Origin of the sequence: Gordonia sp. (in: high G+C Gram-positive bacteria), assembly GCF_052106715.1 — a bacterium.
Classification (GTDB): Bacteria; Actinomycetota; Actinomycetes; order Mycobacteriales; family Mycobacteriaceae; genus Gordonia.
Genome location: NZ_JBQEDL010000007.1, coordinates 1 through 56228 on the forward strand (window position 1 = coordinate 1; position 56228 = coordinate 56228).

Genomic DNA, 56228 nt, shown 5'->3' on the forward strand with positions numbered 1-56228 from the left:
ATGCGTGCTGATCGGCTTCGGCTGGTTCCTGACGCGCCCCGGAACGTCGCCCGCGGAGTCGGCGAGCGTGCAGAAGGTCGGAACCGTGCAGGTGGAGGTGCCCGCCGGGTGGCAGCGCTCCGACTTGCCGGACGACCGGCCGGCCGACGGTGCGGGCGAGCGAGCTGTGTTCGCCGACGCCGACGACGGCAGCCGGATCCTCGTCGTCGTCACGAGTCTGCGCGCGGGATCGACGCGGACGAGCGTCGCGGACAGCCTGGCCAACCGGCTCGCGCAGCGCGGCGACGACGCAGTCCTCGAGTTCGCACCCGATACGACGTTCGGGGGTCGACGCGTCATCTCCTATCGGGAGCGCCCGGAGTCCGGTCAGCAGATCGCCTGGTACATCGACGTCGAGCGGGCCGTGCAGACGAGCGTCGGCTGCCAGCGGGGGAGTAGCGGCGAGTCCGTCGACGTTGTCTGCGCGAGTGTCGTCGCGTCTGTGCGGCCTGCGTGAAATTGAAAGGCGCGTCGTACCCTGGCTCTCATGACCACTACGACGTTCGGCCCCGACAACGGCGAGATCACCCTGCGCACGGGCGTGACCGGCAAGGCTTCGCGCACCGGCCACCGTCTGACCATCGGCTTCACCGACTGGTCTGCGAGCGTCGACGTCGAGGCGCCGTCGCTGGTCGACGTTCGAGTCGGCGTCGACTCGCTCCAGATCGTCTCCGGCGAAGGTGGACTCACGCCGATGTCCGCGCCCGAACGCGGCGTAGCCCGCAGCAATGCGTTGACATCGCTGAAGGCCGACGACTTCGGCGAGATCACCTTCGTCTCGACCAGCGTCACCGCTGACGGCGACGGATACCGGATCGACGGAACCCTCACTCTTGCGGGCAAGTCGCGTGAGCACAGCGTGGTCGTCGCGCCGGTCGGCACGGGCGCAGACCGCCACGTCGTAGGGGAGACCACGGTGAGGCACTCCGACTTCGGCATCAAGCAGTACTCGGCGATGATGGGCGCGTTGAAGGTCGCCGACGAGGTGACCGTGCGTCTGGATCTGGTCGTTCCTGAGTAGGTCGCCGCAATGCAGGGTCGACACCGGTTTTGACCTGCAGTGCCGCCGCCCCGTACTCTGGATCGCTGGCAGCGTGCGTAAAGCGCCCCCGGGTCCCTACTGGTCGCCGGGAGTCGGCGTGCACGCCCCGCCTGACCAGCAACGAACGATCAAGTGAGGACCTACTGTGGCTACTTACAGCCCCAAGGCCGGTGACGTCACACGCACGTGGCACGTCATCGACGCCACCGATGTGGTGCTCGGCCGCCTCGCCGTGCAGAGCGCGAACCTGCTCCGCGGCAAGCACAAGCCGACCTACGCCCCGCACGTCGACGGCGGCGACTACGTCGTCATCATCAACGCCGAGAAGGTTGCTGTCAGCGGCAACAAGCTGAACGACAAGCGCATCTACCACCACTCCGGTCACCCGGGCGGACTGAAGTCGCGCACCGTCGGTGAGGTCCTCGAGACCCGCCCGGATCGTCTCGTGGAGAAGGCTGTCAAGGGCATGCTCCCGAAGAACAAGCTCGGTGACCAGATCGCCACCAAGCTGAAGGTCTACGCAGGCCCGAACCACCCGCACGCGGCTCAGCAGCCCGTCCCCTTCGAGATCAAGCAGGTTTCCCAGTGAGCGAGAACGAGAACGTCGAGGTCGTCGCCGACGAGGAAATCGTCCTCGCCGACGGCGCGTACACCTCCGAGTCGACCGAAGAGACCGCAGCCGAGTCTGCTCCGACCCGTGGACCCGTCGTCCTGGATCACCCGGTCCAGACCGTCGGTCGCCGCAAGGAGGCGGTCGTCCGCGTCCGCCTGGTCGCAGGCACCGGTGACTTCACCCTCAACGGCCGCACCTTGGAGGACTACTTCCCCAACAAGGTTCACCAGCAGCTCATTAAGGCTCCGCTGGTGACCGTCGAGCGCACCGAGGCGTTCGACGTCCACGCTCGCCTCGTCGGTGGCGGCCCGTCGGGTCAGGCAGGCGCACTGCGTCTGGCTATCGCCCGCGGCCTCATCGAGGTCAGCCCTGAGGACCGCGCGGCCCTCAAGAAGGCCGGCTTCCTGACGCGTGATGCGCGTGCCGTCGAGCGTAAGAAGTACGGCTTGAAGAAGGCCCGCAAGGCTTCGCAGTACAGCAAGCGCTGAGCGACTTCGCTACTGTGGCACGCCTTTTCGGCACCGACGGTGTCCGAGGTCGGGCCAACGACCAGCTCACTGCAGAGCTGGCGTTGCGCCTGGCTTCGGCCGCCGTTTCTGTTCTCGGTGCACATGCGAACTCCCGATCCGGTGATGCGGCGCAGACCAGAGCGCGCGTCGTGGTCGGTCGAGACCCCCGAGCCTCCGGCGAACTGCTCGAGTCCGCGCTGTGCGCGGGTCTCGCGGCCGCCGGTGCGGACGCGATCCGGGTCGGCGTCGTGCCGACGCCTGCGGTCGCGTTCCTGACGGCGGACTACGCCGCCGACTTCGGCGTGATGATCTCCGCCTCCCATAATCCGATGCCGGACAACGGCATCAAATTCTTCGCGGCTGGCGGCCACAAGTTGGCCGACCACGTCGAGGATGCGATCGAAGCAGCGATGGACGCTCCGGTTCCGCGCCCGACCGGCGCAGACGTCGGACGTCTTCACGACGCCCCCGACGCCGAGAGCCGCTATCTGAACCACCTCGCGCAGTCGGCCGACGGCTCGCTCGAAGGGTTGACGATCGTCGTCGACGCCGCGAACGGCGCCGCGTCGACCGTCGGGCCCCACGCCTACGAGGCGGCGGGCGCGACAGTCATCGCGATCAACTCCGAGCCCGACGGTGTGAACATCAACGACCACTGCGGTTCGACGCACCTCGATGTGCTGCAGGTCGCCGTCCTCGAGCACGGGGCCGACTTCGGTCTCGCGCACGACGGAGACGCCGACCGCTGCCTGGCGGTCGACTCGACGGGTGCGGTCGTCGACGGCGACAAGATCATGGCGATCCTCGCACTCGATATGCACGAGCGTGGCGAGCTCACTGGCGGCGTGCTGGTCGCGACCGTGATGAGCAACCTCGGGCTGCACATCGCGATGCGTCAGTCGGGCATCGAGATGAAGGTGACCGGGGTCGGGGACCGCTATGTGCTCGAAGAGCTCCGCAAGGGCGGATACGCGTTGGGCGGCGAGCAGTCGGGACACATCGTGATTCCGGCGGCGGGCACCACCGGCGACGGCATACTCACTGGCCTGCGTCTCGGGGCCCGCGTCGCGTCGACGGGCAGGCGGCTGGCCGAACTGGCCGACGTCGTCACCGTGCTCCCTCAAGAACTCATCAACGTCCCGGTCAGCGACAAGCACGCCGTGTCGTCTGCGATCGCCGTACGGGACGCGGTCTCGATCGCTGAGCGCGAGCTCAACGGGTCGGGCCGAATCCTGTTGCGGCCCTCCGGGACCGAACAGCTCGTCCGCGTGATGGTCGAAGCGGGCACTCCCGAACACGCGCGCGGCATCGCCGAGCGGGTGGCGGCGGTCGTCGCCGCTATCTGACGGCCTGTCGTCCGACTCGTCCGACACGCCCGGCCGTGAGTGGTGGAACCGAACCGGAGCCTGCTGCGTCCAAAGAGTATGAGGCAGATGACGGGCGTCCACGTCGACGCCGACGGACTGGCCGACCACACCGTGCGGCGGGCCGCGCTCGCCTCAGATGCCGCAGACGCCGTCGCGGAACTGCGTGCGGGCGGATTCGGCGCGTGGTGGCGCGACGGCCGGGACACCGGGCTCGACGCCCGCCTGGCGGCCCTCGCTGATCGCCTCGAGAATGCAGCAGTCGGAGTCGATGACGTCGCGGGCCGGGTCCGGCGTCACGCCGCCGACCTGTCGTCAGCGGACGAAGCCGCTGTGCACGGTCTCCGGGCCGCGCCATGATCGACGACCTGATCTCGATTCTCGATGTCGGCGCGAGGATGGGACTGATCACCTATGACGAGGCCGTCGTCCGAGCACCGCACCACGACATCCAGGCGTTCGACATCGACGCCCTCACCGCGGACGCCGCGCGCCTCCGGCTGACCGCGGACCGACTCCACCCGACGGGCACGACCGGAGTCGCGTTCGGTGACGTGTGGTCGGGGCGGAGCGGTGACGCCGCAGGCGTCGCCCTCGCGTCTGCGACAGCGGGTGTCGACGCGGCGGTCGCCGAGATCCACGGTACGGCGACAGCCCTCGACACCGCCGCCTCGACCGTCGTCGACGTCGTCGGGCGATACCGACAGGCCATGGAGACCGTCTGCGGCCGGACGATCGCCGGGACCGACGTCGACACACTCCAGACCGCTGTCGCGGCGGGATCGGTGGCACGCGATGACGTGCGTGCCGAACTGATCGCACGTATCGAATACGCGGACGCCGTCGGCCGCACCGTCACCCAGGCGTTGACCGCTGTGGTGACCGCGGCGACGGGTGAGGCGGCGACTTCGGGTGGCGAACTCGTCCTGGCAGGCGGGCGATGAGCGCCGCGGACCGGATCGCCCGCACCGCCGACGCCGCCGCCGACGCACTCGACGAGGCGGAACGTCGCTATCTGCTGCGTCAGAACACGCGCACCACGAACCACTCGGGCCCCGCCACCGACGACGATGTCGTGATTGCACCGCTTCTCGGACCCGCGATCGGGCGGCGTGCTCGGCGATGATCGCCCGTGCTGCGAACGTTTGTGCTCGCAGTGTCCCTAGGGCACCGTCGAGCACAAACGGTGAGCGGAGACGGACAGAATCGGTCGCACATGCCCGACGGGCCGTGTCAGCGGGGTGCGCGAGTGCCGTCGGGTTAGGGTAGGAACCGTGTTCGGGAAGAAACTGGTGGCACCGCCGCCCGGCAAGCTGATGGCAGAACTCACGCGACGTGGACCCCACAAGGTGGACCGCGGCGACCTCCGCATCGTCGGGATGAGCGGCCAGATCTTCGGTCCGCGTACCGGAAAGAAGCTGCCGGCCGTCGCGTTCGCGCACGACTGGCTCGCGTCGAGCACTCGATACCGCGACCTCGTCCACCACCTCGCATCGTGGGGGATCGTCGTCGCGGTCCCCGACAGTCAGGACGGCGTCTTCCCGTCCGACATCGAACTCGCCACCGACCTCCGCGCCGCCGTCACCGTGCTGCGCAGCGTGCGTCTGGGCAACGGCACCATCTCCGTCGACCCGCACCGGGTGGGCATCGCGGGCCACGGGTTCGGAGCGGCCGCCGCCGTCCGCGCGGCGACGGACACCGTCCTGCTGGGTCGTCCGCCGGTGGAGCCTCGTTCGCTCACCGCGCTGTTCCCGGCGCCGACCACCGCCGATCTGCTGCCGGCCGCGAAGACGGTCACCACACAATCCCTCGTCCTGGCCGCAGACGGGCAGCTCGACTCGATGACTCAGAACGCGCTCGCCCTGGCCGAATCCCTCGGCGGCGATGTGGTGTTCCGCACCGTCGAGGACGCCGACAACCGCGGTCTGCTCGAGAAGCGCGGCATCAAGTCCCTCATCGGCGTCAACGGTGCTGACAAGGACACCCATCGCGTGGTCCGAGCCCAGCTCACGGGGTATCTCCTCCACACGCTGGGCGGCGACGATCGATACGCGGCGTTCGCCGATTCAGGCAAGACGACGGGCGACGCCGTCGCCACATCGGTCGACGACGCCGACCCCGCCGCGCTGGACCACCTGTCACAACTCCTGGGAGCGAAGCCTCCGAAGGAGTAGCCGGTACTCTTTTATCTCATGTGCGGAATCGTTGGATACGTCGGCGCCCGTCCCGCGTTGGACATCGTCGTCGACGCTTTGCGTCGGATGGAATACCGAGGCTACGACTCGGCCGGAGTCGCCATTCTGGACGGTGACGGAGGCCTGGCAGTCGAGAAGAAGGCCGGCAGGCTGGAGAACCTCGACAAGCAGATCGCCGAGGTCGGAACCGACTCGCTGCGCGGGAGCACTGGCATCGGACATACACGCTGGGCGACGCACGGCAAACCGACCGACCGCAACGCCCACCCGCACGTGAGCGCCGACGGCAAGCTGGCCGTCGTCCACAACGGCATCATCGAGAACTATGCTCCGCTGCGCGCCGAACTCGAGAACGCGGGCGTCGAGTTCACGTCGGAGACCGACACGGAGACCGCCGCGCATCTGCTGGAACGCGAGTACACCGCGGGTGACAACGCGGGCGACTTCGTGGCGAGTGCGTACGCGACGCTGCGCCGTCTCGAGGGTGCGTTCACACTGGTGTTCACGCACTCCGACCAACCGGGCACGATCGTCGCCGCACGTCGTTCCACCCCGCTCGTCGTCGGTGTCGGCGACGGCGAGATGTTCGTCGCCTCGGACGTGACCGCGTTCATCGAGCACACGCGCGACGCCGTGGAACTCGGGCAGGACGAGGTCGTCGTCATCACCGCCGACAACTACTCGATCACCGACTTCGACGGCGTCTCGACCGGCGGCACCCCGTTCCACATCGATTGGGACCTCGCCGCGGCTGAGAAAGGCGGCTACGACTACTTCATGCTCAAGGAGATCGCCGAGCAGCCCGAAGCCCTCCAGAGCACCATGTCCGGGCATTTGCAGGACGGCCGCATCGTCCTCGACGAGCAGCGGTTGACCGACCAGGACCTGCGCGACGTCGACAAGGTCTTCGTCGTCGCCTGTGGCACCGCATACCATGCCGGGCTGATCGCCAAATACGCGATCGAGCACTGGACGCGGCTGCCCGTCGAAGTGGAGTTGGCCAGCGAATTCCGTTACCGCGACCCGGTTCTGGGGCGGTCGACGCTCGTCGTCGCGATCAGCCAGTCCGGCGAGACGGCGGACACCCTCGAAGCGGTCCGCCACGCCAAAGACCAGAAGGCGCGAGTCCTCGCGATCTGCAACACCAACGGCGCGCAGATCCCGCGCGAGTCCGACGCGGTGCTCTACACGCACGCGGGCCCGGAGATCGGTGTCGCGTCCACCAAGTGCTTCCTCGCGCAGATCGCCGCGGCTTACCTTGTCGGTCTGGCGCTCGCACAGGCACTCGGCACCAAGTATCAGGACGAAGTGATCCGTGAGTTCACCGAGCTCGAACAGATCCCGGCCGCCGTCGACACCGTCTTGGAGCAGATGGAGCCGGTCCGCGAACTCGCCCGTTCGTTCGCGTCGAGCGACACCGTCCTGTTCCTCGGGCGGCACGTCGGCTACCCGGTGGCGCTCGAGGGCGCGTTGAAGCTCAAAGAGCTCGCGTACATCCACGCCGAGGGCTTCGCCGCGGGCGAGCTCAAGCACGGTCCGATCGCCCTGATCGAGGACGGTCTGCCGGTGATCATCGTGATGCCGTCGCCGACCGGCCGCGCGCTGCTGCACTCCAAGATGGTCAGCAACATCCGCGAGATCCAGGCGCGTGGCGCCACCACGATCGTGATCGCCGAGCCCGACGACGAGGCCGCGGCAGCCGTCGCCGACCACCTGATCCCGATCCCGGCCACGCCGACGTTGCTGCAGCCGCTGGTGTCGACGGTGCCGTTGCAGGTGTTCGCCGCGACTGTCGCGCAGTCGCGCGGATACGACGTCGACAAGCCCCGGAACCTGGCCAAGTCGGTCACCGTCGAGTAGCGGTGGCAGGCCCGTCGTGATCGGATATCACACCGCGGACGCGATCCGGGACGCTGAACGCGCCACCGGGGCGCTGCTGACCGACGGTGTGCTGATGGCGCGGGCCGCCTACGGCCTGGCGGCGACCGTCCTCGACGAACTGCGCCGACGCTGCGGACGCGTGTACGGGAGGACCGTGGTGCTCGTCGTCGGTGCAGGTGACAACGGCGGCGATGCCCTGTACGCGGCCCGGCACCTGCGTCGCCGCGGTGTCCGGGTGCGCGCCGTGCTGACCGCGCCTGATCGTGCGCACGCCGACGGGCTGGCCGACTTCCGCGCGGCGGGCGGAACACTGACCGACACCGCGGCAAGCGCCGACCTGGTCGTCGACGCGATCGTCGGACTCGGCGGGCACGGGCCGCTGCGCGAACCCGCCGCCACCGTCATGGCCGACGTCCATGCGGCGGGCGTCCCCGTCGTGGCCGTCGACGTGCCGTCCGGGGTGGATCCCGACACCGGGAAGGTCAACACGCCGTCGGTGCGTGCCGACGCGACCCTCACGTTCTCGCTGCGCCGTCTCGCTCACCTGTACGCGGCACCGTCGTGCGGAACGATCACGGTGTGCGACATCGGAATTCCCGCGCCCGAGCACCCAGCACTCGTATCGCCGTCCGACGCGGAGGTTGCCGCAGCGTGGCCCCTCCCCGGACCGTCCGACGACAAGTACTCGCAGGGCGTCGTCGGTGTGATCGCCGGTTCGGCGCAGTATCCGGGCGCCGCGGTACTCGCTACGACCGCGGCCATCGCGACGACCTCGGGTATGACGCGGTATGTGGGGCCGGCCGCCGCACCGGTCCTCGCGCACCGCCCCGAGGCGGTCGCCGTCACCGACTTCGAGGACGCCGGCCGTGTCCAAGCCTGGGTGTTCGGACCCGGCGCAGGCACCGACGACGCGGCCACTGACCTGCTCGGGCGTGTCCTGGCGGCCGACGTGCCCGTGCTCGTCGACGCCGACGGTTTGACCGTCCTCGCGGGCGACGCCGCACTCCGCGACGTGGTCCGGTCCCGACCGGCGCCGGTTCTGCTGACCCCGCACGCCGGTGAGTTCACACGGCTCGCACGCGCCGCGGGCAGCGAAGCCGCCGACCTGATCGTCACCGACCGACTCGCGGCGGTCCGGATTCTGGCCGCTGACCTGGGCGCGACAATCCTGCTCAAGGGTCGTGTCACGCTCGTCGCCGACCCCGACGGCGAGACGTGGGCCACCGATGCGGGCTCGTCCTGGGCGGCCACCGCCGGGTCGGGCGACGTCCTGTCGGGCATCGCGGGAGCGCTTCTCGCCGCAGGTCGAGCACCACGCGAAGCCGGAATGTTCGCGGCGCGCCTGCACGCGCGGGCCGCCGCTCTGGCGAGCGGGGGCGCACCGATCGGAGCCTCAGATCTCGTCTCAGCGGTGTCGCCCGCGCTGCGCGAACTGATGCGTTTGCGACAATAGAAGTGATGTCCACTGCAAATCTGATCGCTACCGTCGACCTCGACGCCATCGCGCACAACGTGGGAGTTCTCCGCGAGCGCTCGGGCGCCGGGGTCATCGCCGTGGTCAAAGCAGACGGTTACGGGCACGGCGCGCTGCCGGTGGCCCGCGCCGCGCTGGCCGCCGGAGCGCAGTCACTCGGCACCGCGAGCATTCGGGAGGCTCGGGAGCTGCGGGCAGGCGGACTCACCGGGCACATCACCGCCTGGCTGCACCGGCCCGACGCCGACTTCGCGGGCGCCGTCGCCGACGGCATCGACATTGCGGTCTCATCCCGCAGCCAGCTCGCCGCAGTGCTCGGCGCCGCGCGCGCCGCAGGTACCCGCGCGATCATCTCGGTGAAGGTCGATACCGGCCTCGGCCGCAGCGGCGTCGCCCGCGAAGAGTGGGAGGACGCGGCCGCCGACATCGCGCGCGCCGTCGTGGACGGGGCCGTCGAACTCCACGGCGTGATGTGTCACCTCGCGTTCGGCGACGAACCCGAGCATCCCCACAACGATCTGCAGGCGCAGCGACTGGACGCGGCCGTCGCCGACCTGAGCAGGCTCGGCGCGCCGCCCGCGGTGGTCCACATGTCGAACTCGCCTGCAGCTCTTACCCGTCCAGATCTTTCCCGCGATCTGGTCCGTCCGGGAATCGCACTGTACGGCTACTCGCCGATCCCGTCGATGGGCGATTTCGGTCTGATCCCGGCGATGACCCTGGAAACTCAGGTCACGATGGTGAAGAAGGCCGACACCGGGCAGGGCGTGTCCTACAACCACACCTGGCATGCGCCGGAGGACACCGTGATCGGTGTGATCCCGGCGGGATACGCCGACGGTGTCCCACGGATGCTGTCGGGGAAGCTGCAGATTCACATCGGCGAGCGCCTGTTCCCGAACGTCGGCCGGATCTGCATGGACCAGTTGGTAGTCGACCTCGGGCCAGACGGCGGCGGTGTCCGCGCAGGCGATCGCGCCGTGCTGTTCGGACCCGCGTCCGCAGCCGACGGCGCGCCGGTGCTGACCGCCACCGACTGGGCCGACGCGCTCGGCACCATCGACTACGAGATCGTCTCGCGGATCGGTTCACGACCGGAACGCCGCTACACAGGGGGACCGGCTGCCGCGCAGCCGGAGTGTGCAGCGGCGGGCCACAGACAGGGGGACTGCAATGGATGAACAACGCAGCGAACGGGCCCGCCCCGCATGGCGATCCGGGCTCGCGCAGGTCGGAACGCTCGGCAAAGACGTGGCGGGCGGTGCGGTACGACGGCGTCGCGCCCGGCGGACCACCGGGACAGATCCGCACCGTGACATCGACTTCACCTCGATCTACCGCGACGAGGCATCGACCGTGACCGCCGACGACGGTGTCGCACTTGCGGTTCGGTCGGTGACGACCGGGCCGGAGGTCGACCCGGACGGACAGTCGTGGGGTCGCACGTCGACGCCCGAACTGACGGTGATCTTCGTGCACGGCTTCACTCTGCGGATGGCGTCCTGGCATTTTCAGCGGTACGGGCTCGCACAGCGGTGGGCCGACCGCCGGATCAAGATGGTCTTTTACGATCAGCGCGGGCACGGGTCGAGTGACCTCGTGGCGCGCCGCAGTTCGACGATGGCGCAACTCGGCGACGACCTCGCCGCCGTCATCCGGACGATGGCGCCGACCGGGCCGGTGATCCTTGTCGGGCATTCGATGGGCGGCATGTCGATCATGTCGCTCGCCCGTCGTCACTCGAGCCTGTTCGGCCATCGTGGCCGCATCGCCGGCGTCGGCCTGGTGTCGACCGCGGTCCGCGGGATCACCGAGACCGGGCTCGGTGAGGGCCTGAACAATCCGATCGTCGACGCCCTGCGCCTCTCGGTCCGATACGTTCCGCGCGCGGTCGAAGCCGGACGCGGATTCACCCGCCGCGCAGTGGAACCCGTGCTCGTCGCGGCGAGTTTTGGACCCGACTACTACAGTCCGGCCGCGGGTCGCGCCGTGGAGAAGATGATCCAGAACACCCATATCGGGACCATGGTGAACTTCCTCAAGGCATTGGAGAGCCACGACGAGTCCACAGCATTGCCCGTGCTCGCGCAGGTGCCGACGGTCGTCATGTCAGGGGACTGCGACCGCCTGACGCCGCTGCCCAACGCATTGCGCATGTACGGCGAACTCGGGGCCGATTCGCGGCTGATCGTCGGTGAAGGTTGCGGGCACATGCTCCCGATCGAAGCGCCCGATCTCGTCGACGACGGCATCGACGCGCTCGTGTCGCGGTCGCGCCTGGCATTGGGTCGTCCGCTCACTCCCGCACACAGCCGCGTCCATAAGCGCGTAACCGAACCGGTCGGGCGGGCGGGCGATGACTGACCGCCGCGGTGGGAGCCGTGAACTGCCCGACACCGCCGACACCGAAGCTCTGGGCCGGGAACTCGCCGCCGACCTGCAGGCGGGCGACCTGGTGATCCTCGACGGCCCGCTCGGCGCCGGGAAGACCGCGCTCACCCGCGGCATCGGCGCAGGCCTTGGCGTGACCGGTCGCGTGTCGTCGCCGACCTTCATCATCGCGCGCCAGCACGCGTCCGGTGGCGACGAGCGCCCCGGCATGATCCATGTCGACGCATATCGCCTCGCCGACGCGAGCGGGACGGCGACCCTCGACGACCTCGATGCGCTCGACCTCGACACCGATCTCGCCGACAGCGTGGTGGTCGTCGAATGGGGCGAGGGCGTCGCCGAACGGTTGACCGACGAACATCTACTGGTGCGACTGCGCCGCGACGACGATTCCGAGACACGGCATGCCGTGTGGGAGTGGGTGAGCACATGAGCGGCGAGCGAACCGTGCTGGCGATCGACACGGCCACCGAGACGGTTGTCACCGGAGTGGTGCGGTTGAATCCGGACGGTGCGGCGACGCTGCTCGCCGAGCGCACCGTCCACGACCACCGTCGGCACGCCGAGATCCTGACGACCCTGATCCGTGATGTGCTCGACGAGGCGTCGGTGGCCGGTACCGACCTCGACGCGGTGGTCGTCGGGGCGGGCCCCGGACCGTTCACCGGCCTGCGAGTGGGGCTCGCGACGGCAGCGGCGTACGGCGACGCGCTCGGCCTGCCGGTCTACGGCGTGTGCTCGCTCGACGCGATCGCCGCCGTCGCCGACGGTGCGTCCGCGATCGTTGTGACTGACGCTCGTCGCCGCGAGGTTTACTGGGCCCGATACTCCGTCGGGCAGCGGGTCGCAGGCCCGGAGGTCGCCGCACCTGAGGTGGTGGCCGGGGCAATCGAGCGCGACCCCGTCGCGCTCGTCGTCGGGCCGCCCACGTTCACCGAGTCGATCGCCGCAGGCCGGGTGCCGGAGATCGGCGCCACGTACCCGACGGTCGGGGCCCTAGCCGAGGCGGCGTTCCCCGACATCGCAGACGGCATCGCTCCGGGCCCGCTGGAACCGATGTACCTGCGTCGTCCCGACGCCGTCGAGTTGAAAGACCAGCGTCGTAAGTCGTTGCTGCCGGTGACCGACGGTGCCTGACTCCCGGATCAGTGCGCTGACCCCGTCCGACCTCCCGCGCTGCGCGGAGCTCGAGGCGCAGATGTTCGCAGGCGACTCACCGTGGCCGCTCGCCGGTTTCGTCGCCGAACTGCGTGCCGACCACAACCAGTACTTCGCCGCACGCACCGGCGCCGGCACACTGGTCGGCTACGCGGGCGTCAGCGTGCTCGGGCCCGCCGGCGACCGCGAATGCGAGGTCCACACGATCGCCGTCGACCCGGAGTATCAGGGGCACGGGTACGGTCGCGCGCTGCTCGCGGCGTTGCTCGGCGTCGCCGACCAGGAGGACGCGGCCGTGTTCCTCGAGGTCCGCACCGACAATGGGCCGGCGATCGCGCTCTACGAACGTAACGGCTTCGCGGTCGCCGGGACTCGGCGCAACTACTATCAGCCTTCCGGCGCGGACGCCTACACGATGGTGCGCCCGCCGGCGGGGGAACAGCCCTCGAAGGAGGAACAGCCGTGATCGTGATGGGCATCGAGAGCTCGTGCGACGAGACCGGCGTCGGCATCGTCGACTGGGACGGCCAGACGGCGACCTTGCTGGCCGACGAGGTGGCCTCCAGCGTCGACGAGCACGCCCGGTACGGCGGCGTTGTCCCCGAAGTTGCCTCGCGCGCCCACCTGCAGGCGATGGTGCCGACGCTGACGCGAGCCCGCGAAGCCGCGCGAATCGATCGGCCCGATGCGATCGCCGTGACCATCGGCCCGGGCCTGGCCGGCGCTCTCCTTGTCGGAGTCGCCGCAGCGAAGGCATACGCGCTCGCGTGGAACGTCCCGCTGTACGCGGTGAACCATCTCGGCGGCCACGTCGCCGTCGACACCCTCGAACACGGTCCGATGCCGTCGTCGGTCGCGCTGCTGGTCTCCGGCGGGCACACCCATCTACTCGGCATCGACCACTTGTCGCAGCCGATCGTCGAGATGGGGACCACCGTCGACGACGCGGCGGGCGAAGCGTTCGACAAGGTGGCCCGACTACTGGACCTCGGATACCCGGGCGGCCCGGCTCTCGACGCCGCGGCCCAACAGGGCGACCCGTCGGCCATCCCGTTTCCGCGCGGCATGACCGGTCCTCGCGACGCCCCGTACGACTTCTCGTTCTCCGGGCTCAAGACCGCGGTGGCTCGATTCGTGGAGGGCGAGGTCCGTGCGGGCCGCGAGGTGTCGGTGCCCGACGTCGCCGCGTCGTTCCAAGAAGCAGTCGCAGATGTCTTGACCGCCAAGGCGATCCGTGCATGTCAGGCGAGGGACGTGAGCACTCTGGTACTCGGCGGCGGCGCGACCGCCAACTCGCGCATCCGGTCGCTAGCGCAGGAACGGACCGAGAACGCGGGCATCGACCTGCGCGTTCCCAGACCGCGGCTGTGCACCGACAACGGTGTTATGGTCGCCACGCTGGGCGCCCACGTGATCGGCGGCGGGGCCCCGGCGTCGCCGTTGACGGTGGCCACCGACCCCGGGATGTCGGTACAGATCAGCAAACTGTGACCGAAACTACCGCCAGGTGTTGAGAGCTGGCACTCGCATGGGTAGAGTGCTAGTTGGCTCTGGCGCTCCCGCCGCGGCACCCGCGACGACGTGGTGGTGCGCCTTCAAGGGCCGCGAACGTTATTCAATACACGAATGCAAAGGAATGACATCGTGGCGAGCGTGAACATCAAGCCGCTTGAAGACAAGATCCTAGTCCAGACCGTCGAAGCAGAGACCACCACTGCTTCTGGCCTGGTCATCCCCGATTCCGCCAAGGAGAAGCCCTCTGAGGGCAAGGTCGTGGCAGTCGGTCCGGGTCGCGTCAACGAGCAGGGTAACCGCGTCCCCGTCGACGTCGCCGAGGGCGACGTCGTCATCTACAGCAAGTACGGCGGCACCGAGATCAAGTACGCCGGCGAGGATTACCTGATCCTCTCGGCCCGCGACATTCTCGCAGTGGTCGGCTGATACCAGCTTCACACCGACGGCGCCCCGCCTTGAAGGCGGGGCGCCGTCGTTTTCTCTGTCGAGACGCCTACGAGGCCCGACTGATCCGGTGTTCTGGCGTCCGCCGACGAATCAGGTTGCGCTCGGCCTCGGTGAGGCCGCCCCAGATGCCGTACGGCTCGTCGACGGCTAGTGCGTGGGAGCGGCACTGTGTCAGGACGGGGCATTCGGCGCAGACCTGCTTGGCGCGACGCTCACGCTGTGCGCGGGCCTGACCGCGCTCGCCCTCGGGGTGGAAGAAGACTGATGAATCGAGTCCGCGGCAGCTGCCGTGCATCTGCCAGTCCCAGAAGTCGGCGTTGGGTCCGGGCAGTCGGTCGAGCGTGGTGATCAATCTGATGCTCCTACTTCTCGTACAAGACTCTGTCGTCTGTGCCCTCACGGTAGGACGACGGTGAAAAGTGAGTCAAACGCCGATTGGCAGGGTTTTCCTCGTCGTATTACGGGTTTCAGGTGAACGATCGGGGTGTATCGATATTCGCGGTTTCTTTGTGCGAGAACTGTCGTGTATTAGGGGTCGGCGTGGCACGCTGACTATTCGTTGAACTGCACTGATAGGGCATCTCAGGGTGTATGCCGTAGCGTGCTGGTCGCGTTCGGCGCCCATGTGTGCGACTACTCGTACACCTGTCGAAGATGAATGATAAGCAAAGCGCGGGTAACCGTCGGTGGCGATAATCCACCGAATGATCACCTGTAGTTACGTGAAGTTAATTGTTCGCGTTGACGATATTCAAGTGAAAGGCGGGCAATGGGCTCGACGAGTTCTCCATGGTGGTCGGGTGCGACGTGGTGGCCCGCGTCCCCGTCCGCTCCGCACGGCGCCTCGGCGTGGGCGGCAGCGGTGGATCTCGGAGCATGCGGGCGCGGGGCGGCTGCGCGGGCCGAGCTGGACGATCTCGTCCGTGACGCGACGGACCCGCGGCTGGCGTCGTTGGCGTTGTCGACCCGTGCGTCGCTCGTCCGTCAGGCCGGCGCTCATGCGATCGCTCGTCGGGACGATGGACGCGCCTGCCTGCTCGCTGCCGAACGGTTGCGAGACGACGATGACCACTGGGCGTTCGCGGCGTGGCTCGACGGTCTGATCGGCCTTGCGGCCGACGCCCTCGGCGTCGGCGACTTCGGTGCCTCCCGCACACTTCTGGCGCGCGTCGGGCGCCTTCTCGGCGAGCGTGAGGATCGCCCAGGGGAGTGGCGCCAAAGGGAGTGGGTCACCGACGGGCGGGTGCGCCTCCGGCACGCCTGGGTCCAGACCGAGCTCGCCCTCTTCTCCGGCGACACGCCCGGAGCCATCGAGCCGCGACAGCGTGCGCTCGACCTGGTCGTGGAAGCGCCGTCGCCGAGGCACGTGGTCAAGACCGAACTCATCGGCGCGGCCGTCACCGCCGCGCACGGCGACACCCGGACAGCCGCGGCGATCGCTGTCGACTGTGAGAACCGCTGCGCCGCCTGGGGGTTGCTGCCGCTGCAATGGGCAGCGGCGACGATGCTCGCCGGTGTCGGCTCCGACCCGCAGGAAGCTGCGCGTCGTGCTCGCGAGGCCGCGCACCGATTGGCCGCGTGGGGCATGCCGGTCACTCCGGCGGCATGAGTGTCGACCCCGGGTCGATACAGTGGTCGGGTGCAGCCCGAGGAACGACCACCAGCCGACTCGTTGTTCGGTGGGTAGTGAGTGTCCCGAGAAGTCCATTTTTATCAACCCGTAACACTTCGAGACTCGATTGACGATGAAACTGACAGGTGATGCGTTGGGCCAGGCGGTCCGTGCGGCCGCTTCCGGCGACCGCGAAGCGCTCAGCTCAGTGCTCGAAAGTGTGCGGGAACCAGTCCTGCGTTACTGCCGAGCACGGATGGGTGCCGGTGAACGGCACCTGTTCTCCGCTGACGATGTGGCTCAGGAGGTGTTGATGGCTGTGTTGACGGCTTTGCCCCGATATCAAGATCAGGGGCGACCATTCATGGCTTTCGTATACGGCATCGCCTCCCACAAGGTGGCCGACGCAATGCGTTCTGCCTCCCGAATCAAGGCCGACCCGGTCGACGAGATCCCCGAGACCGTCGACTTCGCGAACGGCCCGGAACAGTCTGCGCTCGACTCCGACGCCGGCCGTCAGATGCGCCTGCTCCTGGAACAGCTGCCAGACAAACAGCGCGAGATCCTGGTGCTGCGCCTCGTTGTCGGACTGTCCGCAGAGGAGACCGCGGACATGGTCGATTCGAGCCCTGGCGCAGTCCGGGTCGCGCAGCACCGTGCGCTTTCTAAACTCAAAAAACTCGTAACACAGGGAGGTGGGCGTCGATGAATCGCTGGCATGATCAGCACGGCTCCCACGACGGTGAGCCCGTCGATCTCGGCGCTGTCGGTCACGACGACGCTTTCATCAGTGATCTGGGGGCCGGTCGTCCGACACCTGTGTCCGACGACTCCGAGTACCAGCTCGCTGCGATGATCACGTCGTGGCGTATCGATGTGCTCAGCGCACCGATTCCCGCGGAGCCGACGCTCGAACAGGTCGACGCTGCTGTCGCTGTGCAGCGTGGTCGCGGCTCGATGTCGCGCCGTCTGCGGATCGTGTCGGGCGCCGCCGCAATCCTGGCCGTCTTCGGTGCCGGTCTGATGGTGATGTCTGAAGGCGCGGAGCCGGGCGATCCGCTGTGGAGCGTCAAGCAGGTCGTCTTCTCCGAACAGGCCAAGCAGACGCAGGCCCGCGTTAACGTCGAAGACAATCTTGACGCCGCTCAAGCCGCATACGACGCGGGCGACGAGCAGATGGGGCGCACGTACATCGCGCGTGCCGAGTCGGAGCTCGGGCCCATCGGTGACGCCGCCATGATCGCGAGTCTGCGTGATCGGATCGCCGATCTGCGCAATGACAACGATCCGGGTTCGGGTGACAAGTCTCGCCCGACCATCCTCCAGATGCCGACGTCGGACTCGACCGACCAGTCGCCGACCGACGGGTCGACGACGACGACGTCGCCGTCTGACGAGCCGACCGACCAGTCGAGTGATCCGTCGACCCCGTCGAGCCCGTCCACGTCGCCGTCCACGCCGACGACCACGAGCCCGTCAGATACGCCGTCCACTCCGTCGCCCAGGCCGTCGAGCCCCGCCTCGATGACGCTCCAGATGGAGCCGACGCGCTAAGTGCGGCTCGTCGAACTCGCGGCTGGTTGACCTCAGTGAATCCGGCGGCTCACAACCGTGGTTCGTTATACCGGAACACGGCGTCGGTGTATCCGCGGCAATAGTCCCAGGTGACGTAGTCCTCGGGGTGCGGGTCGACGGCGGGCTCGTGCGGTCGGACGGTGCCGTCGCGCAAGAGTTGATTCAGGTTGGCGCGCAGCATGTCCCAGTCGTGATAGTGGTCTTCGCGGCAGTCCTCGCAGATGACGACGAGACCAAGGACGCCGCGCGGAGCGAGGAGCCGCTCGTAGACGTCGAGGTCGGCGAGATCCTCCTGGACGGCTTCGCGTTCGCCGTCGTCCAACGGGATACCCGGTTCGAGATCCTCGAGTCCCGCGGCAGGATCGCTCGGGTCATCGGCGAACGGGTCCGGCGGAAGTCCGGGGAAATGGTCATGCACAACTCCACCGTAGCCGATGAAAGGCCCCTAATGGCGCACCGTCTCCTACTCGGTACGATGGGCAGATGACGCGCGTGAGCACCGGTGGAGACAACCCGACCAAAGTTGCGATGTTGGGCCTGACTTTCGACGACGTCCTGCTGCTGCCTGCAGCGTCGGACATCGTTCCGAACGCGGTGAGTACGGAGTCGAAGCTGACGCGGGAGATCTCACTTCGGGTGCCCCTGGTCTCGTCCGCGATGGACACGGTGACCGAGGCTCGGATGGCGATCGCGATGGCGCGGGCCGGCGGTATGGGCGTCTTGCACCGCAACCTGTCGATCGGCGATCAGGCCGCCGCTGTCGAGACCGTGAAGCGTTCGGAGGCGGGCATGGTGACCAACCCGGTCACTGCTCTGCCGACGGACACGCTCGCCGAGGTCGACGCGAAGTGTGCGCGCTACCGTATCTCCGGTCTGCCGGTGGTCGACGAGGCCGGCGATCTGGTCGGCATCATCACCAACCGCGACATGCGGTTCGAGGTGGACCAGAATGTCGCCGTCGCCGATGTGATGACGAAGGCTCCGCTGATCACCGCTCAGGAGGGTGTCTCGGCTGAGGCCGCGCTCGGCCTGCTGCGTCGCCACAAGATCGAGAAGCTGCCGATCGTCGACGGCGCGGGCCGTCTCACCGGCCTGATCACGGTCAAGGACTTTGTCAAGACCGAACAGCACCCGTACGCCACCAAAGACAACGACGGCCGACTCCTTGTCGGTGCCGCAGTCGGTGCTGGCGAGGAAGCTTGGGCGCGGTCGATGGCGCTCGCCGACGCCGGGGCCGACGTCCTCGTCGTCGACAGCGCCCACGGTCATTCCCGCGGTGTCCTGGAGATGATCGCGAAGCTGAAGGCCGAATTCGGCGGGCGCGTGCAGCTCGTCGGCGGCAACATCGCCACCCGCGAGGGGGCACAGGCGCTGATCGACGCCGGTGTGGACGCGGTCAAGGTCGGTGTAGGCCCGGGCTCGATCTGCACCACTCGCGTCGTCGCTGGTGTCGGAGCCCCGCAGATCACCGCGATCATGGAGGCCACCGCGGTCGCCAAGGCTGCGGGCGTCCCGGTGATCGCCGACGGCGGCCTGCAGTACTCGGGCGACGTCGCGAAAGCGCTGGCCGCGGGCGCGTCGACCGCGATGCTCGGCTCGCTGCTGGCGGGCACCGCAGAGTCGCCGGGCGAGCTGATCCTGGTGAACGGCAAGCAGTTCAAGAGCTACCGCGGTATGGGTTCGCTCGGTGCCATGCAGGGCCGCGGCCAGGGGAAGTCGTACTCGAAGGACCGCTACTTCCAGGACGACGTCCTCGCCGAAGACAAGCTGGTCCCCGAAGGCATCGAAGGACGTGTGCCGTTCCGCGGTCCACTCGGCCAGGTGATCCACCAGCTCGACGGCGGTCTCCGCGCTGCGATGGGCTACACGGGGTCGACGACGATTGAGGAGCTGCAGGAGGCGCAGTTCGTGCAGATCACCGCCGCCGGTCTCAAGGAGTCGCACCCGCACGACATCACCTTGACCGCCGAGGCGCCGAACTACTACACGAGATAGCCTCCTCACCCGCTAGCCGATCACTGGATTCACCCCCTAAGAAAGGGCGCAACGTTGCGTGACCTCGTCGAGTTCGGCATGGGCCGGACGGCTCGCCGTACGTATGAGCTGGAAGACATCTCAATCGTCCCGTCCCGTCGGACACGGTCGTCGAAGAACGTCTCGACCGCATGGCAGATCGACGCCTACCGGTTCGATTCGCCGATCCTGAACCATCCGACGGATGCGCTCGGGTCGCCCGAGGCCGTCATCGAGATGGGGCGGCTCGGCGCGCTCGGCGTCCTCAACGGTGAGGGACTGTGGGCTCGCCACGCGAACCCCGAAGAGAAGATCGCCGAACTCGTCGACATCGCCGAGAACGATCCGGATCCGGCCGCGGCCGTCCGTCACCTGCAGAAGCTGCACGCCGCGCCCGTCAACCCGGACTTGTTGGCCCAGGTCGTCGCGCAGATCCGTGAGGCAGGCGTGACGACGGCAGTGCGCGTCAGCCCGCAGAACGCTCCCGAGCTGGCCCCCGGCATCATCGCCGCCGGCGCGGAACTGCTCGTCGTGCACGGCACTATCATCTCCGCTGAACACGTGGTCCTGGTCGACCGCGGGGCCGACGACGGTCTCGTCGCCGAGCCGTTGAACCTGAAGACGTTCATCTCCGACCTCGACATCCCGGTGATCGCCGGCGCCGTCCACGACCACCGCACGGCACTGCACCTGATGCGGACCGGTGCCGCCGGCGTGATCGTCGGCTACGGCTCGGCTGAGGGCGCCACCACGACTGGCGAGGTGCTCGGCATCGGTGTCCCGATGGCCACCGCGATCGCCGACGCCGCTGCCGCCCGCCGCGACTACCTGGACGAGACCGGCGGCCGCTACGTGCACGTCATCGCCGACGGCGACATCCACATGTCCGGCGACCTCGCCAAGGCCATCGCCTGCGGCGCGGACGCCGCGGTGCTCGGCACCCCGCTCGCCACTGCAGCGTCGGCCCCGGGCCGCGGCTGGTACTGGCCGTCGGCCGCAGCGCACCCGAGTACGCCGCGCGGAGCGCTGCTCCAGGTTGCCGAGGAGTCCGAGCGCTCGTCGCTCGACGTCGTGCTGAACGGCCCGTCCGACGACCCCGACGGCCTCCTGAACTTCGTCGGCGGCCTCCGCCGCTCGATGGCCAAGGCCGGCTACTCGGACCTCAAGGAATTTCAGAAGGTCGGTCTGTCCGTCCGGGCCTGAGGTGGATCGGCCAGCCCTTTCGCTGTTCGAGCCCGCCGGTCCGCTGTTCGAGCCCGTCCTTTCGCTGTTCGAGTCTGCCGGTCCGCTGTTCGAGTCCGCCCTTTCGCTGACCGAGCCCGTCCTTTCGCTGACCTTGTCGCCCTTTTCGCTTATCGCGCGGTGGCGATACCCCCGGTGGTGGCTGGGGTCTCGACTCCGCTCGACCAGCGGTTTGGGTCTCGACTCCGCTCGACTAGCGGTTTGGGTCTCGACTCCGCTCGACTAGCGGTTTGGGTCTTGTCTCCGCTCGAGCCAGCGGTAGGCTGGCGACCACACTTAGCCAACACTAACTATCGCTACTGTGACAATGGTCATTAGTATGCTCTTTTATGGAGCAGACTGATTTCGACGTCCTCATCATCGGATCCGGTTTCGGCGGCAGCGTCAGTGCGTTGCGGCTGGTCGAGAAGGGGTACCGCGTCGGCGTGATCGAGGCGGGACGACGGTTTGAGGACGATCAGTTCGCTAAGACCAGCTGGCGTCTCAATAAGTGGTTGTGGGCACCCAAGCTGGGGTTGTACGGAGTGCAGCGACTGCACGTCCTCAAGGACGTGTTGATCATGGCGGGCGCAGGCGTCGGCGGTGGTTCGCTCAACTACGCGAACACGCTGTACAAGCCGAGTAAGCCGTTCTTCACGGACCCGCAGTGGAATCACATTACCGACTGGGACGACGAGCTGACGCCGCATTACGAGCAGGCTCGTCGCATGCTCGGCGTCGTCACCAACCCGACGTTCACGAACTCGGACTCGATCATTAAAGAGGTCGCCGAGGACATGGGCGTCGGCGACACGTTCGGGCCCACCCCCGTCGGTGTTTTCTTCGGTGCGAAGACCGGCGGGCAGGGGAGTCCGGGCCAGACGGTCCCCGACCCGTACTTCGGCGGAGCCGGCCCCGATCGCACGGCGTGCACCGAATGCGGCGCATGCATGACCGGCTGCCGGGTCGGTGCCAAGAACACGTTGATGAAGAACTACCTCGGCCTCGCCGAACGCAACGGGGCGCAGATCATCGACCGCACCACCGTCGACGGTCTCGTCCACGAAGCCGACGGTTCGTGGACGGTCAGCACGCACGGCTCGTCGTCGTGGGGACCGTTCGGGTCGCGACGTCGGACGTTCACGGCGCGGCAGGTGATCGTCGCGGCAGGCACGTTCAATACGCAGAAGTTGATGCATGCGGCCAAGGGGTCGACGCTCCCTGACCTCTCGGATTCGCTTGGCGTGCTCACTCGCACCAACTCGGAGTCGATCATGGGTGCGATGGCGGCCAAGTACGACGCGAGCCGCGACTTCTCCGAGGGTGTTGCGATCACGTCGTCGTTCTACCCGGAGGAGAACACCCACGTCGAGCCGGTCCGGTACGGCAAGGGCTCCAACGCGATCGCTTACCTGCAGACGGTGATGACCGAGGGTGGCAGCGTTCCCAACCGGGTCGGCCAGTTCCTCAAGGAAGTCATCAAGAATCCGTTGACGCTGATCCGTCTGCTGTGGGTTCGTAAGTGGAGTCAGCGCACCGTCATCGCGCTGGTGATGCAGAACAGCAACAACTCGCTGACCACGTTCGTCCGCAAGCGTGGGCCGTTCAAGTATGTGACCAGTAAGCAGGGGCACGGCGAGCCGAACCCGACGTGGATCCCGAAGGGTAACGAGGCGACGGCGCGTATTGCGTCGAAGCTGCCGAAGGGGTTGCCCGGCGGCACGTGGGGTGACGTCGTCAACATGCCGATGACCGCGCACTACCTGGGCGGCTGCGTGATCTCCGACAGCCCGGAGTCCGGCGTCATCGACCCGTACCACCGCGTGTGGAACTACCCGACGCTGCACATCACCGACGGTGCCGCGATCACCGCGAACCTGGGGGTGAACCCGTCGTTGTCGATCTGTGCGCAGGCCGAGCGCGCTATCTCCATGTGGCCGAACAAGGGGCACGTCGACGCCCGCCCCGATCAGGGAGCCGACTACATTCGCGTCGCCCCGGTTCCGCCGGAGTCGCCCGTCGTCCCCGACGACGCTCCCGGTGCCCTGCGCCTGTCGATCACCCCGGTGTCGACGCCGGTCGACCAGCGATAGTATCGGCCGGCCGCTTGATTTCTGCTGGTCGAGCGGAGTCGAGACCTGCTCACCCGACGGCCGCGAAATCCTTCCGTCGGATCAACGCCATCGCGGCCAATCCGCCCACCACGGCGACCGCGCCGCTGACCCAGAACAGGTCGTTCAGCGAATCGGCGAACGCCGCGCCGACGGCCTCGGACACGTCGCCGCGGTATTGCGCGGGCAGATGGTCGACGACGGCGGACTGTTGACCTGCGCTGACGGCTCCGGCGATCGCGTTCGGGTCGGTGACGGCGGCGGCACCGTCGTCGAGTCGAGAGCGGAGGCCGTCGACGATGGCCGAGCTGAACAGCGTTCCGTAGACGGCGATCCCGAGGGCGATGCCGACTTGGCGGAACGTGTTGTTGATGCCGGACGCCATTCCGGACCGGTCGACGGTCACGACACCGACGGCAGTGGAGGCGAGCGGTGGGTTGACGAGACCCGCGCCGATACCTGCCACGATGAAGCCTGCGATCAGGTGGATCCACGAACTGTCGGCGTCGAGTCCGCCCATGAGGAACAGTCCCACGCCGACCAGGATGAGGCCCGGGCCGATCATCCAGCGAGTGGGGACCTTCTCGGTGAGGCGGCCTGCGATAGTAGCGACGACCATTGTCGAACCGGAGAACACCAGCAGGCGCAGTCCCGCCTGCAATGCGCTGAGGCCGAGTTGGTTCTGCAAGTACAGGACCAGGTACATCATCATCGCGAACGCCGACCCGTTCATGCAGAACGCGGCGATCGATCCGCCGACGAACGTGGGGACCCGGAACAGGTCGAGGTCGAACATCGGCTCGCGGATCCGCCATTCGATGATCCCGAATGCAATGAGCAGGGCCGCGGCGATCGCGAAGCACCAGAGGACCTTGGGGTCGGTCCACGACTTCTCGCCGGCCTCAGTGAAGCCGAATACCAGGGCGAAGAGCCCGACGGTGAAGGTGATCATCCCCGCCCAGTCGATGCGGCGCGCGTAGGGCGCCTTCGATTCGCTCATGAAGAAGTAGGTCATCACCAGCGCAAGGACGCCGAACGGCAGGTTCACGTAGAAGATGCCGCGCCAGCTGATCCCGGTGGTGAGTGCGCCGCCCAGAATCGGGCCGAGGGCCGTCGCGATACCGGTCACGGCGCCCCAGACGCCGAATGCGATGCCACGGTCGCGCCCGCTGAACGACGCAGCGAGGATGGCGAGGCCGGTAGCGAACAACATGGCGCCGCCGATGCCTTGGGCGGCCCGTGCCCCGATCAGCATCTCCGCGCTGTTCGCGGCGCCGCACAGCGCGGAGCCAGCGGTGAAGACGGCGAGGCCGACGGAGAACACGAGGCGTCGCCCGAATCGGTCGGCGAGCGAACCCGACGTCAGCAACAATGCTGCGAGGGTCAACGCGTATGCGTCGGTGATCCATTGGAGTTGGGTGAAGGTCGCCCCGAGGTCGCGTTCGATGTCGGGGAGTGCGACGGTCACGATCGTGACGTCGAGCAGCAGCATGAAGGTGCTGATGCAGACCACGACCAGGGTCAACCATTTGCGGTTCACGAGTGTCCCTTTCGAATTCGGTACTCGTGCAGTCAACCAGGCTCGGACGACTATCGTAAGCCCGGTGAGCGGAGAGTGGCGGTCGGTGCGTCGTTGCCTCCGCGCCGCGGTGGCGCTGAATCAGGAATAGTGATCTGACACAGACGCGCCCGCCGCCTCCCGATGTGAGAGGCGGCGGGCGCGGTCAGCGTGTGCTCGGTCTTACAGCCCACCGAGGAGCAGGTGCAGCACATCTCCGACGATTCCAACAAGTCCAGCGACCAATCCCATATGCATTCCTCTCGTCAAAAGCATGCGAACACCGAATTGCGTTCTGCTGCTGTCCTTTTCGGGACAAGACAAACACTATGGCTGTTGTGTTTCAGTACCGCGTCCGTCGGGCTATCAACCGATTTCGGGGTACGACGGTCGTGTTAACTCTCGTTGTATGAACGACGGTGACTGGTAGGCGACTGCTCGTAGTGCGTGTCAGATGTACAAAGCGGGATCCGCGTACGGGTCCATCGTCGACGCTCCGGGTTTGGATGTCGCGGCGAGTCCGACGGCCACGTGTCCCGGTTCGACGTCGCGGACGACGACAGCATTGGCGCCGACTTTCGCGTCGTCGCCGAGAACGATCGGTCCGAGGACCTTCGCGCCTGCGCCGATGAGGACGCGGTCGCCGACGGTGGGGTGGCGTTTGCCCTTGCTCATGCTGACTCCGCCGAGGGTGGAGCCGTGGAACATGACGACGTCTTCGCCGATCACCGTGGTCTCGCCGATGACGACGCCCATCCCGTGGTCGATGAACATGCGTCGGCCGATCTCCGCACCGGGGTGGATCTCGACGCCAGTGAGGAACCTCGAGAACTGTGACAGCAGTCGGGCGGGCAGGCGGAGAACGCCGCCGGCCGCCCACAAGCGATGCGACACCCGGTGCACCCAGAGGGCGTGAACACCGGGGTAGGCGAGCGCGATCTCGAGAAGGGACCGCGCCGCAGGATCCCGCTCCTGAGCGACCAGCAGATCTTCACGCAGGTCGCTCAGGAGTCGGGACAGCGAGGACATCAGTCGACCAGGCCTTCGAAGAGTGCGGTGGACAGGTAGCGCTCGCCGAAGTCCGGGAGTACGACGACGACGGTCTTGCCCGCGAACTCGGGGCGCTTGGCCACCTGGACGGCGGCCGAGAGCGCTGCACCGGACGAGATGCCGACGAGCAGGCCTTCTTCGGTGGCTGCGCGGCGCGCCCACTTGAGCGACTCGTCGATGTTGATGTCGATGACCTCGTCGTATACGTCGCGGTCGAGCACGTCGGGGACGAAGTTGGCGCCGAGGCCCTGGATCTTGTGCGGGCCCGGCTTGCCGCCGTTGAGGATGGCCGACTCTTCGGGCTCGACGGCGAAGATCTTCACCTCGGGCTTGCGCTCCTTGAGGACCTGTCCGATGCCGGTGATGGTGCCACCGGTGCCGATGCCGGAAACGACGGCGTCGACGTTGCCGTCGGTGTCGTTCCAGATCTCTTCGGCGGTGGTCTTGCGGTGGATCTCCGCGTTAGCCGGGTTCGCGAACTGGCGGGCCAGGACGGCGCCGGGGCGCTCGGAGGCCACCTGCTCGGCGGCCTTCACTGCGCCGGCCATGCCGTCGGCGGGGGCGGTGAGGATGAGCTCGGCGCCGAATGCGCGGAGCAGTGCGCGACGTTCTTTCGACATCGACTCGGGCATCGTCAGGACGACGTTGTAGCCGCGGGCCGCACCGACCATCGCGAGGGCGATTCCGGTGTTGCCGCTGGTTGCCTCGACGATGGTGCCCCCTGCGGGCAGGTCACCGGAGGTTTCGGCGGCGTCGATGATGGCGACTCCGATGCGGTCCTTCACCGAGTTGGTGGGGTTGTAATACTCGAGCTTGGCGAGGACGGTGGCTTCCGCGCCGTCGGTGATTCGGTTGAGGCGGACCAGCGGGGTCCGGCCGATGAGTGCGGTTGCATCGTCGAAGACGTTGGCAGACATGGGAACTCCTATGTTGCGTGGGATGTGATGAAGAGGCCGCGAGACGATTCTCGCGAGAGTGTGAGGTGAGGGCTCATGAGCGCCGGGCGTGCCGTGTCGACGAGTCGACGCGGCACCGTTGCGGCCGGGCGCTCTATCGACAGTGATCGGTGAGCAGGTGAACCGTGTGTGCGAACAGAGCGAGGGACAGGTGACGGCTGTTGTCCACCACGTCCTCCTCTACATCTTCGGTCCGTCGGCTGATGAAACAGCCGCTGTCTATCTTAATCCCATCCGCCCCCTGCCGGTCGAGCGAAGTCGAGACCCTTCTCTCCGCTGGTCGACCCTTCTCTCCGCTGGTCGAGCGAAGTCGAGACCCTTCTCTCCGCTGGTCGACCCTTCCCGCCGCCGGTCGAGCGAAGTCGAGACCCTTCCCTCCGCTGGTCGACCCTTCTCTCCGCTGGTCGAGCGAAGTCGAGACCCCCGCCGCCCCGCTCAACGAGAAGCGAACGCGCACTATTCCCGCCCGCTACCACCAGCGACTAACCGAGCCCCTCAGTCCAGCCCGCGCGCCGCCAACGTCTCAGCGAAGCCGTCTGCGGTGTCGAGCGTCGCGAGGATCGCGGGCGCGAACAGCACGCGCGGTCCAGGCCGTAGTCCTCGTGCGCGGCGAGCTTCATCGACTTGGGTGAAGACTTCGGCGATGAGCGGGATGCTTCGGATGGTCAGCGCGAAGGTCATGGCGATGAGGTCGGTGCGGACACCGACGCGGGCCAACGGCGAGAGTGCTGTGTTGAGCGCCGACAGCATGTCGGAGGTGCGGGTGGTCAATGTGACGACGGCGGCCAGGCACACGGATGCCAACAGGATGGAGCAGACGACGACGGCGTTGCGCCAGTCGGACAGGATCCATTGCAGGACGAACAATGCGGTCAGGATCCATACGACGCCCCGGATCTGCGCCCACACCAGCTTGGCCGGAACCCATGCGACTACGAATGCGACGACCGATGCCCCGACCGCGATTCCCGCTGCCATCGGCGTCCGCACCACGAATGTCATCGTGATGATCGACGCCGCCAGCACCACGAACTTGAGTCCGGCAGGTAGTCGGTGAAGGAGTGAGTGTCCGGGGACGTAGACGCCGATCACGCCATCGCCCGCCGATAGAACCCCAACGCTGCGCCCGGTTCGTCGTCAGCGACGACCCGCCCGTCGTCCATCACGAGGACACGGTCGAAGTCGTTCAGGAAATCCAGGTCGTGCGACAGCACGACCAACTGCTCGTCCAACTCCGCGAACACCCGCCGCAGCATCAACGAGTTGCGAAGATCCAGCATGGTCGTGGGTTCGTCGGCTACCAGGATCGACGGTCCGAGCACCATCACCGACGCCAACGCGAGCAACTGTTTCTGCCCGCCGGACAACTGATGTGCCGGCTGGTCGGCGTGACCGTCGAGCCCGAACTCCGACAGCACCGACAGCGCCCGACTCTTTCGCTCGACCTTGTCTTTGATCGTCCGGGACAGCGACAGCTCGATGTCTTCGGCGACGGTCGGCATGATGATCTGCCGGTCGGGGTCGCTGAAGATGAAGCCGACGTCACGTCGCACGGCGCGCTTGCTCTTGCGGACGTCGAGCCCGTTGACGGTGACGGTCCCGTGATCGGGGAGGATCAGCCCGTTGATCATGCGGGCCAACGTCGACTTTCCCGATCCGTTGGCTCCGACGACCCCGATGCGTCGTTGGGTCAGGTCCAGCGAGATGCCGTGCAGCACAGCGCGGTCGCCGAAGCTATGGGCGACGTCGTCGAAGACGATCGACGTCTCACGCATGTCGGCGACGGCCGAGAGGGTCGATGAGTCCGGGCCGTCCACGGTGCACAGGAGCCGCGATGAGTGCGGCGACGACGGCCTTGGCGATGTCGCCCGCGACGAACGGTCCGTTGGTGGCGAGGGCGGCGCCGAGCGACATGTCGGCCTTGATCATCAGGCCGATGGTGCCGCACGCGTAGAGCACGGCCATACCACCGATGAGGTTGACGACGATGCCGAGCGCGATGTTGTACTTGGGCATCATCATCGCGGTGAGCACGCCGATCACGATGACGGCGGGGAGGAAGCCGACGAAGAATCCGGCGGTCGGTGCGCTCAGGGACACGAGGCCGGTGCGTCCGCCCGACAGGATCGGCAGGCCGGCGATCGCCAACACCATGAAGATGACGACGGCCAGCGTGCCCTTCTTCGGGCCGAGGACCGCGCCCGCCAACATGACGCCCAAGCTCTGCAGCGTGATGGGGACGCCCGCGGACAGGTTGATGGCGGGCGTCAGTCCGAGCACCGCGATGAGCGCAGCGAACACGGCCGCCTGCACGAGGTCGGCGAGCGAAAGCGCCCAGGGGCGAGCAGCGGGCGCGGTGCCGTTGGCGATGTTGGTCACCTGGTCATCGTATTTCGTGCGGACAACCGCCTGTCCAGTGCCCCTGTACGACGTACAGGCGTTCGCTGTCTCGACCCCGCTCCCTCGAGCGATCTCCCCGCTCTCGAGTGACCTCCACGCACTCGAGTGACCTCCACGCACTCGAGCGATCTCCACGCACTCGAGCGACCTCCACGCACTCGTCGAGCCTCCACGCTCCTCGAGCCTCCACACACTCGTCGAGCCTCCACGCACTCGTCGAGCCTCCACGCTCCTCGAGCGGAGTCGAGAGGTTCATACGTTCACACGATCCTGAATCGTTCACGCGCCTCCGACAATCCCACCAGGCATACTCCTCCGGTGGAGTTCACAGAAATCGCCGGTTATCGCGTCATTCGTCCCATTGGCACTGGCGGGCTGGGGCAGGTGTTCCTCGCAGAGCACCCACGTCTGCTGCGGCACGACGCGCTGAAGCTTCTCGACGCAGGGGTGTCGAGAAGTGGCGACTTCGCCGAGCGATTCCGCCGCGAAGCTGACGTGCTCGCGCAACTCAGCCATCCGAACATCGTCACGCTGCACGATCGAGGCGAGTTCGACGGCCGACTGTGGATCTCGATGGAGTACGTCGACGGCACCGATGCCGGCCGGCTTGTTGCCGAACACGGCCCGCTCGATCGCGACCTGGTCCGGACGCTTGTCAGTGGTGCAGGTACAGCCCTCGATCACGCGTGGCGCAAACGCCAGGTGACGCACCGCGACGTGAAACCTGCCAACATCTTGGTCGGTCTCGACGACGGCCGGATCGAGTCGGTGAAGCTGGCCGACTTCGGTGTCGCGAAGGCCGTAGCGGAGGCGGCGTCGGAATTGACTGTCGACACCGTGCAGTACATGTCGCCCGAGACGATCGAGGGACGACAACTCGACAACCGTGCCGACATTTACTCGCTCGGCTGTACGGCATTCCATCTCCTGACCGGACGGCCGCCGCACCCTGGAGACTCGGTTACGTCGGTCCTGTCGGCGCACCTCGACCAGGATCTACCGTGCGCCAGTGACCTCGTACCGGGCGTTCCGCCGACAGTTGACGCTGTCTTCGCGAAGGTGTTGACCAAGAGCCCGGACGATCGGTACGCCTCCTGCGGAGCGTTCGTCGACGCGTTGAGCATTGCGCTGGGCGACGGCGGAGATCCGGCGTTCGCGCACACGATGACCGCGGCGTCGTCGCACACACCAATGTCCTCACTACCCGGTGTCCAGGCCACTTTCAGTGGGGGAGTCGTCCGCCCGTCGCCGAAATCCGGTATGGCTCTGGCGTTCGCGATCGCCGCGGCGGCCACGGTCCTCCTCGCCGGTGCAGCAGTACTCGGCGTGTACATCGCCCGGAGTAGCGACAGCGGACTCGAAACGGCCGCGATCACGACGCACTCGACGAGTACGACTCCGGTGGCACCATTGACACCGCCGCCAACGACCACGGTGACTGCGGGACCCACGACGGAGGAGGTCGTCGCTCCGGACACGACGTGGACGCCGGACGAGACGGTGCCGACCACGACAGTTGTGCGAGCGCCATATGAGGGAATGCCTTGCAGTCCTGCGGAATTCGGCGACGTGTCTCCTGACGGGACGCTGGGGTGCAGCGGGATGGACGGCGCATGGCGCGACAGAACCCACCAGAGTCGGCCCGCAGTGCAGCTGGGCACGACCTGCACCGAGCCGGGAGCGCGTGGTCAGGTAACGGCATCCGATCAGCTCGCCACCTGTATTGCGGATTCGTCCGGTGGTTACTCGTGGCAGCCTTGACACTCTCATTGACAAGCCTGACCGCCTGACGCTCGACGACGCTCGCTGAGCGGCATGTGTTGGTCGAGCGTCGTCGCGCCTCGTCTAACGTGCCCCGATACCATCACCCTATGGGCGTAGCGGACAGCAGCGAGGAGATCTATTTCGCCGGCGGCTGTCTCTGGGGCGTCCAGGCGTTCATCGCGACGCTGCCCGGAGTGATCTTCACGGAGGCGGGGCGAGCCAACGGCGCCAGCCCATCCATCGACGGCCCCTACGACGGTTATGCCGAGTGTGTGCGAACGCGCTTCGACCCGGCGGTGGTGAGCGTCGCACAGTTGATGGCGTACTTCTTCGAGATCATCGACCCGTACAGCGTGAACCGGCAGGGGCCGGACGTCGGTCAGAAGTATCGCACCGGTGTGTACTCCGACAGTCCGTCTCACCTCGACCAGGCTCGAGCGTTCATCGCGGCGCGCGACGACGCCGAGCGGATAGCGGTGGAGGTGCTCGAGCTCGCCAATTACGTGCGGAGTGCGCAGGAGCATCAGGATCGGCTCGCGCGTTTCCCCGACGACTCTTGTCACCTACCCACGGAACTGTTGACCAAGTACGCGGACTGACCCGGGCCGCGATAACGAGGTGTGCGATCGTCAGCCGCGCGCCGGCAGGTCCATCGCGGCCAATCGTGCGGGATCGATGATGGAATCGATATCGGTGATCCGCCCATCGACGACCGTGCAGGACATGAGAGATATCGGCCGTCCGGACCGGCCCCACGCGAGGATTCCGGGTTTGCCATTCACGCTGACCCGGCGCGCCTCAACGCGTCCCGGATCGCCGCGTCTCACCGTCTCGAGCACTTCGTTCGCTCCGACGGTCACGGTGTCGCCGTGGGCGGTGTGGCGGTGCCAACTCACTTGAGGGTCGAGGACGTGGAGCAGGGCGTCGAAGTCGCCGTCGCGTGCAGCTTTGAGGAAGGCGTCGACCACGGCACGGCCCTGCCGTACCTCTTCTGTCGGCTGCGGACGCCCTTGCACTTTCCGTCTAGCTCGACTGGCCATCATCTTGGCCGCATCTGGCGTGCATCCGGCGATCGGCCCGATCTCGGCGAACGGCACGGCGAATACGTCGTGGAGGACAAAGGCGAGACGCTCTTCAGGGCGCAGGGACTCCAGGACGACGAGTAGCGCGAGCCCGACAGACTCGGCAGCGACAGCAGTGTCCTCGGGACCGTCGACGTCGTCGGTCACCACCGGGTCACGATCGGCGTCATCAAGATCCGACTCGGCTCGGGTGGTGCGCTTACGCAGCATGTCGATGCAGATGCGTCCGACGACACGGGTCAGCCACCCTCCCAGGTTGTCGATGCGGTCAGTGTCTTGCCGCTCCAACCGCAGCCACGCCTCCTGGACGGCGTCTTCGGCGTCCGCGCGTGAGCCGAGCACGCGGATCGCGACCGCCAGCATGTGGGAGCGGTGTTCTTCGAACGCAGTCGACAGGTCGTCTGGATGCATGGTCGTTACCTTCTGTCGTTGTGATCCGTCACCACTCTGACGAGCCCGAGCGGGCAAACGCAACGAGGGAAGGACACGATCATGAATATCGCTTTGTGGATCATCGCGGGAGTGCTCGCCGTCGCCTACGCGATCGGCGGGGCCAGCCAGATCATGTTGCCCAAGGAGAAGTACCGTGCTGCCGCTGCGAGCCAGCATTGGGTAGACGACTTCAGCGCGGGTCAGGTGAAGGCAATCGGCACGATCAAGCTGGTCGGCGTGGTGGGGCTGATCCTTCCGCCACTCGTCGGCATCGTCCCGGAGTTGTCGCCGATCGCGGCGTGCGGGCTCATGCTGGTGATGGCGGGAGCCGCGACGACGAGGTTCCGTCGCCAGGAGTGGGCGCTCATGGCCGGCGACACCGCGTACCTGCTGGCCTTCGCATTTCTCGCGTGGGGCCGGTTCGCGTTGGAGCCGTTCGGATCATGAACGGTTCGAACGAGGGCGGTGACCGCATCAGGTATCGCCGAGTGGGCGTAGACCGCGTTCCGCGGAACGCGGTCTACGCCTCGATCATCGGCATGACGTGCCTCGTCACGTCGGCGATGAGCGAGTCGTCGCTCTGGGCGGATTGATCGCCGGGTCGGTCGGTGAAGATGGCGAGCACGATCGGTGCCCGTCCCGGAGGCCGCACCACCGCGACGTCGTTCCGGGTGCCGAAGTCTCCGGACCCGGTCTTGTCTCCCACGACGGATCCCTCGGGTACGCCTGCTCGGATGTAGTCGGCGCCGGTGGTGTTTCCTTCGAGGATCCTGTTGTACAGGTCGCGTCGCGGCTCGGGGAGAAGGGATCCGAGTGCGAATGTCTTCAGGTCCGTGGCCATCGCGGCCGCCGTCGTCGTATCGCGTGCATCGCCGCGGATCGCGCTGTTGAGGTCCGGTTCGATTCGGTCGACGCGAGTCGTGTCGTCACCGATCTCGCGGAGTTTCGCCTGGACGGCCGCGGGCCCACCCAGGAATGACGTCAGGAGGTTGGCGGCAGTGTTATCGCTGTACTGCACCGCGGCGACGATGATGTCGTGCAACGTCATCCCCGTATCCACGTGTTGTGAGGTGACCGGCGCGTACGACAACAGGTCGTCGGGGGAGTAGCGGACAATCTTCGAGAGGTCGGCGTCGCTCGCTGTCTGCAAAACGAGCGCACTGGTGAGCGCTTTCGACGTCGATGCGTACGCGAACCGTGTCGAGGATCGGTAGCTCAGCGTCGTGTCGTCGCCGGTGTCGATGGCGTGCACGCCGATGCGGGCCCCGTACCGCTGCTCCAGGGAGGCGAAGTAGGCGTCGTCCCGGAGTGTGGACGGCGCTGACTCCGTCGTGGATCCGCACGCGGTCGCGACCAATGGCAGCAGAAGCGCGACGGCAAGCCATGTCGCGATCATGGCGTAGGACGGCTTGTCGTTCTTGCGGCTCATCGGTCTCCTAACTGGTTGCATCTCGACCGTACCCATGAGTGGCAGGAGCGCCACCAAATGGTGCATGCCAAGCTGTGCAACGGCTTTCGCCTCGCGGCACCGGCTGAACCGCCACAGCCGCCAATTCGTCCGCACGCGTCGTCGCGGGGGTCCGGTCACGGCCCGCCGAGACGGGCGCGTGAGCCCCACTCATCCGTCGTAGGTGGTCTCGATGACCTGGGTGACTTCGGCCGTGATGACGGCCTCGCTGGATGCGGTCTCGACAGACAGGGTTTCGTCGATCGATACTCGTGTGCCTGTCATTGTGAAGCGGTCGAGGATGGGTTCCTCGCCTCCTTGAATCTCGTATAGGACCTTGAACGAGCGGCCTTCGAGAGTCGACGTGAAACCGTTGAACGTCGGCGTGAGGGAGATCGTCACCAGACACCCGGCCGACCCGAAACATTTCTGCTCTTCCGTCAGTACTGACAACGAAAAGTCTGCAGGGGTCAACGGGGTCGCTTCGGATGTTGTCTCCGTTGTCTCCGTGGTTGTGTCGACGGCAGCCGCTTTCGCCACGGTAGGCGCGTCGCCACTGTGCGACCCCCAGGCGAACCCGATGGCTCCGCAGCCGACAGCAAGAAGAAGTGCCACGAACGCGCCCAGGACGATCGTTCGCCGTGACTTTCGTGTTGCGGGCTGTCCGACGGTCTGGAACGTCGGGTTCGGGTCGCCCGCGGGCGTGGACGCTGCAAAGGACTCAGGCGTGGCGTGCGCCAACGGCCCTGTGGCGTTCAGGCGAGTCGGCTCGCCTGGCTGTAGGGGATTCATTTCGAGCCTCGATTCCGATTTGTCTGTGTAGCCGGAATCTATGCCCGAGGGGTGACAGGAACCGGTGTCGGCAGGTGCCTGATGGGGGGTGCTGAAGGAGTCGGTGAACGAGAATATGCAGGTCAGCGCTCTGCATTTGTCCGCTGTACGGATGAAATGGTGATCGGTTCCCGACTGTCTGTCGAGACCGTGTCTTCGGGTCTTCGACCAGGGCTCCGGCAACCCGAAGAGGTACTGCGCGTGCAGGCCGGTCGTCGGCTTTGAAGAGCGATCTCGCGTGAGAGGCTCCGCCGAGTGCGGTCCGTGTACGTTACTTTCAGTCACAGATTCACCTGTTGGGAGAACGCACGATGCGTCGGATCATTCTGCTCGGTGCGACCGGCTACACCGGGTCGCGCGTCCTGAACGAACTCGCGGCGGACGACGGTCTCGACGTCGTGCTGGTCGGGCGTAGTCGTGAGCGGCTGCAGGCTCAGGCGGACGTGTCAGGTATCGGGTGTCGAATCGTCGAAGCGGACACGGCGGCGCCCGGCGCGCTCGATTCTTTGCTGACGGGCGACGATGTCGTGATCTCGACGGTGGGTCCGTTCGGTGATCTGGGCAAGGAGGTTGCACGCAGCGTCGCTCGGGTCGGCGCCGTCTACTTCGATTCGACGGGGGAGCCGCCGTTCATCGAGTGGATGTTCCGGGAGTTGGACGCCCGCGCACGCGAGACCGGAGCGCTGCTCGTGCCCGCCTTCGGTTACGACTATGTGCCGGGCAATGTCGCGGGCTGGCTTGTCGCGCAGGACGCAGGGGCGGACGCGGTGGGCGTGGAGGTCGGCTACTTCTTGATGCAGGGGAGTCGTGGCGCGTACCGGCCGCTGAAGTTGCGCAACTTGCCCGACGTGACGACTCCGGGGACACGGGAGTCGGCGTTCAAAGTCTTGGCCGAGACCGCGTTCGCTTTCCGCGGCCGGTCGGACGACAGGTTCGGTCTCGAGAGACAGCGTTCGGGCATGAGCTTGCTGCGATTCGCCGTCGACGGGCATCGTCTCAACGGTCTGTCGATCGGCGGATCCGAACACTTCGGTCTGCCTGAGGTGCTGCCGAATATTCGCAGCGTGGACGTCGGACTCGGCTGGTTCGGGCCGGCCGTGGCACCCGTGCACTATGCGACCCGGCTCGGCGGCCCGTTGCTGACCAGTGGCATCTCGCAGCGCGTAGTCGCCGCGGCCGCCGAGCGCATGCCGTTCAAGGAACGTTTCCCGAGTCAGCCGGCGCGGACCGTCGTCGTCGGCAGGGCGCTCGATGCCGATGGTGGTGTGTCGGCGGAGCTCGTGATGGACGGGCCGGAACCGTACGCGATGACCGCCGGCCTGTTGAGTGGGGCCGCGCAGATGGTCGCGGGCGGGACTGGAGACGCCCCGGGAGTGCGTGGTCCGCTGGCGGCGCTCGGGGCGGAAGAACTGGTGCGGCTCAGTGACGTCGTGGGCTTCCGGAAGGTGTAAACGGAGTCGACGCCGGCCCCCGGACTCCCGAAACTCGATTGACAATGCGTACGCCGCTCGGAAGGGTTGGTTCCCGGTTGCGATCGGTGAGGAGAGCAGGCATGGGCGAGTCCGAGGTCCGCATCCGTCGTACACGCGGCCCCGTCGAGTATCCGCTTCTTCAACAGATCTGGCGGAGCGCCGTCGATGCGACGCACGACTTCCTTGCAGACACCGATCGTGACGAGATCATGGCGCTCCTCGCGACAGACTATTTCCCACAGGTAGAGATCTATGTGGCCGAGGCGGGTGGTTCTCCGGTCGGATTCTCCGGCCTGCTCGATCGCAGAATCGAGATGCTGTTCGTGACCGATGCCGCTCGTGGACGGGGCGTGGGTAGCAGTCTCGTCGCGCATGCGATCACGCACCACGGTGTGACGCAGGTGGACGTGAACGAGCAGAATCCGTCGGCCGTCGCGTTTTACGAAAGCCGCGGTTTCACCGTATCGGCGCGCAGCCCATACGACGACGCCGGACGCCCGTACCCGCTCCTGCACATGGTCCGGGACACAGACGGCGCCTCGACCTCCGCGCCGTCCCGTCCCGCCGAGGCCGAGGGGAGCGATGGTCGATGACCGGATCCGTTGTCATTCTGACCGGACCGCCGGGAGCGGGAAAGAGCACCGTCGCGGCCCCGCTGGCGCGCGTGTACGACCTCGGCGTCCACCTGCACACGGACGACTTCTGGCACTACATCGTCGCCGGTGCGATCCCGCCGTATCAACCCGAATCGGCGACACAGAACGACACCGTCCTCGACGTGATCGCGGGTGCTGCTTTCACGTACGCCGCAGGCGGCTACACGACGATCGTGGACGGGATCGTCGGACCGTGGATGCTCGATCACTTCCGCGGCCACTCGTCCGACGTCGACGTCCACTACGTGATCCTTCGCCCCGACCGCGAGACCACACTCGCGCGTGCGCAGGAAAGAACGGCGCACGACGCACTCACTGACCGAGACCCAGTCATCGCGATGTGGGACCAGTTCGCCGATCTCGGCGAGTACGAGGCACACGTCCTCGACACATCGCTCCACGATGCACCGCAGACTCTCCGACGCGTTTCAGAATGCCTCATCTCCGGCGACTTCCGAATCCAGTGCTAATCCGGTACTCGCATCGTGCACGACGTTAAGGCGTGCGATGGACTCCGGCAGGTCGGCGACGCATTGAAACCCGGCTGATTCTGGCCCGTCTCGACCTCCGTCACGGCGCCGATTAGCGGCGATCCTCGAACGAGCCGGCACGTCGTATCTGCTGGTAACGACTCTGCAATCAGGTCGACGGACGGTCTATAGCTCTCCGCTCTCGTAGACGCAAGGGGTGATGTCCGCGCTGAGGTCGGAACCAGTCGTGCGGCGTGTGACGCTATTACGTTTGCTGGCGTGACAACGACTCAATCCGCGCCCGCCCAGGGCTTCACTGCACTGTTCGACGCCCTGCGGGACGGCGCCGCCGAACGCGAGCGTTCCGCCGAACGCCCCCACGACCTCGTCGACCAGATCAAAGCATCCGGCATCCTCGGATTGCGTGTCCCCGTCGAGCACGGCGGTCACGGAGCCACGCTCCGAGAGTTCTTCGAGAACCTGATCGAGCTCGCTCGCGCCGACTCGAACCTCGCACAAGCGCTGCGCGCGCACTTCGGATATGGCGAGCAACTCCGCTTCGTTCCCGAGGACGCGGCACGAGCGGCGTTCGCGGTGCTCGCCCGAGGCGAGATCGTCGGCAACGCGATCACCGAACCCGCCGGAGCACATTCGGGTGACTTCGCCGGACTGTCGACCACATTCACTCCGGACGGCGACGACTGGCGGATCACCGGCACCAAGTTCTATTCGACGGGCACCCTCTACGCCGACCGTGTGTGGGTGTGGGGAGTGACCCCGGACGGTCTGCCCGCGAGCGCCGTCGTACCACTCGACCGCGACGGGATCACCGTCGTCGACGACTGGGACGGCTTCGGCCAACAGGCGAGCGGCAGCGGCACGACACACTTCGAGAACACGCCGGCACTCGCGGCAGAGGTGGGCGTCGCTGGAACCGAGCCGCCTCCCCGCCTCGCTCTCGGCGCATTCTTGCAGCTGTATCTGACCGCCGTGATCGTCGGGAACCTCGAAGCAGCTCGCGACGACGCCGTCGCGGTGCTCCAGGCGCGGACCCGCAACATCACGCACGGCACCGCCGAACTGCCGCGCAACGAACCGGTGCTGCTCGCGCAGGTCGGCGACATCGCGTCCAAGGCGTACGCCGCGCGGTCGATCGTGCTCGACGTCGCCGCGTATCTCGACGAGGCCGACGCGGAGCTGACCGCCGGACGTTTCGACAGCGGCGTCGGCGAGCGGGCGGGACTGCGGGCGGCCGAGGCAAAGGTCGTCGTCGACCGGCTCGCGTTGGACGCTGCGACCGCGCTGTTCGACGTCGGCGGCGCGTCGGCTACCCGCAGCAGCGCCAACCTGGATCGGCACTGGCGCAACATTCGGACCTTGGCGTCGCACAACCCGACCCGACTCAAAGCTCAGGTGATCGGTGACCACGTCATCAACGACGCCGAGCTCCCCGACAACACCTACTTCTGACCGACCCGCAAAGGAACCTCCCATGACCGAAGCGATCCGTACCATCCCACTCGACGAGTTCGGTGATGGTGCCCGCCACGTGGACACCGCAGTGCTCGACTCCCACATTCATCATGTCGAATCGGGCGACGGCGATCCGATCGTCTTTCTGCACGGCAGCCCCACCAGCTCGTACCTCTGGCGGCATGTGTTCGCCGAGCTCACCGGCCGCGGTCGGCTCCTCGCTCCGGACCTCATCGGGTTCGGTGACTCGGGACGTCCCGATATCGCGTACGAACTCGACGACCACCTCCGCTATCTCGAAGCGTGGTTCGACGCGCTCGATCTGCGAAACGTCACGCTGGTGGTCCAGGATTACGGTGCCGCGTTCGGCGTCGCCTGGGCCTCGCGGCATCCCGACCGCGTGAAGGCCGTCCTCCTCGCGGAGCCGGTGATTCGCGACATCGAGTCCGCGGATCTCCCGGAGCCGTTTGTGCAGGCTCAGCAGCTGATACGTACCCCGGGCGATGGCGAGAAGTTCGTCGTCGAGGACAACCTGTTCCTCACCCAGGTGCTGCCCGGCGCATTCTTGAACCCACCGTCGGAGGAATCGCTGGCCGTATACCTCGCGCCGTTCCCGACGGCGGAGGGTCGCGGCCATCTGATCAAGTTCCCACGCAATCTGCCGATCGACGGCGTTCCCGCGTCGTCGGTGGACTTCCTCGAAGCCAACGTGGAGTGGCTTACCACCAGTAACGACGTCCCGAAGCTTCTTCTGACCTTCGAGCCCGGGTTCCTCGTCACCCCCGGCATTCTGCAGTGGGCGAAGGATAATGTCGCTGCGCTGGAGGTCCGAGACGGCGGCGCCGGGGTGCATTTCGTACAGGAGGATCAGCCGAAGGCGATCGCCGCCGGTGTGCTCGACCTGCTCGCGCGGGCAGGTGAGGACCAGTGACCACGACTCTCAGCCACGCCGTCCGTCCGGGTTCACCCGAGTTGGATGCGCTCATCGATCGGATCGCCGAGGGCACGTTCGAGCGGGAACGCACCGACACCGCTCCCCACGAGCAGGTCGCGTGGCTCAAAGCCGCGCGCGTCGGCGCCTACCGATTGCCCGTCGAGGACGGCGGCGGGGGAGCGTCGCTCCGCGAGCTCATCGACCTGGTGATCCGGCTCAGCCGCGCCGACTCGAACCTCGGCCACCTGCTACGTGCTCACTTCGGAACCGTCGAAGACATCCTTCTCTGGCCGGACAGCGCGCGCCGTCGGCGATGGATCGAACGTGTCGCGGCAGGCGAGTTGATCGGCAACGGCAACAACGAACTCGGCGCCAAACACGCCGGTGACTTCGCGAAGTCGACGACGTTCACTCCGGTAGACGGCGGCTACCGCGTCGACGGCGTCAAGTACTACTCGACGGGCACGCTGTACGCCGAGCACACCTTCGTTACTGGTGTCACCGCGGATGGAGTGCCCGTACAGGCGTTGATCACCCTCGACCGCGACGGTCTCACCGTCGAAGACGACTGGGACGGCTTCGGCCAGACGCTGACCGGTACCGGAACCACCCGATTTGACGGTGTCTTCGTCGAGACAGACGAGGTCGCGTTGCCGCCTGAGGATCTGAGCACGCTCGGCCGGTGGCATGTGGGACCGCTCTATCAGCACTATCTGAACGCCGTCGTCGCCGGTAACGCGTTGGCTGTCGCCGATGACGCGGCCGCATTGATCATCAGCCGCAAACGCAGCTTCACTCACGGTTCCGCGGACCTGCCCCGTGAGGATCCGGTGCTGCTCGAGGTGATCGGCGAGATCGTCTCGCTGGCCGATGCGACCCGGTCTATCGTTCTCGAAGCCGCCCATGTGCTGGGTCGGATCTCCGACTCCGCCGTCGATGGGGCCGCCGACTCCGCTGTTGTGCACGAGGCCGCGCTGCGGGCATCGCAGGCACAGGTGGTGGTCGACGAGTTGGCGTTGCGTGCCGCAACCCTGTTGTTCGACGTCGGGGGAGCGTCCGCCGTGAAGCGGTCGGCCAACCTGGATCGACACTGGCGGAACATTAGGACCGTCGCCTCGCACAATCCGACACGTTTCAAGAACCGGGCGATCGGAGAACTGCTGGTAAACGGTGTCGAGCTGCCGGACAACACGTACTTCTGATCCCACTGCGCAACCGAGAGAAAAGCTCTTCATGGCCGACCGTCGGCAACTCAATCTGAATCTGTTCATCCTGTCGTCGGGTCACCACGAGGCGGCCTGGCGTCATCCGGCGTCAATGCCGGAGCGGATGTTCGATGCGGGGTTCTACATCGATCTGGCGCGGGCTGCGGAGGCAGCCGCGTTCGACGCCGTTTTCCTCGCCGACATTCCGAAGCTCGACGACAACATCGAGTTCAACGCCGCAGGGCGGTTGGATCCGCTGATCACATTGGCGGCGGTCGCCGGCGCCACCGAGCACATCGGTCTCATCGCCACGGCGTCGACCACGTACTCGTATCCGTGGCAGTTGGCGCGGGCGTTCGCGACGCTCGACCACCTGTCGCGTGGGCGAGCGGGGTGGAACATCGTCACGACCGATTCGCCTGCGGCCGCACGGAACTTCGGTCTGGCCGGTAACCCGGACGCAGGCCTCCGCTACGAGCGCGCCGAGGAGTATCTGCGGGCGATCAAGGCGCTGTGGGATTCGTGGGACGACGACGCCGTCGTCCTCGATCGCGCCGCCGGACGGTACGTGGATCCGGCGAAAATCCACCCTCCCTGCGTCGACGGTGAGCACGTGAAAGTCGCCGGCGCGCTTACGACACCGAGGCCGCCGCAGGGGTATCCGGTTCTGGTGCAGGCCGGCTCGTCCGATCACGGTCGCGATTTCGCCGCCCGGCACGCTGAGGCGATCTTCACCGCGCAACAGCAGATCGGTGACGCGCAGGCGTTCTACCGGGACATCAAGTCAAAGGCCGCAAGGCTGGGCCGGAATCCGGATCACGTCAGGATTCTGCCCGGGCTCAGCCCGTTCATCGGGAGCACCGAGGAGGAGGCGCGGCGGCTGGAACAGGAGTTCAATGAGCTGACGAATCCGGCGTTCGGGCTCGTCCAACTCAAAGACTTCGCATACGTGGACCTCGACGACCTGGATCTTGACGACGTGGTGCCGATAGAAGCGTTCGGCGACGCAGGCGACGTCACTAACAACAAGAAGTCGCGCACGCAGGTGTACGCGGACATCGTGCGACGCGAGCGTCCCACGCTCCGCCAGTTGCTACATCGTTTGGCCGGCGCGCGTGGGCACCGCGTCGTCGCCGGTACACCGGAGCAGATCGCGGACACCATGATCGACTGGTTCGACCACGGTGCAGCCGACGGGTTCAACATCATGCCGCCGTATCTGCCGGGCGGCTTCGAGGTGTTCGCGGAGACCGTGGTGCCGATACTCCGCGAGCGTGGCGTATTCCGGAACGAATATGAGGGCGCGACATTTCGGGAGAATCTGGGGTTGGACAGGCCGTGAGCTCGGGCCAGCGGAGATATTCGGATGATCGCTGTGGTCGACGCCGGTACCGTCGGGAGTCACTGCAATTGCGAAGGGAGCGGTTATGCCGCCACTCACCGTTGAGTTCGATGCCGAGGAGTATCGCCGTATTGCGGCGTCCGCCGAGCGGGAGTAGAAGACTCCAGAAGCGTATGTCCACGATGCGGTAATCGAGAGGTTGACCGAGTATCGGCGGCGGATCGAAGAAGCCGCGTATGAAGGCGCCGAGTGGTCGGCGGAGTTGAATCGTCGGCTGAGCTGACGAGTACTCGTAGACCGCGTTCCGCGGAACGCTGTCTAAGCCTCGAGCATCGGCATGACGTGCTTAGTCACGTCGGTTATGAGCGCGTCGTCGCTCTTGGCCGACCGGTCGGCGGGACGATCGGTGAAGACGGCGAGCACGATCGGAACGCGTCCTGGCGGACGCACTACCGCGACGTCGTTTCGTGTGCCGAAGTCTCCGGACCCGGTTTTGTCTCCCACGACTGATCCCGCCGGGACGCCTGCGCGGATGTAGTCGGCTCCGGTCGTGTTGCCTTCGAGGATCGAGTTGTAGAGGTCGCGCCGCTTGCGTGCGAGCAGCGAGCCGCGCGCGAACTCCTTCAGGTCCGTGGCCATCGTGGCAGTGGTGGTCGTATCGCGGACGTCACCGCGGGTGGCGCTGTTGAGGTCCGGTTCGATCCGGTCGACGCGCGTCGTGTCGTCACCGATGTCGCGCAGCTTGTCCTGCACTGCACGCGGGCCTCCCAGGAACGCGGTCATGAGGTTGGCGGCGGTGTTGTCGCTGTACTGCACCGCGGCGACGACGAGGTCGTGCAACGTCATTCCGGTGCCGACGTGCTGGGAGGTCACGGGTGCGTACGACAGCAGATCGTCGGGTGAGAAGCGAATGACTCTAGAGAGTTCGGCGTCGGTCGCCGTCTTCAGGACGAGTGCGCTGGGGAGTGCCTTCGACGTCGACGCGTACGCGAATCTCGTCATCGATCGGTAGCTCACCGTCGAGTCGTCGGCCGTGTCGATGGCGCGTACGCCGACACGCGCACTGTATCGCTGTTCGAGGGAGGTGAAGTAGGGCGTCTTCCCGAAGGGCTGAGGTCTCTGTCTCCGCGGAGCTGCAGGCTGTACCGGCCAGTGGCAGCACGAGAAGGATGGCGAGCCACGCCGCGATGACCGCGCGTGGCGGCTTGCCGACTCTGTGGGTCGCCAGGGACCTGCGAAATGCGCCCTGGAGTAGTTGTTGAGGAGTTGTTGTAACCGGTTGGGGGAGTCACGCTTCGACCGTACCCACCCCGGGGCCTGGTTCCGTTTGTCGCCAAGGGATCCCGACGGTCTCCCTAGCCGTATCCCGTTCGTCGCGTGGCAAGCCTTGTGGGCCTTGTCGAAATTCTCTGTCTGAATCTGTCACATCCTCTCGTGCTGCGGCGTCTTATGTGTGACGGGGCAACAGCCTCGTCCCAGACACCCGACGCCACGCCGGGACACCGTAGGAGGAGATTGACATGACCGCACGGATGACCAACCCGCTGATGCTGCTGCCCGGCGTGTACGAAGCTCTGATGGCGATTCACAAGGCTGTCGCCGACACCGGACTGCCCCAGGACCTGTGCGAGATGGTGAACATGCGCGCCAGCCAGCTCAACGGGTGCAGTACGTGTCTTGACGGGCACTGGCGGATCGCGCGTCGTCTCGGCGTCAGCGACGAGAAGCTCTTCGCTGTCGGCGCATGGCACGACATGCCCTACTTCACCGACGCCGAACGTATCGCACTGGAGCTGACCGACGGATTGACCAGACTGGCGGACAAGCCGGACGCCGTGTCGGACGAGCTGTGGGAACGCGCCGCCGACGAATTCGACGAAGCGCAGCTCGCCGCGCTGATTGTCGCGATCGCGAACATCAATCTGTACAACCGCGTGAACCATGCGACGCGGCAGCCGGGCGGCTCGTGGAAGCCGTGAGGGATGGGTAGCTCGCGGGGAAACTCATTCACGGATCCACCGTCGGGAGAAGCAATGGCGTAGCCGCTCAATCTGTACGTTGCCGCTCAACCGTCGGAGCAGACGACTCCGGGTCCACGTCTTCCTCGCGGACAAATTCGACTACGTCCCGACAGGGGCGCAGTTCTTCGAAGGGGTGTTCCGTGTGCCAATTCTCAACTGCGAGGCGTCGCAGCAAACGCAGACGCTACATCTTCTGCGGCAATTGTCGCCAGTACATTACGATCGTGCGGTGTTGCGCCTGTTCCGGAAAACAGCCTCAGGTCTCGCCTACGGTTAGCTTCCTCGACGACGTTACGGATGAATCGTGCATTCCCGAACGACGGCGAGTTGAAGTCACCTGTAACTTCCATGAGTTCGAGCTGGGTTTTGAGCGCATCGTAGGCGTCGGCGCTGAATCTGCTGCCGGTCATGCTCGCCATTACGCCCGCGATCCGCGTCAGTTCCCCACACGAGTACGGCACAAAGCTGACTGTCGTGGTGAAACGTGATCGGAGACCAGGATTGGATTCGAGGAACCGCTGCATGGGTTCGGGATATCCGGCGGCGATCACGATTATCTGATCACGGTCATCATCCATCCGTTTTAGGAGCGTGTTGATTGCCTCTTCCCCGAAAGGATCACCGTCTGTGAATCCGGTCCCGGCGAGCGCATACGCCTCGTCGATGAACAAGACGCCGCCCATCGCTTTGTCGAGTTGCGCTTGAGTCTGCGCAACGGTGTGCCCGTGGTATTTGCCAATAAGTCCAGATCTGTCGACCTCGACTACATGGCCTCCATCAAGGATTCCGAGGGCCTTGTACAAACGTGCGAATATCCGAGCCACCGTCGTTTTTCCGGTTCCAGGTGGTCCTGAAAAGACGAAGTGTCCTGTCAATCGTTGGGCGGGCAGGTTGGCTTCTTGCCGTGCGAGCTGCGCGCGCGCCTGCGCGACAACCATGCGAGCTTGCTGCTTGATCGCGTCTTGACCCACCTGACAGTCGAGTTCAGCAAGGACGTCGTCGACTGTCTCGCGAGGTTCGTCCACGGGGTGACTTCTGTTCTTAGGCGCGTCGGTATCTGCGGGATCCGGACGGTTGAGGGACACCTCGACAGGCGTGACGTTCGCCTGCATAGCTTCCTTCAGCCCACCGAGTGACGGATTCCTGACGTACGCGAACTCAAAGTACCTTTGGGCTGCGCGTTCGTCGCCTTCGGCTCGGGCAGCGAGGCCTCGGAAATACGCCGCCTCGGCGTGCAGGCTTGGTGCGAAGGTCTGCTGCAGGAGAATGTCCAGGTGTGCTTTTGCGGGGCCGAGGACACCCGCCTCGATCAGCAATGCGCCGCTGTAGAGGCGTGACCCGGCCTTGAGGAACCTGTCATTGCTCGAAGCGAGGCGGAATGCGCGGATCGCAAGATCAGAATTGTTGGTGTGGAAGGCGTGGCGACCGCGGAGATACCAGGTCAGATCATCGGATTCAGGAATCTGCTCGAGCACCTGGGTCGCAGAAGTGAACTCCTGTCTGTCCAGATGCCTGGCGGCAACCGCACAGCCCAACTGTGAGTGCGTACGCAGGCAATACGTAATGTGCGTGTCAACATCGAACCGCGACTCGAGCGCGTACCCAGAGCGGTGGCGCTCTTCGCCGAATCGTCCGATGTTCAAACTCATCGCCGTCAACGCTTCATCCGCGCGGTTGGTCGTAGCGTGCAGTCCGAGCCAAGCGTCGGCCATACCCGGATCGTCCTGAACAGCACGAGAGAACAAGTCTCCAGATCGAACTTTGTCGCCTGCGTGCAGGGCACGTACCCCGTCCTGCCAGCGTGTCCTCGCCCTCCGGCGTTCTAGGATGCTCACCAAACCCCCACAGTGTGTTTTTCTACTGAGGGCTATACGTTTACCAGGTGCCGCCGACAAGGACGTGTCGAAGCCGGGTTGGAAGCCCTCACGGGAGAGGCTTTGGTGGCATCGCGAGAGGCGGAACTGTCTTGGCCACCCGGACGAGTGCGCTATCTGCCCCACCTAGCTAACCTCGGCCTTCCATTGGTGGATTCGACTCGCCGGGCCCGATGCATGAAGAAAGTTACTCTCACCAGCGATAATCGTTCTTGCGACAGTCCGATCATCGACCGGCTCCCGACATAGGCGTGGACCCCGGGCCTACAACAGCGACGGCACCCGTCGCGAGGGTGCCGACGTCGCCGAACTGACAGGGGGCATCGATCTAACAGGTTGGCCGCCGGGGTCCGGGTGATCGTGCGGCGGGAGAAACCGCACCCCGGTGCACAACTACGGATCACCGACCAGAACGGGTGGTGACTGACCGCGTTCGCGACCAACACCACGCTCGCGCAAGTCGCGGATCTGGAAGTGCGGCACCGCCGTCGCGCTCGATGCGTGGACCGCATCCGGCAAAGCAAGGACTGCGGACTGCAGAACCTGCCGCTGCACTCGTTCGCGCAAAACCAGATCTGGACCGCGATCATCGCGCTGGCGTTCGGCCTGAACGCGTGGATGCAGATGTGCGCGACATACAACTTCGAGCGAACCTCCCAGATATGGAAGGTGCTCAAGGAAGCGTCCGAGCAGCCCGGCGTGGTGGTCACCGTCTACGTCGACGGCGACAAAGGGCACGCGGCGAACGTCAAGGGTCAACTGTCGAAGGCCAACGTCTTTCAGTCGGCCGCGCTGCCGGGCGGCAAGCGCGTCGTCAGCCACGCCAAATTTATAGTGATCGACCACGAGGTCGTTCTGCTCACTAGCGCGAACTTCTCCTTCAGCGCGGAGAACCGCAATGTGGAGTTCGGTCTCCTAATCCGCGACTCTGCCTGGCTGAGTCCATCGAGTCGACCATGACCAGCAAGCACGGCACGCTCTACGAGTTGACGTAGGGTCACGGAGCGTCATGGTGTTGACCGTTCGGGTGACCCAACACGATGCGGGACATTACAGGGCCCCAGCCCTGTTGAGCGAGGCGAGGCATTCACCGACAGTGCTCGGCGACCGGTGCGCGAATGGACTTCTGTACTGAGATAAGGAATGGCGTCGCCTACCCGTGCACCAGTCCCGATCAGTAGGCGCAGTGGCCGTGATGGCCGTCGGGAGGTCGCGGGGGAGGCACTCGCCGGCTTTGCGAAGCTCGTCAGCGAACGTCGGCGCCGTGCCGTGGCCGTACTCAACCAGCACCTCGCCTCGTCAAGATGGTTCAGGCGTGGCGAGACGGGTCCACCTAGGGCTGTCCGATTTGGGGAACTCCTATAGGTAGGGCTTAGGGACGGCTTTAGTAGCGAAGATTCACAACATCGCACTGGGAGTCGGGCTTTGGGTCGGTCGCCTCGGAGTGCCGGGGGTTCGCGAATCGTGACGTCCGAGGATGTCGAACTCGAGCGAAGTAGATTCTGAGTCGGTGGCGGAATCGTCGAAAAACAGAACGCGAGTACTTGGGTAAGTTCCTCGTCCGAACGGCGCCGCGGGTGCACAGTCGGCTCGCGGAACAAGCCACACGTACCGGTAGGTCGCTGAACGCGGTCGCGAACGACCTTCCCGACGTGTGATCGACGCTGATCAACCGGCGTCGTTTCCACTCCTGCGCGACCGATAGACTGGCGCCCGTGACGAACCCTTCCTCCGACCATCCGCGTCCAGTCCTCGTCGTCGACTTCGGAGCCCAGTACGCCCAGCTCATCGCTCGGCGCGTGCGCGAGGCCCGCATCTACTCGGAGGTCGTCGCTCACGACGCGACGCTCGAGGAGATCACTGCGAAGAATCCGGCGGCATTGATCTTGTCGGGTGGACCGGCGTCGGTGTACGCCGACGGCGCGCCGACGATCGACGAGAAGTTCTTCGACCTCGGCATTCCCGTCTTCGGTATTTGCTACGGCTTCCAGAAGATGACTGCCGCGCTCGGCGGCGTCGTCGCCAATACCGGCGGACGCGAGTTCGGTCGCACGACGTTGACTGTGTCGGGCGACGGTAAGCTCCATCGCGGACTTCCCGAGACGCAGCCGGTCTGGATGAGCCACAACGACGCCGTGCAGAGCCCGCCTGAAGGGTTCGACGTGACCGCGTCGACGCCGGGCGCACCGGTCGCAGCCTTTGAGTGCGTCGAGCGGCAGATGGCCGGCGTCCAGTACCACCCCGAAGTGATGCACAGCCCGCACGGCCAGGAAGTGCTCACCCGCTTCCTGTACGACGTCGCCGGTCTGAAGCCGACATGGACCGCAGCCAACATCGCCGAAGCGTTGATCAACGACGTGCGCGAGCAGGTCGGCGACGGCCTCGCGCTCTGCGCACTGTCTGGCGGTGTCGACTCGGCAGTTGCGGGCGCCCTCGTGCAGCGCGCGATCGGTGACCGACTCACCTGCGTGTTCGTCGACCACGGTTTACTCCGGGCGGGCGAGCGCGAACAGGTGCAGAACGACTTCGTCGCCGCGACCGGCGCGCGTTTGGTGACCGTCGACGCCGAGGAGACGTTCCTCGGGCACCTCGCGGGAGTGTCGGACCCGGAGGAGAAGCGCAAGATCATCGGCCGCGAATTCATCCGGTCGTTCGAAGACGTCGTGTCCGAAGCACTCGGCGACCGCGCAGCCGAAGGCAAGACCATCGACTATCTCGTCCAGGGCACCCTGTACCCGGACGTCGTCGAATCCGGCGGCGGCAGCGGCACCGCCAACATCAAGAGCCACCACAACGTCGGAGGCCTGCCCGAGGATCTCGAGTTCAAGCTCGTCGAACCGCTGCGGCTCCTGTTCAAGGACGAGGTCCGTGCGGTCGGACGTGAACTCGGGTTGCCCGAGGAGATGGTTGCCCGCCAGCCGTTCCCGGGACCGGGCCTGGCGATTCGCATCGTTGGTGAAGTGACCAAGGATCGGCTCGATCTGCTTCGCCAGGCCGACCTGATCGCACGTGAAGAACTCACCGCGGCCGGACTGGACGGGACCATCTGGCAGTGCCCGGTGGTTCTCCTAGCCGATGTCCGCAGTGTCGGTGTGCAGGGTGACGGCCGCACCTACGGACATCCGATCGTGCTGCGTCCGGTCTCGAGCGAAGACGCGATGACGGCCGACTGGACCCGCGTGCCCTACGAGACGCTCGAGATCATCTCGACTCGCATCACCAATGAGGTGCCCGACGTGAACCGCGTCGTGCTCGACGTGACCAGCAAGCCGCCGGGGACGATTGAGTGGGAGTGAGACTTCTGTAGAGCTGGATCGTCAGGCCTCACACCGCTTGAGTGCGGGGCATGATGCGTTGTGGAGTGGCGATAGACGACAACGAATCACGTCCAGTTGCAATGCACTCCACTACCGCATGAACACGCGCGAGTATGCCTCGGCGGCTGAGGGCTTCAATTCTCCCGATACCCGCAGCAAGAGAGTCCCGCGGATCGTGTCGTACTCCTGAACGAGCATCGGTACGTCTTCGCGGACTTTCTGGATGTAGTTGGAGCGACGCCGGGCGGATTCCTCGTCAGGCCATTCTTCGAGCATCGCCCCGCAGTCGACGCTAACCGGGGCAGGAGGCTCCGGACACCCGGCGCGCGAGTCTTCGATGACGTATGCGGCGGTGTATCCGTTCGGACGACCGATCAGGTTGTTCCCGTCGTTGCGTTCGGTGATCTCAATAACCCTTGTCGCCTCGCGAATCGCGACCTGAAGTCGGTGCGCAGCACTGGCCGCCTCATCCCCCGCGACCATCGTGACTCCGGTGAGTGAAGCAGGGTCACCTATCACGGCCCGCTGAGACGAACACCCGGTGAGCAGCAAGATCCCTCCGAGGACACAGGCGACCGGGCGTCTCTTCATCACAGCACTGTAGCCGCGGCTCACGCTCCGCCGAAGAGTATCGGACCGACTCAACCGGAGCGGAATGAACTGATCTCGGCACGGAGAGTGCTCGGTAGCACACGCAGTGGCGCCGTCGTGAAGCCTTCCACGACTTGGCACATCAGTGGACGGGGTCTCGACTTCGCTCGACCGACGGGGGAGCGGCTGAGTGGCTCGACTACGTGTCCCGCTCGCTGATAATGCGGTCGTATTCACGCTTACCCATGAGCCTCTGCAGCGGAATGTCGTCGATCTGGTCGAAGGTGAGGACCGCTTCGGGACGAGAGAGTCGCTCGACGTCGACCTTCGGCGGTTCGGGGACGATGATGGCGGCATCGAGGAAATCCCAACCGTCGATCGAGTCGTGTGCCCAGCGTCGTTCGCTCTCCTCGAACTGGTGGTCCTGCGAGATGAACCAGTTGGCGATCAGACGACGCTGGCCGGGGAGTAGCGTCCAGACCTTCTGACGATCGATCCGCGCATGCGCCGTCGGGCGCATCACGCCGATCCACTCGAGGTCGCCTGCCTGATTGAAGAACTGCCAGAGGCGCCACTTGTCTACGTCCACCATGATGGGGAGCGCAGTTGGGGGGTGACAGTTTTGGGTGGGTGAAGTCTCGACTTCGCTCGACCGGCGGGGGAAGCGTGAGGTCTCGACTTCGCTCGACCGGCGGCGGAAGCGTGGGTCTCGACTTCGCTCGACCGGCGGGGAATGAGCTTCGTCGTTTGGTGCAGTTAGGCGCTGATCGAGTTGCCCCCCCACGTTGATCGAACGGAGTCGAGATCGTTTGTGGGGAGAGGTCTCGACTCCGCTCGACCAACAACAAATGGGGCTCGGCCGGCGGAGGAGGCGGGGGTCTCGACTCCGCTCGACCTGCGACAAAGGGGGCTTGACCGGCGGAGGAGGCGGGTCTCGACTCCGCTCGACCGGCAGGGGCCTAACGCCGCCGAATACCGCTCGCCACCAGGCCGACGCCTACGACCAGGCCGATCACCAGAATGGTCCAGGGAACCGCCCCGGAGTCGGTGATGTTGGGACCGCCGGCGAGGCCCCAGGCGGCGACCACCAGGGCCAGGACGCCGAGGACTGCGAGGAAAGGGTTACGACGGCCTTCGGGGGCCTCGGTGATCTGCTGCTCGGTCATTTGATCGTCTCCACATTGCCGAGCGCGGTGTGCGCGTCGATCGTCAGGGTCGGGGTCTTCGCGTCGGGGTTGACGACGCCGTCGGCGCAGTTCACTTCGCCCACGCCCGCGCTGCAGTTCATCCTCACTCGGAGGTCGTTGGGCAGGTAGATCTTGATCTCGCCGACACCTTGGCGGACCTCGACCGTCCGATCCCGATCCAGGTCGCCGATGTCACGCAGATCGAGGGTCGACGAACCGACCGTCAATCCGTACTCGTCGTGCAGGTCGCCCGCGGTGGGCGGATTCCACGTCCGGTCACCGACACCGCCCTGCGGGAAGATGTTGCCTGCTCCGGCGAGCCCGGTCGACAGTACCGTGACCACCGCGGCGATCACGGCGAGCGGGACGAGTCCGGAGCCGCCGCGTCGCCGGACGAACGACGAGACGATCAGCCCGACGCCGAGCACCGCGAGCACGAGCGACGCGATCCGGCCAGGCGTGAACCAGTCGATCCCGGCCAAGTTCCCGGCAGTGCCGGCAGCCGCCGTGATGACCGCCAGACCGAGGAAGGTCGGCGTCACCGGCGAACGCGGAACGCGCGGGGCGGGAGGCTGCGGGGGAGGAGTCGGCTCGGGGAGGTCCCACGCGAACCTCGCAGTTCCCAACGGATCCCAGCTCGGCGGCTCGTCGACCGGGTGATCGAGCGGAGCTGTCGGAGCGTCGTCGGCCGCGGGAGCTCCGCCCGCGGGGGCAGTCGTCTTGGTCATCGACACTCCGCCGAACTCGGGAACCGGCGCCGCGACATGGGGTTCCACCAACTGAGCGGCCGACGTTCCGGCCGGCGCCTGCGGCGTGCGCTGATACAGCAGCCACCACCCGGCAGCCAACAGCAGCCCGCCGAGCAGACCGCTCGACCCCCAGAAGTTCTGTGCGCCGATGATCGATATCGCGATGACCGCGAGGATCGCCAGGGGGATCCAGCGGATATTGCCGCCGGGTGTGCGATGCCGCATCCACGGCGGGCCACCGCGGGGAGCCTGGTGCGGATTCCGCTCGTCCTCGGCGGGAAACGCGACCGCAGCGGCGATGTAGGCGATGATGCCGCTGCCGCCGAACAGTGCGGCGACGACGAACGCGACCTTCACCAGCGTCGGATCGACGCGGTAGCGGTCGCCGATGCCGACACACACGCCGGCGATGGTGTTGCCGTGTCGACGGCGCACCGGCCTGGTGTTCCACATGTCTTGGACAGTCGCAGCGTTCATGCCATTCATCTTGTCGCTCGACGCCGCGGAGTGAATCGGGCTAAACCCTGAGATGTTCCCTGATGTGCGGACCCACCTCGTCGTGCCACTATCGAACTAATGAAATCGAAGATGCACATGGGGACCGGGCCACGGCTGCAACGTCGCAGCGGCGGCAAGGTGGTCGCCGGGGTGTGCGGCGGGGTCGCCGATCACCTCGGCGTCGACGTATTCCGGGTCCGCGTGGTCTTCGTCGTCCTCGCCGCACTCGCGGGCGCGGGCGTCCTCGCGTATGCGCTTCTCTGGTTCTTCTGCCCCTCGAGCGACGACACGGTCGCCGCCGAACCCCGCGAACGACGACAGGCGTACGGCCTCATCGTCATCGGCGTCATCGCGTTGGCCGCCAACGGAATGGTGGCGACCAGCGCGCCCGCGCAGTCGATGCTCGCCATTCTGTTCGTCCTCGGCGGCGCGTCACTGGTGTGGCGCGAGGCCGACGTCACGGGGATCTCGTCGTCGCAGTCGCGCCTCATCACCTGGGTGCGGGTGGTGTTCGGTGCGCTGTTCGTGATCGGCGGCCTCGTGCTCGTGGTGGTCTCGCCCGACACGCCGCTCGCCGGCATGAATCCGATCCTGTTGGCCGTCCTGGTGACAGTGGTCGGCAGCGTGCTGCTCACCGTGCCCGTCTGGATGAAGATGTGGCGGGCCCTCAACGAAGAACGCGCCGCCCGCATCCGCAACGACGAGCGCGAGGAGATCGCCTCGCATCTGCACGACTCGGTCCTGCAGACGCTTGCCCTCATCCAGAAGCAGGCCGATCGCCCGGACACCGTCGCACGTCTGGCCCGCAGTCAGGAACGCGAACTGCGGCAGTGGCTGTTCAGCGACAAGGCTCGTCCCAACGAGTCGCTCGCCGCCGCGATCAGCGCCGTCGCCGTCGAGGTGGAAGACACGTACGGCCCCGAGGTCGAGACGGTGACCGTCGGCGACGTGACCGTCGACGAACTGCGCGATCCCGCCCGGGCTCGGGCGTGGGGCGCACTGGTCGCTGCGGCACGCGAAGCACTCGTCAACGCGGCCAAGCACTCCGGCGCCGACAAGATCGACGTGTACTGCGAAGTGGCTGACGGCGAAGTGGAAGTATTCGTGCGCGATCGCGGCGTCGGCTTCGACGTCGACACCGTCGACCCCGATCGGCAGGGCATCAGCCGGTCGATCCGCGGTCGGATGGAACGCGCGGGCGGGACGGCCCGCGTCACGTCGACGCCCGGACGGGGTACCAACGTCGCCCTCACGCTGCCGCGGACCCCGGAGATCGCCGCCGATCCCGACAAGTCCCGCCCAGACAAGTCCCATGCCGACAAGTCCCGACCCGAGACCGATCAGGAGATCGCATGAGTGCCTACCGTCTATTCCTCGTCGACGACCACGGAGTGTTCCGCTCCGGGGTGCGCGCCGAACTCGCCGGCGTGGACGGGTTGGACGTTGTCGGCGACGCGGGGACCGTCGCCGAGGCGATCGCACAGATCACGCAGACCCGTCCCGACGTCGTCCTGCTCGACGTCCACATGCCCGGCGGGGGAGGCGTCGCAGTGCTGCGCGGGGTCACCGACGCCCTTGGCTCCGAAGCGCCGGTGTTCCTGGCACTGTCGGTGTCGGACGCGGCCACCGACGTCATCGCCACCATCCGCGCAGGCGCACGTGGGTACGTCACCAAGACGATTGACGGCAGCGAACTTGCCGATGCCGTACGACGCGTCGCCGAGGGCGACGCCGTCTTCAGCCCCCGACTGGCCGGATTCGTCCTCGACTCGTTCACCGGAAAATCCGCGGTGCCCGAGCCGCATCTGGACCCCGAGCTCGACTCGCTTACCAAACGCGAACTCGAAGTGCTCCGACTGCTGGCGCGCGGCTACACCTATCGCGAGATCGCCGAGGAACTGTTCATCTCGGTGAAGACCGTGGAGACGCACGCGTCGAACGTGCTGCGCAAGACCCAGCAGTCGAATCGGAACGCGTTGACCCGGTGGGCGGTTAACCGGCAGTTGGGGTGAGGTCCCGGACCCGGTCACGGCCGATGTCCGGGACGATCCGTGCCGATAGTGCGGGCCCGGAATCCGCAACCGTAGAAGCCTCGACACGTGAAATGTCGAGGACAGCGTCACGCTCGGGAAACATATCGTCGGTGTATCGAGAAATGCATACGTCCTGGCAACGCCGCGGTGTCTTGACTAGACCACATGGTTTCAACCGAACTGAGTTCCAACTCGCGGCCAGGCGCCGCGAGAGTCCACGATCGGCCGACGGCCAGGTCGAGTTGTAGTGCTCCGTCTACGGAGATCACGGCCTTCGGGTGCGACGTCGACGAAGCGATGTTGTTCCGGGCGGTGGGAGATCGCCTAGGGGTCTCGCCGAGCGTCACTGCTGCGACCGTTGATGAAACGACCGCCGAACTTGCTCGCGGTAGCCGCTGCATAAGCGTGAGTCATAAGAATCAGATCACCGACGCCACGCTGCATGCACTCAGCGGAGTCGGTGTGGAGTACATCTCCACTAGGAGCGTTGGCTACGACCACATCGACGTCGAGTACGCGAGCCGCATCGGTATCTCGGTCGGCAATGTCGCGTACTCGCCAAATGGCGTGGCCGACTACACCTTGATGTTGATGCTGATGGCCGTGCGCCACATGAAGTCCACTATCCGCCGTACGGACTCACACGATTACCGTCTGAGTGGGAGCAGGGGAAAGGAACTGCGGGACTTAACAGTCGGCGTGATCGGGACCGGCAGGATCGGGACCGCAGTGATCGACCGATTACGCGGATTCGGCTGCCGCATCTTGACCCATGATGAGCGGTCTGCATCTTCAGTTACAGCTCTCGACGAACTGATAGATCAGAGTGACATAGTCACGCTCCACACCCCGCTCACCACCGGCACTCATCATCTGCTCGATCGCGATCGTATCGAGCGAATGAAACCGGGATCCTACGTAGTCAACACAGGTCGAGGCGCGCTTCTCGATACCGAAGCTCTGATCGCCGCGCTAGAAGACGGCCGGTTAGCCGGCGCAGCACTTGATGTCCTCGAAGGTGAGGAAGGGGTCTTCTACTCAGACTCCAGCAGCACAGTACTCAAGCACCAGTTGCTGGCACACCTACAGCGCCTGCCGAATGTGTTGATCACTCCGCATTCCGCCTATTACACAGATCACGCGTTGAAGGACACCGTAGAAAACAGCATCACCAACTGTCTGAACTTTGAAAGCGGGAAAACAGCATGAACAGATTACGAGTCGCCATAATTTTCGGAGGCGCTTCCGAAGAGCATCCTATCTCCATCAAATCGGCGGTAGAGGTCGCAAAGAACCTAGACACCGACAAGTACGAAGCGTTCTGGGTCGGCATCACTACCGGCGGAGAATGGAAGTTGTGTGCCGCTCCTGCCCATGGTTGGGACAAGGAGAACACCCGCGCCGCGGTATTGTCGCCCGACCCAGGCACGCACGGTCTCCTGGTCCAGTATGGCGAAGGCTATGAAACAGTCCATCTCGACGTGGTCATGCCCATGTTGCACGGAAAGCATGGCGAAGACGGCGCGATCCAAGGACTGTTGGAGCTCTCTGGCATCCCATATGTCGGCTGCGATGTCCAGGGATCAGCAGTGTGTATGGACAAGTCCCTCGCCTATACCGTCGCCAAGAGATCCGGAATCTCCACTCCAGAGTTCCTGACCATCACCGACGGCGAGGAGATCGATCCAGGGCGTCTTCGTTATCCGGTATTCGTGAAGCCGGCCCG

59 protein-coding genes and 1 pseudogene (1 of these 60 running past the window's edge) are annotated in these 56228 nt (G+C 66.1%); 43 read left to right on the forward strand and 17 right to left on the reverse strand.

The annotated features are described in order from the left end of the window. The 18 genes from ACTIMF_RS05085 to groES form a co-directional block, all read left to right on the forward strand. A partial coding sequence (locus ACTIMF_RS05085; RefSeq protein ID WP_442349193.1) for a type VII secretion-associated protein occupies positions 1 to 496 on the forward strand: 496 nt, incomplete at its 5' end. Between the two features lie 30 nt (positions 497 to 526). Further along, entirely contained in the window at positions 527 to 1060 is a 534-nt protein-coding gene (locus ACTIMF_RS05090; protein ID WP_442349194.1) for a YceI family protein, read from the forward strand. Between the two features lie 166 nt (positions 1061 to 1226). Then, the gene (gene rplM / locus ACTIMF_RS05095; protein WP_442349195.1) at positions 1227 to 1670 is read left to right on the forward strand and encodes a 50S ribosomal protein L13; all 444 of its coding nucleotides are present in this window, start codon (positions 1227 to 1229) and stop codon (positions 1668 to 1670) included. A gap of 38 nt (positions 1671 to 1708) precedes the next feature. Then, complete coding sequence (rpsI, locus tag ACTIMF_RS05100; protein WP_442349314.1) at positions 1709 to 2182, forward strand: 30S ribosomal protein S9; 474 nt, start codon at positions 1709 to 1711, stop codon at positions 2180 to 2182. A 14-nt stretch (positions 2183 to 2196) separates the two neighbouring features. After that, on the forward strand, positions 2197 to 3549 hold the full coding sequence (gene glmM, locus ACTIMF_RS05105; protein WP_442349196.1) for a phosphoglucosamine mutase: 1353 nt from the start codon (positions 2197 to 2199) through the stop codon (positions 3547 to 3549). An 87-nt stretch (positions 3550 to 3636) separates the two neighbouring features. Continuing rightward, positions 3637 to 3927 carry a hypothetical protein gene (locus tag ACTIMF_RS05110; RefSeq protein WP_442349197.1) on the forward strand — a complete coding sequence of 97 codons (291 nt, stop codon included), beginning with the start codon at positions 3637 to 3639 and terminating at the stop codon, positions 3925 to 3927. After that, positions 3924 to 4511, forward strand: a complete 588-nt coding sequence (locus ACTIMF_RS05115; protein ID WP_442349198.1) for a hypothetical protein — start codon at positions 3924 to 3926, stop codon at positions 4509 to 4511. The genes ACTIMF_RS05110 and ACTIMF_RS05115 overlap by 4 nt, the downstream gene beginning before the upstream one ends. Next, positions 4508 to 4693 carry a hypothetical protein gene (locus ACTIMF_RS05120; RefSeq protein ID WP_442349199.1) on the forward strand — a complete coding sequence of 62 codons (186 nt, stop codon included), beginning with the start codon at positions 4508 to 4510 and terminating at the stop codon, positions 4691 to 4693. The genes ACTIMF_RS05115 and ACTIMF_RS05120 overlap by 4 nt, the downstream gene beginning before the upstream one ends. 148 nt (positions 4694 to 4841) lie before the next feature. Continuing rightward, on the forward strand, positions 4842 to 5741 hold the full coding sequence (locus tag ACTIMF_RS05125) for a poly(ethylene terephthalate) hydrolase family protein (protein WP_442349200.1): 900 nt from the start codon (positions 4842 to 4844) through the stop codon (positions 5739 to 5741). Between the two features lie 18 nt (positions 5742 to 5759). Then, complete coding sequence (gene glmS, locus ACTIMF_RS05130) at positions 5760 to 7622, forward strand: glutamine--fructose-6-phosphate transaminase (isomerizing) (RefSeq protein ID WP_442349201.1); 1863 nt, start codon at positions 5760 to 5762, stop codon at positions 7620 to 7622. Between the two features lie 16 nt (positions 7623 to 7638). Continuing rightward, the gene (locus tag ACTIMF_RS05135; RefSeq protein ID WP_442349202.1) at positions 7639 to 9096 is read left to right on the forward strand and encodes an NAD(P)H-hydrate dehydratase; all 1458 of its coding nucleotides are present in this window, start codon (positions 7639 to 7641) and stop codon (positions 9094 to 9096) included. Positions 9097 to 9101: 5 nt separating this feature from the next. Continuing rightward, positions 9102 to 10298, forward strand: coding sequence for an alanine racemase (gene alr, locus ACTIMF_RS05140; protein ID WP_442349203.1), 1197 nt, complete (start codon positions 9102 to 9104; stop codon positions 10296 to 10298). Next, positions 10291 to 11481, forward strand: coding sequence for an alpha/beta fold hydrolase (locus ACTIMF_RS05145; RefSeq protein ID WP_442349204.1), 1191 nt, complete (start codon positions 10291 to 10293; stop codon positions 11479 to 11481). Before alr ends, ACTIMF_RS05145 begins: the two co-directional genes overlap by 8 nt. Then, positions 11474 to 11941, forward strand: a complete 468-nt coding sequence (tsaE, locus tag ACTIMF_RS05150) for a tRNA (adenosine(37)-N6)-threonylcarbamoyltransferase complex ATPase subunit type 1 TsaE (protein WP_442349205.1) — start codon at positions 11474 to 11476, stop codon at positions 11939 to 11941. Before ACTIMF_RS05145 ends, tsaE begins: the two co-directional genes overlap by 8 nt. After that, positions 11938 to 12645: a tRNA (adenosine(37)-N6)-threonylcarbamoyltransferase complex dimerization subunit type 1 TsaB gene (gene tsaB / locus ACTIMF_RS05155; protein ID WP_442349206.1), complete on the forward strand. Its 708-nt coding sequence runs from the start codon at positions 11938 to 11940 to the stop codon at positions 12643 to 12645. Before tsaE ends, tsaB begins: the two co-directional genes overlap by 4 nt. After that, positions 12638 to 13132 carry a ribosomal protein S18-alanine N-acetyltransferase gene (gene rimI / locus ACTIMF_RS05160; RefSeq protein ID WP_442349207.1) on the forward strand — a complete coding sequence of 165 codons (495 nt, stop codon included), beginning with the start codon at positions 12638 to 12640 and terminating at the stop codon, positions 13130 to 13132. Before tsaB ends, rimI begins: the two co-directional genes overlap by 8 nt. Continuing rightward, a complete protein-coding gene (gene tsaD, locus ACTIMF_RS05165; RefSeq protein WP_442349208.1) occupies positions 13129 to 14157 on the forward strand; it encodes a tRNA (adenosine(37)-N6)-threonylcarbamoyltransferase complex transferase subunit TsaD in 1029 nt (342 codons plus the stop codon). The genes rimI and tsaD overlap by 4 nt, the downstream gene beginning before the upstream one ends. A 153-nt stretch (positions 14158 to 14310) precedes the next feature. Further along, positions 14311 to 14607, forward strand: a complete 297-nt coding sequence (gene groES / locus ACTIMF_RS05170) for a co-chaperone GroES (RefSeq protein WP_237002402.1) — start codon at positions 14311 to 14313, stop codon at positions 14605 to 14607. 67 nt (positions 14608 to 14674) lie between these two features. On the opposite strand, the gene ACTIMF_RS05175 is transcribed toward groES, so the two are convergent. Beyond that, a complete protein-coding gene (locus ACTIMF_RS05175; protein WP_442349315.1) occupies positions 14675 to 14923 on the reverse strand; it encodes a WhiB family transcriptional regulator in 249 nt (82 codons plus the stop codon). A 474-nt stretch (positions 14924 to 15397) separates the two neighbouring features. Here ACTIMF_RS05175 and ACTIMF_RS05180 point away from each other — a divergent pair, with 474 nt between their 5' ends. The 3 genes from ACTIMF_RS05180 (at position 15398) to ACTIMF_RS05190 (ending at position 17794) form a co-directional block, all read left to right on the forward strand. Next, positions 15398 to 16237 carry a hypothetical protein gene (locus ACTIMF_RS05180; protein WP_442349209.1) on the forward strand — a complete coding sequence of 280 codons (840 nt, stop codon included), beginning with the start codon at positions 15398 to 15400 and terminating at the stop codon, positions 16235 to 16237. Positions 16238 to 16373: 136 nt separating this feature from the next. Continuing rightward, positions 16374 to 16949: a sigma-70 family RNA polymerase sigma factor gene (locus tag ACTIMF_RS05185; protein WP_442349210.1), complete on the forward strand. Its 576-nt coding sequence runs from the start codon at positions 16374 to 16376 to the stop codon at positions 16947 to 16949. Beyond that, complete coding sequence (locus tag ACTIMF_RS05190) at positions 16946 to 17794, forward strand: anti-sigma-D factor RsdA (protein ID WP_442349211.1); 849 nt, start codon at positions 16946 to 16948, stop codon at positions 17792 to 17794. The genes ACTIMF_RS05185 and ACTIMF_RS05190 overlap by 4 nt, the downstream gene beginning before the upstream one ends. A 49-nt stretch (positions 17795 to 17843) precedes the next feature. Here ACTIMF_RS05190 and ACTIMF_RS05195 read toward each other — a convergent pair whose 3' ends face one another. Next, positions 17844 to 18233, reverse strand: a complete 390-nt coding sequence (locus ACTIMF_RS05195) for a DUF5319 domain-containing protein (RefSeq protein WP_442349212.1) — start codon at positions 18231 to 18233, stop codon at positions 17844 to 17846. Between the two features lie 65 nt (positions 18234 to 18298). Here ACTIMF_RS05195 and guaB point away from each other — a divergent pair, with 65 nt between their 5' ends. The 3 genes from guaB (at position 18299) to ACTIMF_RS05210 (ending at position 23142) form a co-directional block, all read left to right on the forward strand. Continuing rightward, complete coding sequence (gene guaB / locus ACTIMF_RS05200; protein ID WP_442349213.1) at positions 18299 to 19810, forward strand: IMP dehydrogenase; 1512 nt, start codon at positions 18299 to 18301, stop codon at positions 19808 to 19810. Positions 19811 to 19864: 54 nt separating this feature from the next. Then, entirely contained in the window at positions 19865 to 21031 is a 1167-nt protein-coding gene (locus tag ACTIMF_RS05205; RefSeq protein ID WP_442349214.1) for a GuaB3 family IMP dehydrogenase-related protein, read from the forward strand. A 368-nt stretch (positions 21032 to 21399) separates the two neighbouring features. Next, positions 21400 to 23142, forward strand: coding sequence for a GMC family oxidoreductase N-terminal domain-containing protein (locus ACTIMF_RS05210; protein ID WP_442349215.1), 1743 nt, complete (start codon positions 21400 to 21402; stop codon positions 23140 to 23142). A 49-nt stretch (positions 23143 to 23191) separates the two neighbouring features. Here the strand turns inward: ACTIMF_RS05210 and ACTIMF_RS05215 are convergent, their stop codons facing one another. The 6 genes from ACTIMF_RS05215 to ACTIMF_RS05240 form a co-directional block, all read right to left on the reverse strand. Further along, the gene (locus ACTIMF_RS05215; protein ID WP_442349216.1) at positions 23192 to 24700 is read right to left on the reverse strand and encodes an MFS transporter; all 1509 of its coding nucleotides are present in this window, start codon (positions 24698 to 24700) and stop codon (positions 23192 to 23194) included. A 468-nt stretch (positions 24701 to 25168) separates the two neighbouring features. Continuing rightward, entirely contained in the window at positions 25169 to 25747 is a 579-nt protein-coding gene (gene epsC / locus ACTIMF_RS05220) for a serine O-acetyltransferase EpsC (protein WP_442349217.1), read from the reverse strand. Further along, positions 25747 to 26685, reverse strand: coding sequence for a cysteine synthase A (cysK, locus tag ACTIMF_RS05225; RefSeq protein ID WP_442349218.1), 939 nt, complete (start codon positions 26683 to 26685; stop codon positions 25747 to 25749). Before cysK ends, epsC begins: the two co-directional genes overlap by 1 nt. A gap of 534 nt (positions 26686 to 27219) precedes the next feature. After that, complete coding sequence (locus ACTIMF_RS05230) at positions 27220 to 27816, reverse strand: energy-coupling factor transporter transmembrane component T family protein (RefSeq protein ID WP_442349219.1); 597 nt, start codon at positions 27814 to 27816, stop codon at positions 27220 to 27222. Beyond that, complete coding sequence (locus tag ACTIMF_RS05235; RefSeq protein ID WP_442349220.1) at positions 27813 to 28499, reverse strand: energy-coupling factor ABC transporter ATP-binding protein; 687 nt, start codon at positions 28497 to 28499, stop codon at positions 27813 to 27815. Before ACTIMF_RS05235 ends, ACTIMF_RS05230 begins: the two co-directional genes overlap by 4 nt. After that, the gene (locus ACTIMF_RS05240) at positions 28492 to 29103 is read right to left on the reverse strand and encodes a biotin transporter BioY (protein ID WP_442349221.1); all 612 of its coding nucleotides are present in this window, start codon (positions 29101 to 29103) and stop codon (positions 28492 to 28494) included. The genes ACTIMF_RS05235 and ACTIMF_RS05240 overlap by 8 nt, the downstream gene beginning before the upstream one ends. A 339-nt stretch (positions 29104 to 29442) precedes the next feature. Between ACTIMF_RS05240 and ACTIMF_RS05245 the strand changes: the two genes are divergently transcribed. Together ACTIMF_RS05245 and ACTIMF_RS05250 are read left to right on the forward strand one after the other, a co-directional pair. Beyond that, a complete protein-coding gene (locus ACTIMF_RS05245) occupies positions 29443 to 30885 on the forward strand; it encodes a serine/threonine-protein kinase (RefSeq protein ID WP_442349222.1) in 1443 nt (480 codons plus the stop codon). Positions 30886 to 30995: 110 nt separating this feature from the next. Beyond that, positions 30996 to 31487: a peptide-methionine (S)-S-oxide reductase gene (locus tag ACTIMF_RS05250; RefSeq protein WP_442349223.1), complete on the forward strand. Its 492-nt coding sequence runs from the start codon at positions 30996 to 30998 to the stop codon at positions 31485 to 31487. Between the two features lie 30 nt (positions 31488 to 31517). Here ACTIMF_RS05250 and ACTIMF_RS05255 read toward each other — a convergent pair whose 3' ends face one another. Then, positions 31518 to 32381, reverse strand: coding sequence for a sigma-70 family RNA polymerase sigma factor (locus ACTIMF_RS05255; protein ID WP_237018023.1), 864 nt, complete (start codon positions 32379 to 32381; stop codon positions 31518 to 31520). Between the two features lie 81 nt (positions 32382 to 32462). On the opposite strand from ACTIMF_RS05255, the gene ACTIMF_RS05260 reads away from it, so the two are divergent. Beyond that, on the forward strand, positions 32463 to 32849 hold the full coding sequence (locus ACTIMF_RS05260) for a DoxX family protein (protein WP_442349224.1): 387 nt from the start codon (positions 32463 to 32465) through the stop codon (positions 32847 to 32849). Positions 32850 to 32922: 73 nt separating this feature from the next. Here the strand turns inward: ACTIMF_RS05260 and bla (ACTIMF_RS05265) are convergent, their stop codons facing one another. Further along, entirely contained in the window at positions 32923 to 33831 is a 909-nt protein-coding gene (bla, locus tag ACTIMF_RS05265; protein WP_442349225.1) for a class A beta-lactamase, read from the reverse strand. A 189-nt stretch (positions 33832 to 34020) separates the two neighbouring features. Continuing rightward, a complete protein-coding gene (locus tag ACTIMF_RS05270) occupies positions 34021 to 34251 on the reverse strand; it encodes a hypothetical protein (protein WP_237018026.1) in 231 nt (76 codons plus the stop codon). A 740-nt stretch (positions 34252 to 34991) separates the two neighbouring features. Between ACTIMF_RS05270 and ACTIMF_RS05275 the strand changes: the two genes are divergently transcribed. The 7 genes from ACTIMF_RS05275 (at position 34992) to ACTIMF_RS05305 (ending at position 42232) form a co-directional block, all read left to right on the forward strand. After that, a complete protein-coding gene (locus ACTIMF_RS05275) occupies positions 34992 to 36131 on the forward strand; it encodes a saccharopine dehydrogenase NADP-binding domain-containing protein (RefSeq protein WP_442349226.1) in 1140 nt (379 codons plus the stop codon). 101 nt (positions 36132 to 36232) lie between these two features. After that, positions 36233 to 36745 (forward strand): acetyltransferase, encoded by a 513-nt coding sequence (locus tag ACTIMF_RS05280; protein WP_442349227.1) that lies wholly within the window; start codon positions 36233 to 36235, stop codon positions 36743 to 36745. Further along, on the forward strand, positions 36742 to 37278 hold the full coding sequence (locus ACTIMF_RS05285; RefSeq protein ID WP_442349228.1) for an AAA family ATPase: 537 nt from the start codon (positions 36742 to 36744) through the stop codon (positions 37276 to 37278). The genes ACTIMF_RS05280 and ACTIMF_RS05285 overlap by 4 nt, the downstream gene beginning before the upstream one ends. Positions 37279 to 37557: 279 nt before the next feature. After that, a complete protein-coding gene (locus ACTIMF_RS05290; protein ID WP_442349229.1) occupies positions 37558 to 38748 on the forward strand; it encodes an acyl-CoA dehydrogenase family protein in 1191 nt (396 codons plus the stop codon). Between the two features lie 22 nt (positions 38749 to 38770). After that, positions 38771 to 39682 carry a haloalkane dehalogenase gene (locus ACTIMF_RS05295; RefSeq protein WP_442349230.1) on the forward strand — a complete coding sequence of 304 codons (912 nt, stop codon included), beginning with the start codon at positions 38771 to 38773 and terminating at the stop codon, positions 39680 to 39682. Next, on the forward strand, positions 39679 to 40887 hold the full coding sequence (locus ACTIMF_RS05300; RefSeq protein ID WP_442349231.1) for an acyl-CoA dehydrogenase family protein: 1209 nt from the start codon (positions 39679 to 39681) through the stop codon (positions 40885 to 40887). Before ACTIMF_RS05295 ends, ACTIMF_RS05300 begins: the two co-directional genes overlap by 4 nt. 31 nt (positions 40888 to 40918) lie before the next feature. Continuing rightward, the gene (locus tag ACTIMF_RS05305) at positions 40919 to 42232 is read left to right on the forward strand and encodes an LLM class flavin-dependent oxidoreductase (RefSeq protein ID WP_442349232.1); all 1314 of its coding nucleotides are present in this window, start codon (positions 40919 to 40921) and stop codon (positions 42230 to 42232) included. Positions 42233 to 42550: 318 nt separating this feature from the next. Here the strand turns inward: ACTIMF_RS05305 and bla (ACTIMF_RS05310) are convergent, their stop codons facing one another. After that, entirely contained in the window at positions 42551 to 43651 is a 1101-nt protein-coding gene (bla, locus tag ACTIMF_RS05310; RefSeq protein ID WP_442349316.1) for a class A beta-lactamase, read from the reverse strand. Between the two features lie 101 nt (positions 43652 to 43752). Here bla (ACTIMF_RS05310) and ACTIMF_RS05315 point away from each other — a divergent pair, with 101 nt between their 5' ends. After that, a complete protein-coding gene (locus ACTIMF_RS05315; protein WP_442349233.1) occupies positions 43753 to 44211 on the forward strand; it encodes a carboxymuconolactone decarboxylase family protein in 459 nt (152 codons plus the stop codon). A 194-nt stretch (positions 44212 to 44405) separates the two neighbouring features. Here ACTIMF_RS05315 and ACTIMF_RS05320 read toward each other — a convergent pair whose 3' ends face one another. Next, positions 44406 to 46253, reverse strand: a complete 1848-nt coding sequence (locus ACTIMF_RS05320) for an AAA family ATPase (protein ID WP_442349234.1) — start codon at positions 46251 to 46253, stop codon at positions 44406 to 44408. Between the two features lie 123 nt (positions 46254 to 46376). Between ACTIMF_RS05320 and ACTIMF_RS05325 the strand changes: the two are divergent. From ACTIMF_RS05325 to guaA, 4 genes and pseudogenes are all read left to right on the forward strand, one after another. Further along, positions 46377 to 46760: pseudogene (locus ACTIMF_RS05325) on the forward strand (transposase); the annotation flags it as partial. Continuing rightward, the gene (locus tag ACTIMF_RS05330) at positions 46752 to 47087 is read left to right on the forward strand and encodes a phospholipase D-like domain-containing protein (RefSeq protein WP_442349317.1); all 336 of its coding nucleotides are present in this window, start codon (positions 46752 to 46754) and stop codon (positions 47085 to 47087) included. The pseudogene ACTIMF_RS05325 and the gene ACTIMF_RS05330, both read left to right, overlap by 9 nt. A 542-nt stretch (positions 47088 to 47629) precedes the next feature. Then, the gene (locus ACTIMF_RS05335) at positions 47630 to 47785 is read left to right on the forward strand and encodes a toxin-antitoxin system HicB family antitoxin (RefSeq protein ID WP_442349318.1); all 156 of its coding nucleotides are present in this window, start codon (positions 47630 to 47632) and stop codon (positions 47783 to 47785) included. A 57-nt stretch (positions 47786 to 47842) separates the two neighbouring features. Continuing rightward, positions 47843 to 49423 (forward strand): glutamine-hydrolyzing GMP synthase, encoded by a 1581-nt coding sequence (guaA, locus tag ACTIMF_RS05340; protein WP_442349235.1) that lies wholly within the window; start codon positions 47843 to 47845, stop codon positions 49421 to 49423. Positions 49424 to 49534: 111 nt separating this feature from the next. Here the strand turns inward: guaA and ACTIMF_RS05345 are convergent, their stop codons facing one another. The 4 genes from ACTIMF_RS05345 to ACTIMF_RS05360 all read right to left on the reverse strand — a co-directional run bounded on the left by ACTIMF_RS05345 (position 49535) and on the right by ACTIMF_RS05360 (position 52448). After that, the gene (locus ACTIMF_RS05345) at positions 49535 to 50035 is read right to left on the reverse strand and encodes a hypothetical protein (RefSeq protein WP_442349236.1); all 501 of its coding nucleotides are present in this window, start codon (positions 50033 to 50035) and stop codon (positions 49535 to 49537) included. Positions 50036 to 50234: 199 nt separating this feature from the next. Beyond that, entirely contained in the window at positions 50235 to 50627 is a 393-nt protein-coding gene (locus ACTIMF_RS05350) for a hypothetical protein (protein ID WP_442349237.1), read from the reverse strand. Between the two features lie 367 nt (positions 50628 to 50994). Continuing rightward, positions 50995 to 51201, reverse strand: a complete 207-nt coding sequence (locus ACTIMF_RS05355; protein ID WP_442349238.1) for a hypothetical protein — start codon at positions 51199 to 51201, stop codon at positions 50995 to 50997. Continuing rightward, entirely contained in the window at positions 51198 to 52448 is a 1251-nt protein-coding gene (locus ACTIMF_RS05360) for a PspC domain-containing protein (RefSeq protein ID WP_442349239.1), read from the reverse strand. Before ACTIMF_RS05360 ends, ACTIMF_RS05355 begins: the two co-directional genes overlap by 4 nt. Positions 52449 to 52547: 99 nt before the next feature. Between ACTIMF_RS05360 and ACTIMF_RS05365 the strand changes: the two genes are divergently transcribed. The 4 genes from ACTIMF_RS05365 to vanA form a co-directional block, all read left to right on the forward strand. Continuing rightward, a complete protein-coding gene (locus ACTIMF_RS05365) occupies positions 52548 to 53825 on the forward strand; it encodes a PspC domain-containing protein (RefSeq protein ID WP_442349240.1) in 1278 nt (425 codons plus the stop codon). Beyond that, a complete protein-coding gene (locus ACTIMF_RS05370; protein WP_442349241.1) occupies positions 53822 to 54481 on the forward strand; it encodes a response regulator in 660 nt (219 codons plus the stop codon). Before ACTIMF_RS05365 ends, ACTIMF_RS05370 begins: the two co-directional genes overlap by 4 nt. A gap of 318 nt (positions 54482 to 54799) precedes the next feature. Then, positions 54800 to 55711 carry an NAD(P)-dependent oxidoreductase gene (locus tag ACTIMF_RS05375; RefSeq protein ID WP_442349242.1) on the forward strand — a complete coding sequence of 304 codons (912 nt, stop codon included), beginning with the start codon at positions 54800 to 54802 and terminating at the stop codon, positions 55709 to 55711. Beyond that, positions 55708 to 56228, forward strand: the 5' portion of a protein-coding gene (vanA, locus tag ACTIMF_RS05380; protein ID WP_442349243.1) for a D-alanine--(R)-lactate ligase. The gene runs 520 nt beyond the window's last position; 521 of the gene's 1041 nt are visible here — the first part of the coding sequence; it begins with the start codon at positions 55708 to 55710; its stop codon lies beyond the right edge, outside the window. Before ACTIMF_RS05375 ends, vanA begins: the two co-directional genes overlap by 4 nt.

Bases quoted from the DNA above. Each gene is read 5' to 3' on its own strand.
- ACTIMF_RS05090 (WP_442349194.1), top strand. From the start codon at position 527: ATGACCACTACGACGTTCGGCCCCGACAACGGCGAGATCACCCTGCGC.
- ACTIMF_RS05110 (WP_442349197.1), top strand. From the start codon at position 3,637: ATGACGGGCGTCCACGTCGACGCCGACGGACTGGCCGACCACACCGTG.
- ACTIMF_RS05115 (WP_442349198.1), top strand. From the start codon at position 3,924: ATGATCGACGACCTGATCTCGATTCTCGATGTCGGCGCGAGGATGGGA.
- ACTIMF_RS05120 (WP_442349199.1), top strand. From the start codon at position 4,508: ATGAGCGCCGCGGACCGGATCGCCCGCACCGCCGACGCCGCCGCCGAC.
- glmS (WP_442349201.1), top strand. From the start codon at position 5,760: ATGTGCGGAATCGTTGGATACGTCGGCGCCCGTCCCGCGTTGGACATC.
- alr (WP_442349203.1), top strand. From the start codon at position 9,102: ATGTCCACTGCAAATCTGATCGCTACCGTCGACCTCGACGCCATCGCG.
- ACTIMF_RS05145 (WP_442349204.1), top strand. From the start codon at position 10,291: ATGGATGAACAACGCAGCGAACGGGCCCGCCCCGCATGGCGATCCGGG.
- tsaE (WP_442349205.1), top strand. From the start codon at position 11,474: ATGACTGACCGCCGCGGTGGGAGCCGTGAACTGCCCGACACCGCCGAC.
- tsaB (WP_442349206.1), top strand. From the start codon at position 11,938: ATGAGCGGCGAGCGAACCGTGCTGGCGATCGACACGGCCACCGAGACG.
- ACTIMF_RS05175 (WP_442349315.1), bottom strand. From the start codon at position 14,923: ATGCACGGCAGCTGCCGCGGACTCGATTCATCAGTCTTCTTCCACCCC.
- ACTIMF_RS05180 (WP_442349209.1), top strand. From the start codon at position 15,398: ATGGGCTCGACGAGTTCTCCATGGTGGTCGGGTGCGACGTGGTGGCCC.
- ACTIMF_RS05185 (WP_442349210.1), top strand. From the start codon at position 16,374: ATGAAACTGACAGGTGATGCGTTGGGCCAGGCGGTCCGTGCGGCCGCT.
- ACTIMF_RS05190 (WP_442349211.1), top strand. From the start codon at position 16,946: ATGAATCGCTGGCATGATCAGCACGGCTCCCACGACGGTGAGCCCGTC.
- guaB (WP_442349213.1), top strand. From the start codon at position 18,299: ATGACGCGCGTGAGCACCGGTGGAGACAACCCGACCAAAGTTGCGATG.
- ACTIMF_RS05210 (WP_442349215.1), top strand. From the start codon at position 21,400: ATGGAGCAGACTGATTTCGACGTCCTCATCATCGGATCCGGTTTCGGC.
- epsC (WP_442349217.1), bottom strand. From the start codon at position 25,747: ATGTCCTCGCTGTCCCGACTCCTGAGCGACCTGCGTGAAGATCTGCTG.
- cysK (WP_442349218.1), bottom strand. From the start codon at position 26,685: ATGTCTGCCAACGTCTTCGACGATGCAACCGCACTCATCGGCCGGACC.
- ACTIMF_RS05235 (WP_442349220.1), bottom strand. From the start codon at position 28,499: ATGCGTGAGACGTCGATCGTCTTCGACGACGTCGCCCATAGCTTCGGC.
- ACTIMF_RS05250 (WP_442349223.1), top strand. From the start codon at position 30,996: ATGGGCGTAGCGGACAGCAGCGAGGAGATCTATTTCGCCGGCGGCTGT.
- ACTIMF_RS05255 (WP_237018023.1), bottom strand. From the start codon at position 32,381: ATGCATCCAGACGACCTGTCGACTGCGTTCGAAGAACACCGCTCCCAC.
- ACTIMF_RS05260 (WP_442349224.1), top strand. From the start codon at position 32,463: ATGAATATCGCTTTGTGGATCATCGCGGGAGTGCTCGCCGTCGCCTAC.
- bla (WP_442349225.1), bottom strand. From the start codon at position 33,831: ATGAGCCGCAAGAACGACAAGCCGTCCTACGCCATGATCGCGACATGG.
- ACTIMF_RS05275 (WP_442349226.1), top strand. From the start codon at position 34,992: ATGCGTCGGATCATTCTGCTCGGTGCGACCGGCTACACCGGGTCGCGC.
- ACTIMF_RS05280 (WP_442349227.1), top strand. From the start codon at position 36,233: ATGGGCGAGTCCGAGGTCCGCATCCGTCGTACACGCGGCCCCGTCGAG.
- ACTIMF_RS05285 (WP_442349228.1), top strand. From the start codon at position 36,742: ATGACCGGATCCGTTGTCATTCTGACCGGACCGCCGGGAGCGGGAAAG.
- ACTIMF_RS05295 (WP_442349230.1), top strand. From the start codon at position 38,771: ATGACCGAAGCGATCCGTACCATCCCACTCGACGAGTTCGGTGATGGT.
- ACTIMF_RS05305 (WP_442349232.1), top strand. From the start codon at position 40,919: ATGGCCGACCGTCGGCAACTCAATCTGAATCTGTTCATCCTGTCGTCG.
- ACTIMF_RS05315 (WP_442349233.1), top strand. From the start codon at position 43,753: ATGACCGCACGGATGACCAACCCGCTGATGCTGCTGCCCGGCGTGTAC.
- ACTIMF_RS05330 (WP_442349317.1), top strand. From the start codon at position 46,752: ATGTGCGCGACATACAACTTCGAGCGAACCTCCCAGATATGGAAGGTG.
- ACTIMF_RS05345 (WP_442349236.1), bottom strand. From the start codon at position 50,035: ATGAAGAGACGCCCGGTCGCCTGTGTCCTCGGAGGGATCTTGCTGCTC.
- ACTIMF_RS05350 (WP_442349237.1), bottom strand. From the start codon at position 50,627: ATGGTGGACGTAGACAAGTGGCGCCTCTGGCAGTTCTTCAATCAGGCA.
- ACTIMF_RS05355 (WP_442349238.1), bottom strand. From the start codon at position 51,201: ATGACCGAGCAGCAGATCACCGAGGCCCCCGAAGGCCGTCGTAACCCT.
- ACTIMF_RS05360 (WP_442349239.1), bottom strand. From the start codon at position 52,448: ATGAACGCTGCGACTGTCCAAGACATGTGGAACACCAGGCCGGTGCGC.
- ACTIMF_RS05365 (WP_442349240.1), top strand. From the start codon at position 52,548: ATGAAATCGAAGATGCACATGGGGACCGGGCCACGGCTGCAACGTCGC.
- ACTIMF_RS05370 (WP_442349241.1), top strand. From the start codon at position 53,822: ATGAGTGCCTACCGTCTATTCCTCGTCGACGACCACGGAGTGTTCCGC.
- ACTIMF_RS05375 (WP_442349242.1), top strand. From the start codon at position 54,800: ATGTTGTTCCGGGCGGTGGGAGATCGCCTAGGGGTCTCGCCGAGCGTC.